36 protein-coding genes (1 of these 36 running past the window's edge) are annotated in these 57,671 nt (G+C 72.6%); 18 read left to right on the plus strand and 18 right to left on the minus strand.

Annotation, left to right across the window (positions count from 1 at the left end; all coding sequences use genetic code 11):
• Positions 1-242: 242 nt before the first annotated feature.
• Both xylA and xylB read left to right on the plus strand, forming a co-directional pair.
• Positions 243-1,400, plus strand: a complete 1,158-nt coding sequence (gene xylA, locus ACIBM5_RS25435; protein ID WP_396008932.1) for a xylose isomerase — start codon at positions 243-245, stop codon at positions 1,398-1,400.
• A 1-nt stretch (position 1,401) separates the two neighbouring features.
• Positions 1,402-2,859 carry a xylulokinase gene (gene xylB / locus ACIBM5_RS25440; RefSeq protein WP_396008933.1) on the plus strand — a complete coding sequence of 486 codons (1,458 nt, stop codon included), beginning with the start codon at positions 1,402-1,404 and terminating at the stop codon, positions 2,857-2,859.
• A 6-nt stretch (positions 2,860-2,865) separates the two neighbouring features.
• Here xylB and ACIBM5_RS25445 read toward each other — a convergent pair whose 3' ends face one another.
• The 3 genes from ACIBM5_RS25445 to ACIBM5_RS25455 all read right to left on the minus strand — a co-directional run bounded on the left by ACIBM5_RS25445 (position 2,866) and on the right by ACIBM5_RS25455 (position 10,944).
• Positions 2,866-3,801 (minus strand): alpha/beta fold hydrolase, encoded by a 936-nt coding sequence (locus ACIBM5_RS25445; RefSeq protein ID WP_396008934.1) that lies wholly within the window; start codon positions 3,799-3,801, stop codon positions 2,866-2,868.
• A 252-nt stretch (positions 3,802-4,053) separates the two neighbouring features.
• Complete coding sequence (locus ACIBM5_RS25450; RefSeq protein WP_396008935.1) at positions 4,054-6,753, minus strand: SpoIIE family protein phosphatase; 2,700 nt, start codon at positions 6,751-6,753, stop codon at positions 4,054-4,056.
• A 657-nt stretch (positions 6,754-7,410) separates the two neighbouring features.
• A complete protein-coding gene (locus ACIBM5_RS25455) occupies positions 7,411-10,944 on the minus strand; it encodes an amino acid adenylation domain-containing protein (protein WP_396008936.1) in 3,534 nt (1,177 codons plus the stop codon).
• Positions 10,945-11,126: 182 nt separating this feature from the next.
• Here ACIBM5_RS25455 and ACIBM5_RS25460 point away from each other — a divergent pair, with 182 nt between their 5' ends.
• From ACIBM5_RS25460 to ACIBM5_RS25470, 3 genes are read left to right on the plus strand one after another with little or no spacing between them, the layout of a single operon-like run.
• A complete protein-coding gene (locus ACIBM5_RS25460; RefSeq protein ID WP_396008937.1) occupies positions 11,127-18,797 on the plus strand; it encodes an amino acid adenylation domain-containing protein in 7,671 nt (2,556 codons plus the stop codon).
• On the plus strand, positions 18,794-28,513 hold the full coding sequence (locus ACIBM5_RS25465) for an amino acid adenylation domain-containing protein (protein ID WP_396008938.1): 9,720 nt from the start codon (positions 18,794-18,796) through the stop codon (positions 28,511-28,513). Before ACIBM5_RS25460 ends, ACIBM5_RS25465 begins: the two co-directional genes overlap by 4 nt.
• 6 nt (positions 28,514-28,519) lie before the next feature.
• Positions 28,520-29,611: an ABC transporter substrate-binding protein gene (locus ACIBM5_RS25470; RefSeq protein WP_396008939.1), complete on the plus strand. Its 1,092-nt coding sequence runs from the start codon at positions 28,520-28,522 to the stop codon at positions 29,609-29,611.
• A gap of 33 nt (positions 29,612-29,644) precedes the next feature.
• On the opposite strand, the gene ACIBM5_RS25475 is transcribed toward ACIBM5_RS25470, so the two are convergent.
• The 9 genes from ACIBM5_RS25475 to ACIBM5_RS25515 all read right to left on the minus strand — a co-directional run bounded on the left by ACIBM5_RS25475 (position 29,645) and on the right by ACIBM5_RS25515 (position 37,487).
• The gene (locus ACIBM5_RS25475) at positions 29,645-29,965 is read right to left on the minus strand and encodes a DUF6191 domain-containing protein (RefSeq protein WP_396008940.1); all 321 of its coding nucleotides are present in this window, start codon (positions 29,963-29,965) and stop codon (positions 29,645-29,647) included.
• Between the two features lie 178 nt (positions 29,966-30,143).
• Complete coding sequence (gene panD / locus ACIBM5_RS25480) at positions 30,144-30,566, minus strand: aspartate 1-decarboxylase (protein WP_396008941.1); 423 nt, start codon at positions 30,564-30,566, stop codon at positions 30,144-30,146.
• A 12-nt stretch (positions 30,567-30,578) separates the two neighbouring features.
• On the minus strand, positions 30,579-30,788 hold the full coding sequence (locus tag ACIBM5_RS25485) for an MbtH family protein (protein WP_396008942.1): 210 nt from the start codon (positions 30,786-30,788) through the stop codon (positions 30,579-30,581).
• A gap of 6 nt (positions 30,789-30,794) precedes the next feature.
• Positions 30,795-32,189, minus strand: a complete 1,395-nt coding sequence (entS, locus tag ACIBM5_RS25490; RefSeq protein ID WP_396008943.1) for an enterobactin transporter EntS — start codon at positions 32,187-32,189, stop codon at positions 30,795-30,797.
• A gap of 3 nt (positions 32,190-32,192) precedes the next feature.
• Positions 32,193-33,572: a lysine N(6)-hydroxylase/L-ornithine N(5)-oxygenase family protein gene (locus ACIBM5_RS25495; RefSeq protein ID WP_396008944.1), complete on the minus strand. Its 1,380-nt coding sequence runs from the start codon at positions 33,570-33,572 to the stop codon at positions 32,193-32,195.
• A gap of 281 nt (positions 33,573-33,853) precedes the next feature.
• Positions 33,854-34,630 (minus strand): ABC transporter ATP-binding protein, encoded by a 777-nt coding sequence (locus tag ACIBM5_RS25500; protein ID WP_396008945.1) that lies wholly within the window; start codon positions 34,628-34,630, stop codon positions 33,854-33,856.
• 367 nt (positions 34,631-34,997) lie between these two features.
• A complete protein-coding gene (locus tag ACIBM5_RS25505; protein ID WP_396008946.1) occupies positions 34,998-36,086 on the minus strand; it encodes a FecCD family ABC transporter permease in 1,089 nt (362 codons plus the stop codon).
• Positions 36,083-37,054, minus strand: a complete 972-nt coding sequence (locus tag ACIBM5_RS25510) for a FecCD family ABC transporter permease (RefSeq protein WP_396009107.1) — start codon at positions 37,052-37,054, stop codon at positions 36,083-36,085. Before ACIBM5_RS25510 ends, ACIBM5_RS25505 begins: the two co-directional genes overlap by 4 nt.
• Before the next feature lie 145 nt (positions 37,055-37,199).
• Positions 37,200-37,487, minus strand: a complete 288-nt coding sequence (locus ACIBM5_RS25515) for a hypothetical protein (protein ID WP_396008947.1) — start codon at positions 37,485-37,487, stop codon at positions 37,200-37,202.
• Here ACIBM5_RS25515 and ACIBM5_RS25520 point away from each other — a divergent pair.
• The 5 genes from ACIBM5_RS25520 to ACIBM5_RS25540 all read left to right on the plus strand — a co-directional run bounded on the left by ACIBM5_RS25520 (position 37,486) and on the right by ACIBM5_RS25540 (position 43,412).
• Positions 37,486-38,337 carry a siderophore-interacting protein gene (locus tag ACIBM5_RS25520; protein ID WP_396008948.1) on the plus strand — a complete coding sequence of 284 codons (852 nt, stop codon included), beginning with the start codon at positions 37,486-37,488 and terminating at the stop codon, positions 38,335-38,337. The genes ACIBM5_RS25515 and ACIBM5_RS25520 overlap by 2 nt on opposite strands.
• A 93-nt stretch (positions 38,338-38,430) precedes the next feature.
• A complete protein-coding gene (locus ACIBM5_RS25525; protein WP_396008949.1) occupies positions 38,431-38,940 on the plus strand; it encodes a SigE family RNA polymerase sigma factor in 510 nt (169 codons plus the stop codon).
• Between the two features lie 68 nt (positions 38,941-39,008).
• Entirely contained in the window at positions 39,009-40,235 is a 1,227-nt protein-coding gene (locus tag ACIBM5_RS25530) for a hypothetical protein (RefSeq protein WP_396008950.1), read from the plus strand.
• Positions 40,236-40,548: 313 nt separating this feature from the next.
• Positions 40,549-41,052, plus strand: coding sequence for a GtrA family protein (locus ACIBM5_RS25535; RefSeq protein WP_396008951.1), 504 nt, complete (start codon positions 40,549-40,551; stop codon positions 41,050-41,052).
• Complete coding sequence (locus ACIBM5_RS25540) at positions 41,049-43,412, plus strand: hypothetical protein (RefSeq protein WP_396008952.1); 2,364 nt, start codon at positions 41,049-41,051, stop codon at positions 43,410-43,412. Before ACIBM5_RS25535 ends, ACIBM5_RS25540 begins: the two co-directional genes overlap by 4 nt.
• A gap of 80 nt (positions 43,413-43,492) precedes the next feature.
• Here ACIBM5_RS25540 and ACIBM5_RS25545 read toward each other — a convergent pair whose 3' ends face one another.
• Positions 43,493-45,001: a S41 family peptidase gene (locus ACIBM5_RS25545; RefSeq protein ID WP_396008953.1), complete on the minus strand. Its 1,509-nt coding sequence runs from the start codon at positions 44,999-45,001 to the stop codon at positions 43,493-43,495.
• Positions 45,002-45,319: 318 nt separating this feature from the next.
• Between ACIBM5_RS25545 and ACIBM5_RS25550 the strand changes: the two genes are divergently transcribed.
• The 3 genes from ACIBM5_RS25550 (at position 45,320) to ACIBM5_RS25560 (ending at position 48,667) form a co-directional block, all read left to right on the plus strand.
• Positions 45,320-45,988: a response regulator transcription factor gene (locus ACIBM5_RS25550; protein WP_396008954.1), complete on the plus strand. Its 669-nt coding sequence runs from the start codon at positions 45,320-45,322 to the stop codon at positions 45,986-45,988.
• Positions 45,985-47,220, plus strand: coding sequence for a sensor histidine kinase (locus ACIBM5_RS25555; RefSeq protein ID WP_396008955.1), 1,236 nt, complete (start codon positions 45,985-45,987; stop codon positions 47,218-47,220). The genes ACIBM5_RS25550 and ACIBM5_RS25555 overlap by 4 nt, the downstream gene beginning before the upstream one ends.
• A 298-nt stretch (positions 47,221-47,518) precedes the next feature.
• Positions 47,519-48,667, plus strand: coding sequence for an erythromycin esterase family protein (locus tag ACIBM5_RS25560; protein WP_396008956.1), 1,149 nt, complete (start codon positions 47,519-47,521; stop codon positions 48,665-48,667).
• Here the strand turns inward: ACIBM5_RS25560 and ACIBM5_RS25565 are convergent.
• Together ACIBM5_RS25565 and ACIBM5_RS25570 are read right to left on the minus strand one after the other, a co-directional pair.
• A complete protein-coding gene (locus ACIBM5_RS25565; RefSeq protein ID WP_396008957.1) occupies positions 48,624-49,541 on the minus strand; it encodes an SDR family oxidoreductase in 918 nt (305 codons plus the stop codon). The two genes, ACIBM5_RS25560 and ACIBM5_RS25565, sit on opposite strands and share 44 nt — an antisense overlap.
• 38 nt (positions 49,542-49,579) lie before the next feature.
• Complete coding sequence (locus ACIBM5_RS25570) at positions 49,580-50,533, minus strand: EamA family transporter (RefSeq protein WP_396008958.1); 954 nt, start codon at positions 50,531-50,533, stop codon at positions 49,580-49,582.
• 92 nt (positions 50,534-50,625) lie between these two features.
• Between ACIBM5_RS25570 and ACIBM5_RS25575 the strand changes: the two genes are divergently transcribed.
• Both ACIBM5_RS25575 and ACIBM5_RS25580 read left to right on the plus strand, forming a co-directional pair.
• On the plus strand, positions 50,626-51,132 hold the full coding sequence (locus tag ACIBM5_RS25575) for a MarR family winged helix-turn-helix transcriptional regulator (RefSeq protein WP_396008959.1): 507 nt from the start codon (positions 50,626-50,628) through the stop codon (positions 51,130-51,132).
• A 147-nt stretch (positions 51,133-51,279) separates the two neighbouring features.
• Positions 51,280-51,978: a hypothetical protein gene (locus ACIBM5_RS25580; RefSeq protein WP_396008960.1), complete on the plus strand. Its 699-nt coding sequence runs from the start codon at positions 51,280-51,282 to the stop codon at positions 51,976-51,978.
• Positions 51,979-52,077: 99 nt separating this feature from the next.
• Here the strand turns inward: ACIBM5_RS25580 and ACIBM5_RS25585 are convergent, their stop codons facing one another.
• Together ACIBM5_RS25585 and ACIBM5_RS25590 are read right to left on the minus strand one after the other, a co-directional pair.
• Positions 52,078-52,875 (minus strand): hypothetical protein, encoded by a 798-nt coding sequence (locus ACIBM5_RS25585; protein ID WP_396008961.1) that lies wholly within the window; start codon positions 52,873-52,875, stop codon positions 52,078-52,080.
• 273 nt (positions 52,876-53,148) lie between these two features.
• A complete protein-coding gene (locus ACIBM5_RS25590; protein ID WP_396008962.1) occupies positions 53,149-53,658 on the minus strand; it encodes a hypothetical protein in 510 nt (169 codons plus the stop codon).
• A gap of 717 nt (positions 53,659-54,375) precedes the next feature.
• On the opposite strand from ACIBM5_RS25590, the gene msrA reads away from it, so the two are divergent.
• From msrA to ACIBM5_RS25605, 3 genes are all read left to right on the plus strand, one after another.
• Positions 54,376-54,924, plus strand: coding sequence for a peptide-methionine (S)-S-oxide reductase MsrA (gene msrA / locus ACIBM5_RS25595; RefSeq protein ID WP_396008963.1), 549 nt, complete (start codon positions 54,376-54,378; stop codon positions 54,922-54,924).
• Between the two features lie 153 nt (positions 54,925-55,077).
• A complete protein-coding gene (locus tag ACIBM5_RS25600) occupies positions 55,078-56,112 on the plus strand; it encodes a proline racemase family protein (RefSeq protein ID WP_396008964.1) in 1,035 nt (344 codons plus the stop codon).
• Positions 56,112-57,026 (plus strand): ornithine cyclodeaminase family protein, encoded by a 915-nt coding sequence (locus tag ACIBM5_RS25605; RefSeq protein ID WP_396008965.1) that lies wholly within the window; start codon positions 56,112-56,114, stop codon positions 57,024-57,026. The genes ACIBM5_RS25600 and ACIBM5_RS25605 overlap by 1 nt, the downstream gene beginning before the upstream one ends.
• Positions 57,027-57,129: 103 nt before the next feature.
• Here ACIBM5_RS25605 and uppS read toward each other — a convergent pair whose 3' ends face one another.
• Positions 57,130-57,671 carry the end of a polyprenyl diphosphate synthase gene (uppS, locus tag ACIBM5_RS25610; protein WP_396008966.1) on the minus strand. The gene runs 1,414 nt beyond the window's last position, so 542 of the gene's 1,956 nt are visible here — the last part of the coding sequence; its start codon lies beyond the right edge, outside the window — the gene reads right to left on this strand; it ends in the stop codon at positions 57,130-57,132.

Raw genomic sequence — 57,671 nt, forward strand, 5'->3', positions numbered from 1 at the left:
CCCGCCGCGCTCGCCGCGCCCCGCCGCGCTCGCCGCGCCCCGCCGCGCTCGCCGCGCCCCGCCGCGCTCGCCGCGCCCCGCCGCGCTCGCCGCGCCCCGCCGCGCTCGCCGCGCTCGCCGCGCCCCGCTCCGCCGCGCCCCGGGCGGGCGGTTGGGCGGACGGGGTTGGTTGACAGGGTCGGGTGGGTGGGGGTTGGGTGGGGGTTTAGTCCAGTGGATAGACTTATTGGGGTGGAGGTCCTGTGAGCGTCTTGGCGCCGCGGCCGGGGGATCGATTCAGTTTCGGGTTGTGGACGGTCGGGTGGCAGGCGCGTGATCCGTTCGGCGATGCCACTCGGGCGCCGGTCGAGCCGGTCGAGGTCGTGCATCGGCTGGCCGAACTGGGGGCGTACGGGGTGACGTTCCACGACGACGATCTGGTCCCGTTCGGCGCCGACGAGGCCGTCCGGGACAAGCGGATCGCCGCGTTTCGTGCCGCGTTGCACGCCACCGGCCTCGTGGTGCCGATGGCGACCACGAACCTGTTCACCCACCCGGTGTTCAAGGACGGTGCGTTCACCGCGAACGACCGCTCGGTACGCCGGTTCGCGCTGCGCAAGGTGATGCGCAACCTCGACCTGGCCGCCGAACTCGGCGCGCACACCTACGTGTTCTGGGGCGGACGCGAAGGCGGCGAATCCGACGCCGGCACCGACGTACGCGCCGCACTCGACCGCTACAAGGAGGCCGTCGACATCCTGTGCGGCTACGTCCTCGACCGCGGCTACGACCTGCGGTTCGCGCTGGAACCGAAGCCCAACGAGCCGCGCGGCGACATCTTCCTGCCCACGGTCGGTCATGCCCTCGCCTTCATCGAACGGCTGGAACACCCGGACATGGTGGGCGTGAACCCCGAGGTCGGGCACGAGCAGATGGCCGGCCTGAACGTGGTGCACGGCGTGGCGCAGGCGCTGTGGGCCGGCAAGCTGTTCCACATCGACCTCAACGGCCAGCACGGACCCAAGTACGACCAGGACCTGGTCTTCGGCCATGGTGACCTCAAGAGCGCGTTCTTCCTCGTCGACCTCCTCGAACACGGCGGATACGACGGGCCGCGCCACTTCGACTACAAGCCGCTGCGCACCGAGGACGCCGACGGCGTGTGGGCCTCGGCCGCGGCCAACATGCGCACCTATCTGCTGCTGCGCGAGCGCGCCCGCGCCTTCCGGGCGGACCCCGAGGTCCGCGAGGCCATGGCCGCCGCGGGCCTGGACCGGCTCGCGGTGCCCACGCTCGCTGCCGGCGAGACCTACGCGGACCTGGTCGGCGACGACTTCGACCCGGCCGCGGCGGCCGAACGCGGCCTCGGTTACGAGCGGTTGGACCAACTGGCTGTCGAGCACATCCTGGGAGCCCGCTGACATGCCCGCCGCCCGCACCCTCGTCGCCGGCGTCGACTCCTCCACCCAGTCCTGCAAAGTCGTCGTCTGCGACGCGGACACCGGCACGGTGGTGCGGCACGGCCGCGCCCCGCACCCGGACGGCACCGAGGTGCCCCCGGAGGCGTGGTGGCAGGCGCTCGGCCGCGCGATCGAGGACGCGGGCGGCCTGGCCGACGTCGCCGCCGTGGGCATCGCCGGCCAACAACACGGCCTGGTCTGCCTGGACGAGGACGGCCGGGTGGTTCGCGACGCGCTGCTGTGGAACGACACCCGCTCCGCGCCCGCCGCCGCCGACCTGGTGCGCGAACTCGGCGGCCCGACGGCCTGGGCCCGGGCCGTCGGCAGCGTCCCGGTCGCGTCGTTCACCGTGACCAAGTTGCGTTGGCTCGCCGAACACGAACCCGACCGCGCGGCCCGCGTGGCCGCGGTCTGCCTGCCCCACGACTACCTCACCTGGCGGCTGACCGGCGGTCGTGACCTCGCCGACCTGGTCACCGATCGAGGCGACGCGTCGGGCACCGGCTACTGGTCGCCCGCGGCCGGCGCCTACCGGGAGGACCTGCTGCGCCTGGCCTTCGGTCGCACACCCGTGCTGCCCCGGGTGTCGGGACCCCGCGCCCTGGCCGGACACACCGACCGCGGCACGCCGGTCTCCGTCGGGACCGGCGACAACATGGCCGCCGCCCTGGGCCTGGGCGCGGCGGGCACGGACATCGTCGTGTCCCTGGGCACGTCCGGCACCGCGTACGCGCGCACCACCCGGGCCACCGCCGACCCGACCGGCGCCGTCGCCGGCTTCGCCGACGCCACCGGAGCGTTCCTGCCGCTGGTGTGCACGCTCAACGCGGCCCGGGTGCTCGACGCCGCCGCGCACATGCTCGGTGTGGACCACGCCCGACTCGCCCGACTTGCCGTGTCCGCCCCACCCGGCGCCGACGGCCTGGTGCTCGTGCCGTACCTGGACGGCGAACGCACCCCCAACCTCCCCGACGCCACCGGCGCCGTGCACGGCCTCACCGTGCGTACCGCCACCCCCGCGCACCTGGCCCGGGCAGCGGTGGAAGGCATGTTGTGCGGACTGGCGGACGCCCTCTACGCGCTGGCCGTCGCCGGCGTCGCCGGTGAGCGGGTCGTGCTCACCGGCGGCGCCGCCCGGTCCGCGGCCGTCGCCGAGATCGCCCCCGCGCTTTTCGAACGCCCGGTCGTGCTGCCCGAACCCGCCGAATACGTCGCCCTCGGCGCGGCCCGCCAGGCCGCCTGGGCCCTGGCCGGGGACGGCGCCCTCCCGCCGACCTGGCACCGACCGCATACCGTGCTGACCCCGGGCCGCTCCGACGCCGCCGTCCGCGAACGCTACGCGGCGGCCCGCGGGCATCACCTCGACCGACCCGAAAGTGGGCCGGACCCGGGCGCGTTCACTCCCGCCGCGCCGCGCTGATTTCGGTCACGTGCGGTTGCGGCCGAGGAAGTCGCGGATGTAGTCGGCGATTTCGGGGCCGTGGGTTTCCAGGGCGAAGTGGCCCGCGTCGAGGAGGTGGATTTCCGCGTCCGGCAGGTCGCGGGCATAGGCACGGGCGCCACCGGCGCCGAAGATCTCGTCGTTGGCTCCCCAGGTGATCAGCGTCGGGGGACGGTGCGTGCGGAAGTACTCCTGGAACGTCGGGTAGCCGTCCAGGTTGAACTGGTAGTCCCAGAACAGTTGCAGCTGGATCTCCTTGTTGCCCGGCCGGTCCAGGTAGGCCTGGTCGAGGTTCCAGGCGTCCGGGTCGACGCGGTCGAGACGGTCGGAGGGGACGCCGTGGGTGTGTTGCCACCGGGTGGCGTCGGCTTCCAACAGTGCGCGGACGTCGGGTTCGTGGGTGGCGCGGTCCTTGGCATGGGCGAACAGGATGTCCCAGAAGGGCGTGAAGCCCTCCAGGTAGGCGTTGCCGCTCTGGCTGACGATTGCCGTGACGCGCTGGGGGTGCGCGGAGGCGATGCGCAGGCCGATGGGGGCGCCGTAGTCGTGGATGTAGAGCGCGAAGCGGTCGAGTCCGAGTCGGTCGAGCAGGGCCAGGGTGATGTCGGTCAGTGCGTCGAAGCTGTACGCGAAGTCGTCGACGGACGGCATCGCGGATCGGCCGAAGCCGATGTGGTCGGGTGCCACGAGGTGGAAGTCGTCGGCGAGTTCGCGGATCAGGTCGCGGAACATCGCGGAACTGGAGGGGAATCCGTGCAGCAGCACGATGGTCGGGGCCGCCGGGTTCCCGGCTTCGCGGTAGAACACGGGCAGACCGTTGATCTCGACGGTGTGGCTGCGCACGACACGGGCGTCGGCGGCGGTGGTGGTCTCGGTGGCCGCAGTGGCCGTGGCAGTGGCAGTGGTGGCAATGGGGTTCATGGCAGTGCTCCGAGGTCGATGGTGCCCGTGGGGCGGCGCCGGTCGTCGGCGTGTCGCCCGGCCGCTTCTTCTAATGCGAAATGACTAAGTGAACATTAGACGCTTATTATCTAATGAGTCAAGGTGAGTTGAAGCATTAGAATCCTCGAGTGGGCGGGTGCGCAGCTGCCCGGCCGGATGCCGTGCTGTGCAGGTGCGTCGACGCGGGTGGCCGGTTCGGTCGGTCCGGTCGGTCCGGTCGGTCCGGTCGGCTCAGGCTTTGCTCTCGCCGTCGGGTCCGGTGGTCGGCAGCGGCTGCTCCGCCCAGATGACCTTGCCCTCCGGGAGGTAGCGGGTGCCCCACCGCGCGGCCACCTGGGCGACCAGGAACAACCCGCGGCCTCCCTCATCCGTCGTTGCCGCGTAGCGCATGTGCGGTGCGGTACTGCCGCCGTCGGTGACCTCGCAGATCAGGCTGCGGTCGCGCAACAGCCGTACCCTGATCGGCTCGGTGCCGTAGCGGATGGCGTTGGTGACCAACTCGCTGAGGATGAGTTCGGTGCCGAACGACAGGTCCTCCAAATGCCATTCGTCCAGCTTCGCGGACACCGCCTCGCGCATCCCGGCGACGGCGGCCGGATCCGCGGGCACGTCCCAGTCGGCCACCCGGTCGGGCCCCAGGACGCGAGTGCGGGCGATCAGCAACGCCACGTCGTCCTTGGGGCGCGAGGGCAGGAGCGCCTCCAGTACGGCCAGACAACTCTCCTCCGGCGATCGGCCCGCGTGCGCCAGGGCCCGGCGCAGCAGGTCCATCCCGACGTCGAAGTCCCGGGTGCGATCCTCGATCAGGCCGTCGGTGTAGAGCACGAGTGAACTGCCCTCGGCCACCTCGAATTCGGCGGTCTCGAACGGCATGCCGCCCAGTCCCAACGGCGGCCCGGCCGGCAGGTCGGGAAACTCCACGCGGCCGTCGGGGTCGACCAGCGCGGGCAGCGGGTGTCCGGCCCGGGCCATGGTGCAGCGTCGGGAGACCGGGTCGTAGATCGCATACAGGCAGGTGGCGCCGATGATGCCGGAGCCGACCGAGGAATCGGTCTCGTCCTGGTCGATCCGGGCGACCAGGTCGTCCACGTGATCCAGGAGTTCGTCGGGGGGCAGGTCGAGCGTGGCGAAGTTGTGCACGGCGGTGCGCAGCCGCCCCATGGTCGCGGCGGCGTGCAGACCGTGGCCGACGACGTCGCCGACGACCAGGGCCACCCGGCACCCGGAGAGCGGGATCACGTCGAACCAGTCGCCGCTGACCCCGGATTGTGCGGGCAGGTAGCGGTGCGCGACCTCCAGGGCGCTCTGCTCGGGCAGGGCGCGCGGCAGCAGGCTGCGTTGCAGGGCCACCGCGAGGGCGTGTTCGCGGGTGTAGCGGCGGGCGTTGTCGATGCTCACCCCGGCGCGGGCGACCAGTTCCTCGGCCAGGGACAGGTCCTCCTCGTCGAACGGCTCGGGCCGCTCCAGGCGCCAGAAGTTGGCCACGCCCAGCACGGCGCCGCGGGCCTGGACCGGGACCGTGATCAGCGAATGGATGCCGTACGCGACGATCTCCCCCGCCCGTTCCGGATCCTGCGCATGCCATCCGGTCGCGGTGGACAGGTCGGCGACGATCTCGGGTCGGCCGCTGCCGAGTCCGCGCGCCTGCGGGGTCGAGGAGACGAAGTCGATGAGCATGCCGCGCGGGTACAGGGGGTGGTCGTCGCGGATGCCGCGGACGGCGATCCGGCGCATCCTGGCGTCGTTTCCGGTGGGCTCGCCGCCCGCCAGGACCGGGTCGGCGACGTCGATGGTGGCGAAGTCGGCGAACCGGGGGACCGCGATCTCGGCGAGTTCCTCGACCGTGCGCACCACGTCGAGGGTGGTGCCGATGGATCCGCCGGCGTCGTACAGCAGCCTGAGTCGCCTGCCCGCCGTCTCGACCTTGCCGGCGAGGGCCGTCAGCTCCGTGGAGTCGCGGATGGTGGCGACCGTGCTCCTGGGGCCGCCGTGACGGTCCGTGGGCCGCTGGTTGACCGCCAGCAACCGGCCCCCGGCGAGGTGTACCTCGTCGGTGACCAGGCGACCGGAGGCCAACAATTGCGCCATGCCCGGGTCGAGGTCGGGCAGGTCGGCGATCCGCCGGCCCTCGGCGCCGGGTGGCAGATCGAGCAGCCGGGCGGCCTCGTCGTTGGCCAGCAACAGGCGGGTGTCCGCGCCGACGATGAGCACACCTTCGCGGACGGCGTGCAGCACCGAGTCGTGGTGCTCGTACATGCGGGTCATCTCGGCGGGGTCCAGGCCGTGGGTCTGGCGCCGCAACCGCCGGGTCACCAGCGCGGTTCCACCGGTGGCGACCGCGAGGCCGGCCGCGGCGGTGCCGAGGATGATCGGCAGCTGCCGGTCGAGCACGCCGTTCACGTTTTCGACCCTGAGGCCGGCGATGACCACGCCGTGCACGGTGCCGGCGGCATCCATCACCGGCACGACCGCCTGTTCCTCGTGGCCGAGCGGGCCGTGCACGCTCTCCACGATGGTGTGGCCGGCCAACGCCGGTTCGATGGTGGCGACGACGCGCTGCCCGATCAGTTCCGGTCTGGGGTGGGTGTAGCGGATGCCCTGGGTGTCGGTGACGACGATGAAGTCGACGTCGGCCTCCCGGCGGGCGGCCTCGGTCAGCGGTTGCAGCACGCTGCTGGGGTCGGGGGACTCCAACGCGGCCAAGAGGCCGGGGGAGTGCGCGAAGGTCTCTGCGACGGAGACCGCTCGCTGCCGGGCCTCCTGGTCGTTGTCGTACCGGGACTGGAGCACGAGTGCGAGCACCGCGCCTGCCACGAGCAGGATCACGACGGCCACTTGCAGTACGAAAACCTGCCCGGCGACGCTTCTCGGGCGCCGGTCGGACGGCGACTGAACCGATGCGCCCCGGAATCGGCCGAAACTGTCGGCCATGTCTACCGTTCTACCCCGCTCGGCCGACTCTGACCAAGGGCGACACTCGGGTGTGACAGCCGGGGACCGCGACGCGGTCGGCAACTGTGCGGTCGGCGACGGCAACGCGGTCGGCGGGGTGGTGGGCGCGGGCCGCCTCGCACGCGGCAGGATCTTCCCGACGCGGGCCGGTGCGCGCCCCGGCCGAAGCGGTGTCCGCGGCCATGCACGCGCCCGGCCGTCCCGGTCCGGGCGAGCCGGGCGCGGGTGGCGCGCCGGACCTCCGGGTGACCTCCCCGTGACGCGTCCCCGTACCGGCGAACGCCGCCCGGTCGCGGATGCGGCGGCCGCGCCGGAGGTCTGCTCGGCGCCGTCCCGACGGCGGCACCGCCCCCGCGGCGCACTACCCGCCCGCACGCATCACCCATGGTGGAGTGCTCGGGACCGGTGGTAGTGGCCCGGCGCGTTCCACGGGTCCCAGGCGATCCGGTCCGCCGGACCGGGCTCGCCAAGCGGCCGCACGAATCGGACCCACGCAGCGGACTCACGAGCCGGCCGCATGAACCAGGCTCACGAACCAGCTTACGAGACGGCCTCACGAGGCTTCGCGGCCCGCTCCCGTCGCACCCGCGACCAGGCCGGGCCGCGACGCCTCGTGGCGCGTCCCGCCGGTTGCGATCAGGCCGGCGGCGAGCCGGGGGTTGTGGTCAGGGCGGCGTTTACCGCGTCGTCGGAGAGGGCCGCGACCTGGAGGTGGATTCGGGCGATGTGTTCCAGGCGGCCGGGGGTTCGCTCGTGCGTGCGTAGGTGGGTGGCCAGGGAGGCGACGGTGCGGGAGGCGAAGAGTCGGCGCACGGTCGCGGTGTCGGGGCCGAGGGTTTCGCGGAGTCGGCCGACGATGGCCGTGGCCAGGATCGAGTCGCCGCCGAGGGCGAAGAAGTCGTCGTCGCGGCCGAGTTCGCGGGTGCCGGCGGGCAGCGCCTCCTGCCAGATGGACGCGATCAGGCGTTCGAGATCGGTGCGTGCCGGCTCGGGCGGAGGGCCGGCGGGCCCGCGTGCCCATACGGGCGCCAGCGCGCGGCGGTCGATCTTGCCGTTGGCGGTCAGCGGGAGTTCGTCGACCAGGGCGATGTGCTCGGGGATCATGTGGGCCGGCAGCGACTTCTCGGCCGCGTCGCGCAGGCGGTGGATGCTCACGTCCGCTTCCGCGGCGACGGCTGCGACCAGGGCGCCCTCGTGCACGCCGGCCACCGCGCGCCGGACCCCGGCCACGCCCGCGAGGGCGGCCTCGATCTCGCCGGGTTCGATCCGGAAGCCGCGCAGTTTGACCTGGTGGTCGGCGCGGCCGAGGAACTCCAGGATGCCGTCGGGCAGCCGCCGGGCCAGGTCGCCCGTGCGGTACCAGCGGCGGCCCGCGACCTCGCGGAAGCGGTCCGCGGTGCGTGCGGGATCGCCGCGGTAGCCGGCGGCCACGCCCTCGCCGCCGATCCACAGTTCGCCCGGCACCAGGTCGGGGCTGTCCCGGCCGACCGCGTCCACGACCCGGCAGCGGACGTTGCGCAGCGGCGTGCCGTACGGGATCGCCTGCCAGTGGGAGGGGAGTTCGGTGCCGGCGGGCACCTCGTACACGGTGGAGTGGATGGCCGTCTCGGTGGTGCCGCCGAGTGCGACGAAGCGGCAGCCGGGGGCCTGCGCGTGCAGCCGCCCCGGGAGGTCGACGGTGACCCAGTCCCCGCCGAGCAACACGACGCGCAACCCGGTGCCCAGGCCCGCCGAGCCGGCCGCGGCGCCGGCGGTGAGCAGCATGTCGAGCAGGGCCGGCACACAGTTGACGACGGTGACGTGCCGCTCGCGGACCAGGTCGACCCAGCGGCCGGCCTCGCGGCGGTCCTCGTCGGCGGGCAGGACCACCGCGCCGCCGACCGAGAGCAGACCGAAGACGTCGAACACCGACAGGTCGAAGTCGAGTGCGGACAGGCCCAGTGCGCGATCGTCCGGGCCGAGCGCGAACCGGTCGACGAGGTCGTCGATGGTGTTCATCGCGGCGCGGTGCGGGACTTCGACGCCCTTGGGCTCGCCGGTGGAGCCGGACGTGAAGAGCACGTAGGCGATGCTCTCCTCGTCGACGGGCACCGGAACGAGGTCTTCGGCGGGGTGGGCGAGGGCTTCGGCGAGCGCGAGGGCGGCGGCGAGCGGCGAGTCGCCGGTGGCGCCGTCGGTGTCCAGGGCCAGGCGGGCCCGGGCGGTGCGGTGGATGCGTTCGCGGCGTGCGGGTGGTTGTTCGACGCCGATCGGGACGTACGCGGCGCCGGCCGCGAGTACGCCCAGAGCGGCCACGATCTGGTCCGGCCCCTTGGGCAGGGTGATCGCGACGGTGTCCCCGGGCGCGATGCCCCGCGTGCGCAGGGCGGTGGCCACGCGCCGTGCGCGGTCGGCGAGTTCGCCGTAGCTCAGGGAGCCGCCGTCGGTGTCCGCGAGGCCCCACACGAGGGCGGGCGCGTGCGGTCGGGTGGCGGCGTGGGCGAAGAAGCCGTCGTGCAGGGCGCGGTGCGAGCGCGGGCCGTCGGTGGCGTTGACCCGATCGAGGACGGCCCGCTGGGCGGCGGGCAGCAGTTCGTGGATCGGCTCGCGCCAGTCGGCCCGCGTCGTGCCCAGCCGGGTGAGCAACTCGCGGTAGGCGGCGAACATCGCGTCCGCGACCCCGTCGGGGAAGGCGTCCTCGCGCACGTCCCAGTTGATGAGCAGGCCGCCGCGCACCTCGGTGATCTGGGCGTCGAGCAGCACCTGCGGTCCCTGCGAGACGATCCAGGACGGTTCGCCGAACAGGCGGCGCACGTCGGGGTCGAAGAGTTCACCCAGGCCCAGGGCGCTGGTGTACACGATCGGCGCGAGCACCTGTTCGCCGCGGGCGCGTGCGAGATCGCGCAGCACGTGCAGGCCCGAGTGGTCGGCGTGCGCGGCGTCGCGATGCATGCGCAGCTGGAGCGCGCGGGCGTGGTCGAGGAAGGAGCGCTGCTCGGACATGTCGACGTCCAGGAGCACGGAACCGGTGAAGTCGCCGACCAGGCGCGGTACGTCCGGGTGCAGGTCCTCGCGGTCGAACAGCGGTACGTTCAGCAGGAATCGGGGAGTGGCGCTCCAGCCGGCCAGGACGGCGGCGAACGCGGTCGCGAAGGCCATCGCGGGGGTGATCCCGTGGGCGTGTGCGCGCGCCGACCAGTGGCCGCGCTCCTCGGGGTCCAGCCACATGTGGCGCCGGGTCACCCGGGTCAGGTCGGCCGGTAGCGGGCTGCGCAGCGGGAGTTCGGGTGCGCCGGGCAGGTCGGGCAGGCGCTCGGTCCAGTACGCGGCGGCGCGCTCGGCGGCGGCGCGGCGCAGCGGGGGCCGGGCCGCGAGGTAGCCGCGGTAGTCGTAGCCCGTTTCGGCCGGCGGGTGTTCGGGATGTGCGTACAGCCGGGCCAGGTCGGCGAGCAGCACCCGGTAGCTGAGCGCGTCGGCCGCGACCATGTCCACGTCCAGGTGCAGCCGGCTGCGGCCACCGGGCAGCAGGGTCACGCGCAGGTCGATGACGCGGCCGGATTCGATGTCGAGCATCTGGTGCGAGCATTCGTCGCGGATGTGGTCGAGGCGGTCCGCGACGGTGTCGGCGTCCGCGTCCCGCAGGTCCAGCACCCGCAGCACCTCACCGGGCGCGGTGGGCAGGATTTCCTGGCGGCCGTCGTCGGTGACGCGTACGCGCAGCATGGGGTGCCGGGCGATCAGGGCGCGCGCGGCGGCGTGCAGGCGGGCGGGGTCCACCGCGTCGCCGGGTTCGGTGTCGAACTCGGTGTACAGGTGCGCGGCGACGCCGCCCAGGGGCTGTGCCTCGGAGCGGCCGATCCAGTAGGCGTGTTGCATCAGTGCGAGCGGGAACTTTCCCGATTCCGGCGCGGGTTCGCTCGCCGGTTCGGCTGCGGGTGCGGGCTGCGGAGCGGGCGGCGGCGGTGCGGTGTCGTCGTCCAGGAGGGCGATCCATGCCGCGAGGGTCGGGACGGCGGCCAGGTCCGCGAAGGTGACCCGGGCACCGCTGCGGCGCCAGCCGCCGGCCAGGCGCATCAGCCGCAGCGAGTCGAGTCCGAGTGCGATCAGGTCGTCCTCGTCGTGCAGGGACTCCGGTGCCACTTCGAGCAGTTGCGCCACGTCGCGTCGTACGTCCTCGACGGTCAGCCGCACGCTGTTCTCCTTCGATCGCGAAAGGGTCCGCGGGACGCGAGTGGGCGGTCGCCCGGGCGACCCGTTCTTGACACTCGCCTCCGGCGTCACAAATATAGGGTAGGCAAACCTAAGTCAGGCAAGGCTTTTCGACTGTTCGAGAACGCGCGGCTCCCCGGAGTCGGCGCCGAAGGGGCCCGGACTTGACGAGTGCGAACCCGGCCGACGAACGCCGCCGAGAGCTGATCCGGCGACTGCTGGCCGAAGCGGGTGTACAACCGGACACCCCAGCCGACGGCATCCGCCCCCGCGATCGGAGCACCCCCGCACCCCTGTCCGCCGTGCAACACAGCCTGTGGCTGCACCAGCAGGCCAACCCGGACAGCACGTCCTACAACGGCTGCCTGCTCATCCGCATCCGCGGCCCGCTCGACGTCGGCGCACTGCGCGTGGCCACCCGCGAACTCCTGTGCGCCCACGAGGTCCTGCGCACCACCTACCATGCCGACGCCACCGGCGTGCCGTACCAGACGATCGCCGAACCGCCCGACAATCCGCTGCCGGTCCGCGACCTGACCCGACTGCCGGCCGGCGCCCGGGACACCGAGGCCGAGCGCGTCGCCCGGCGCCTGGCCGCCCGCCCGTTCGACCTGGCCCGCGAACACTCCGTGCGCTACGAACTCCTCGCCCTCGGGCCCGCGGACCACGCCCTCGTGCAGGTCGTGCACCACATCGCGTGGGACGGCGGAACGTGGGGCGTGCTCGCGCGCGACCTCGCCGCGTTCTACCGCCGCGCCGCCGGCCCGGACGGCACCCGCACCGCGACCGCGCCCGCCGTGCAGTACGCCGACATCGCCGCATGGGCGCACGGCAGGCCCCCCGACGAGGCCGGCACGAAGTTCTGGCGGGCCCGGCTGACCCCGCCGCCGCTCCCGCCCGACCTGCCCGCCGACGGTCCCAGGACACCGGCCCCGGACGAACGCGGCGGCCGGTGCACCCGCCGACTGGCCCCGGAAATACCGCCCCGCATCCGCGATTTCGCCGCCCGGTGCGGCGTCACCGCGTTCACCGTCGTGCTCACCGCGTTCGCGGAGCTGCTCCGCCGCCACACCGGGGCCACCGACCTGCCGATCGGCACGCTCGTGATGGACCGCACCGACCCGCACGCCGCCGAACTGATCGGCAACTTCGGCAATACCGTCGTGCTGCGCGCCGATCTCTCCGACGAAACCCGGCAACTGACCTTCCGTCAGGCCACCGCGCGGCTCGGCGACGTGTGCACCGACGCGTTCGAGCACCGGAACGTGCCGTTCGACCGGGTCCTGGACGAGATCCGACCACCGCGCAGGCCGGGCCGACCACCGCTGTTCGACGTGATGTTCGGCCTGCTCACCCGCGACCTCGGCGATCTCGACCTGCCCGGTCTGGACACCTCCTGGCGCCACGTGCACAACGGCACCACCCAGTTCGACCTGGCCCTGGAAGGCTTCCTCCGGGACGAGGACCTGCTTGTGGAGGCGACCTACCGCACACCCCTGTTCGAGCCCGACACGATCGAACGCCTGCTGGCCCACCTGGAAACCCTGCTCACCGCCGCACTCGCCCGGCCCGACACACCCCTGGCCCTGCTCGACGCGACCCCGCCGGACCAGGCGCCCGAGCAACCCGCCGACGACATCGAGGACTTCCCCGCCGGAGGCGTCGCCGAACTCGTGCAGGCCGTCATCCGCGAGCACCCCCATGCCCCGGCCGTCCGTGCCGGTGACACCACGTGGACCTACGCCGACCTGGACGCCCGCGCCGAGCACATCGCCGCCGCCCTCACCAACGCCCTGCATCCGCGCGGCACCGACGGCGAACCCGTCGTCGCGCTGGCCCTGCCGCGCACCGCCGACCTGGTCGCGACCCTGCTCGCCATCCTGCGCATCGGCGCCGCCTACCTGCCGCTCGACCGCACCCACCCGTCCGAGCGCATCGCCGCCATGCTCGCCGACGCCGCGCCCGACCTCCTGCTCTGCGGCGCCGACTACACCCCGCCCACCGACACCACCCCCGTCCTGCGCCTCGACGACCTCCCGGCCACATTCGCCGACGCCGCCCCGGCCCGCCCGCCGATCCACCCGCAGACGCCCGCCTACGTCGTCTTCACCTCCGGCTCCACCGGCCGCCCCAAGGCCGTCGTCGGCACCCAACGCGCCCTGACCAACCGCCTGCGCTGGGGTCGCACCGCGCTGCCGCCCGGGCCCGGCGCGAGCCGCGTGCGCCTGGCCAAGAGCGCGCTCGCCTTCATCGACGGCAGCACCGAACTCCTGGGCGCCCTCATCGCCGGGGACACGCTCGTCCTGGCCGACGACGCCACCGCCCGCGACGCGCTGCGCCTGACCGAACTCGCCGATCGCAGCGGCGCCGGCGTACTCACCGTTGTCCCCAGCCTGCTGGAGACCCTCCTCGACACCGCCCCGCCCGGCGCCCTGGCAAGCGTGCACACCTGGATCTGCTCCGGCGAACCCCTGCCCAAGGCCCTGGCCGACGCCGTCGTCGCCCGCCGACCGCACACCACCGTGGTCAACCTGTACGGCTGCTCCGAAGCAGCCGGCGACAGCCTCGCGCACATCCACACCCCGAGCAGCGCCACCGCGTCACCGACCGTGCCGATCGGCCGGCCGATCGCCCGCACCCGCGCCCGCGTCCTGGACGCCGCGCTGCGCCCCGTGCCCATCGGCGTCCCGGGCGAGCTCTACCTCGCCGGCGACGGCCTGGCCCGCGGCTACCTCGGCCGACCCGCCGCCACCGCCGAACGCTTCGTCGCCGACCCGTACGGGCCGCCCGGCTCCCGGCTCTACCGCACCGGGGACCTGGTGCGCCGACGAGCGAGCGGCGAACTGGAGTTCCTGGGCCGCGCGGACCACCAGATCAAGATCCGCGGCGTGCGGATCGAACCCGGCGAGATCGAAGCCCGCCTGCTGCGGCACGCGGGCATCGCCCGCGCGCTCGTGGTCGCGATCCGCTCCGGCACCGCCCTGTGCGCCTACCTCGTGCCCACCCCGGGCACCCGCATCGACATCGACGCGGTGCGCGCCGACCTCGCCCGCAGCCTGCCCGCAGCCCTGCTGCCCGACGCATACGTCGTGCTGGACGCGTTCCCGCTCAACCCCAACGGCAAGCTCGACCGCACCGCGCTGCCCGCCCCGCAGACGTCCACCGCGCCGAAGCGCACGCCGGCCGACGGGCGCGAACGCGAACTGTGCACGATCTTCGCCGAATTCCTCAGCCTGGCAGCGGACGACATCGGCCCGGACGACGACTTCTTCGCCCTCGGCGGCCATTCGCTGCTCGCGGCGCGGCTGGCGAACCGGCTGCGCAGTACCTTCGCGGTCGAACTCGCCGTGCCCGACGTCTTCCACGCACCCACACCCGCCGCACTGGCCCGCCTGGTCGACACGGCCGAACCGGTGCGCCCCCGGGTGCGCGAGATCGCGGTACCGAGCCCGGCACCCGCGTCCTTCGCCCAGATCGGCCTGTGGTTCGAGGAACAGGTGCGCGGGCCGTCCGCGGCCTACAACCTGCCGCTGGGCCTGCGGCTGCGCGGCCGGCTCGACCCGCGGGCGCTCCGCGCGGCACTGTACGACGTGGTCACGCGTCACGAGAGCCTGCGCACCCTGCTGGTGCCCGGCGCGGACGGAACACCCGTGCGTGAGGTGCTCACGCCCGAGGCCGCGCACGCCGGGATGCACTGCGCCGTCGTGGCGGCGCACACCCGATCGCCCGAGCAGGTCCGTGCCGAGGTGGCCGCCCTCGCGGAGCGGCCCTTCGACATCGGCGTCGATCCACCCGTCCGGGCCGCGCTGTTCGTCGGCGCCCCCGACGGGGAGAGCGTCCTGGCCCTGGTGTTGCACCACAGCGCGGCCGACCGCTGGTCGTTCGGACCGCTGCTGGCCGACCTCTCCGCCGCCTACGTCGCGCGCTCGGCCGGGACGAAGCCGCCGCCGCGTCCCGAACCGGTCACCGGACACGGCGCGTACGCGGCCTGGCAGCGCGCGATCCTGGGCACGCGGGACACGCCCACCGATCTGACACGTCGCCAACTCAACTACTGGGCAGCCGTGTTGCGCGACGCTCCGGAGGAACTGGCGCTGCCCGCCGACCGCTCGCGCCCCGCCGAGCGTGGTCACCGCGGCGCGAGCGCCGAGCACACCCTGCCCGCCGATCTCGCCGACGCCCTGCGCGGCCTCGCGCACGCCACCGGCACAAGCGTGTTCACCACGCTGCACGCCGCCGTCGTCGCCGTCCTGCACCACCTCGGCGCGGGCGAGGACATCCTGCTCGGCGCACCCGTCGCCGGGCGCACCGACGAGGATCTCGACGGCGTGGTCGGCCTGTTCGTCAACACCGTCGTGCTGCGCACGTACGTCGGCGGCGACCCGACCTTCGCCGAACTGCTCGACCGCACCCGAAACGCCGACCTGGCCGCCTTCGCGCACGCCGACGTGCCCTTCGACTGGGTCGTGGATCGACTGCGGCCCACCCGCACCCTGTCCCGACACCCGCTGATCCAGGCGACCTTGACCCATCACCGCGCCGAGGAGATCGACCTCGCGCTGCCCGACACGCACGCCGAACCCTTCGCACCGAGCACGGGCGCGGCGATGTTCGATCTGGACCTGCGGTTCGTGGAATCGGCCGACGACGACATTCGGATCCACGCCGGATACGCATGCGACCTGTTCGAACACGCCACCGTCGTCGCGCTTTTGGAGCGGCTGCACCGACTGCTCGCGCACGTGCTCGCCGACCCGCACACGCCGTTGAGCGGCCTGGACCTGCTCACCGACGCCGAACGTCGGCTGCTCGTGCACGAGGTCAACGCCACCGCACACGACGTGCCCACCACCACCGTGGTCGAACGCTTCACCTCCCGGGCCCGGCGCACCCCGCAGGCACCCGCCCTGATCGCCGCCGACGGCACGGTGACCACGTACGGCCGGCTGGCCGCCCGCGTCGAGGCGAACGCCCGGCGGCTGATCGGCGCCGGTGCCGGGCCCGACACCCTGGTCGCCGTCGCGCTGCCGCGCTCGCCCGACCTGGTGGTCGCCCTCCTGGCGGTGCTCGCGAGCGGGGCGGCCCACGTACCGCTCGACGCCGACGACCCGCCCGCACGCCTGGCCGAGACGATCGCCGACGCACGGCCCACACTCGTGCTCACCGACACCGCGCACGCGCAACGACCCTGGGGACGGCCGGTCTTCGTGATCGGCGACGACCCGGCCGAGCCCGACGCCGCCGAGCGCCCGATGCCGCCGCCGCAGGCCGCGCATCCCGCGTACGTGCTGTACACCTCCGGCTCGACCGGCCGGCCCAAGGGCGTGCTCGTCTCGCACGGAGCATTGGCGAACCAACTGGCCTGGGTTCAGGGCGAGTACGCGCTCAACCCCGCCGACCGCGTGCTGCACAAGGCGCCGATCGGGTTCGACGTGTCGTTGTGGGAGCTGTTCTGGCCGCTGTGCGAGGGCGCCACCGTCGTCCTGGCCGCACCCGACGGCCACCGCGACCCGGCCCACCTCGCCGCGCTCGTGCACACCCACGCGGTCACCGTGGCGCACTTCGTCCCGCCGATGCTGGACGCGGTACTCGACGCCGTCGAAGCCGCGTCCGCCCCGCGCATCACGTCGTTGCGACTGCTCCTGTGCGGCGGTGAGGCGCTGCCGCCGGCCACCGCCCGCCGCAGCGCCCGGCTGCTCGGCCCGACGCCGCACAACACCTACGGGCCCACCGAGGCCACCATCACCGCCACCGCGTGGAACCCCGCAGGCGCCCTCGACGCGGACGCCGTGCCGATCGGCCGACCGGTGTGGAACACCGGCGCCCTCGTCCTCGACGACCGGCTGCGACCCACGCCGATCGCGCTGCCGGGCGAGCTGTACCTGACCGGCGCGCAACTCGCCGAGGGATACCTGCACCGCCCCGGACAGACCGCCGAACGCTTCGTCGCCGATCCGTACGGACCTCCCGGCAGCCGGATGTATCGCACCGGAGACCTGGTGCGCCGGCGCGCCGACGGCGCACTCGTCTACCTCGGCCGGACCGACCACCAGGTCAAACTGCGCGGCGTGCGCATCGAGTCGGGCGAGATCGAGGCGCACCTGACCGCTCGGGCCGATCTGGCCGCTGCCGTGGTCGGTGCCCGGCCCGGGCCGACCGGTGCGCCGATCCTGGTCGCCCACGTGGTGCCCGCGCCGGCGGCCGACGTGGATCCCGAGGCGCTGCGCGGCGAACTGGCCGATCGTCTGCCCGAACACCTGGTCCCGGCGGCGATCGTGGTCCTGCCCGCGCTGCCGCTGCTGCCCAACGGCAAACTCGACCGCGCCGCGCTGCCCGACCCCCGCGTCGCACCGCATACCCCGGACACCGCGCCGAGCGACGGCGCACAGGCCGAACTCGCCCGGATCTTCGCCGAGGTGCTGCGGGTGGAGCGGGTCGGCGTGCGGGACGGGTTCTTCGCGCTGGGCGGCGACAGCATCGGGGCCACGCTCGTGGCCGGCAAGGCCCGATCGATCGGGCTGCGGTTCACCGTCAAGGACGTCTTCCGGCACCAGAGCGTGAGCGCGCTCGCCCGCGTCGCCCGACGCGAGGACCCGCAGGCGGCTCCGACCGCACCGGGGGTGCTCGCCGATCCGCCGCTGTCGCACGTGTTCCGCGACGGCGGGACCGGGCCGAACGGCCACCACGTGTGCGCGGTCCGCCCGGTCGGGGCCGGCCGGGACCGCCCCCTGGCCGGGATCGTCGCCGAACTGGACCGCCGATACCCGATGTTGCGGCTGCGGATCGAGACGGTCGGCAAGCGGCTGTGGCGCACCACCTCGGTCGCCGAGGCGAACCCGAGGGTGCGCGTCGTGGCCGGCCCGCCGGAGGATACGGCCGGGGAACTCGAACGGGCCATGGCCGAGTTGGACGTCACCGGCGGACCGACACTGGCGGTGACCCTGACGCCCGGGCGGCTGCTGGTGGTGGCGCACGCGCTCGTGTTGGACGCCGCGGCGGTCGAACGGGTCGCGGACGAACTGGCCGCCGCGCTGGGGCAGGAGCGACCGCGGACACCGGCCCCGCCCGCCGAGATGTCCGCCCCGGAGCGGGTCGAGGTGGCACCGGTCGAGGCGGACGAGACGACGTGGGCCGAGGAACTGCGCGACGCGGTGCCGGCCCCGGCGGTACGCGGCACGGCTTCGGGCCGCACGCTGTTCCTGGCGACCGTCCTCGCCTGCGGCGATCCCGAGCCCGGCGACGGCAGCGGCGAGGCCGCCGCCTCGATCGAGGCCGTCCGAGCCGCCGCCGGCGAGGCGTTCCTGGCCGCCTTGCACGCCCGCACCCCCGACGTCGACCGGCTGCTGATCGACCGGATCGTGGACCCACATCGGCTCCGGGCACCCGAATCGGCGCCCCCGGTGGGCTCGTTCGCCTACGCCTACCCGCTCGCCGCCACCCGGGGAGGACCCGCGCCGGACCTGTCCGCCGCCGACCTGCGCGGCGCCGGCTACACCCGCGTGCGCTACGCGAGCCGATCCGGCGCCCGGGTGCTGGGCCGGGTCGCCCGCGCGGAGATCGTGCTGCGGGACGCGCCCGCCCACGGGTGGGCCGACGACGTGCCCTCGGCGGTGAGTACGCGCTGGCCCCTGGACGCGGCGATCGCCGTGGCGGCAGGGGAGCACGGACCCCGATGCCGGCTCACCCTGTGCGCCGGACCGACCGTCGACGCGGACGACGCCCGCCGCCTGCTCGCGACCTGGGCCGCGGAGACGCGTGCCCGCGTCCCGGGCGCGAGGACCATCACCGACAGCGAGACGACCACACCGAACACGGACCCGGGGCGGACGACGTGAGCGACCTCAACCCTTCGAACGACCGCCCGACCCACACCCCCGCAGGACTGTGGCGGCGCGAGGCGTTCGAGCACGCGCCACCCACGGTGCGGGCGATGGTCGCCCCGCCCGAGATCACCGCCGAGACGGCACACCTGCGTGCGACCGAGGTACTGGCCCGACATCGATGCCTGCGCACCGACGAGCCCACGGCGTGGTGCGGCACCTTCACCGTCGGTGCGGACGCCCGGCGCTCCACCGCCCGAGTGGCCCGCGTGGCGGCGACACCCGCCACCGCGTGGGTGGATCGCGGCCCGACCCGCCCGGGACTCCTGGTCGTCGCACTGCCCGGAGGCATCGCCGACGGAACCTCGTGGCGCATCCTCGCCGCCGAACTGCGTGCGGGACTGCGCGGCGCACCGATGGGACCCGAGCCCGCGACCACCGCGGACTACGCCGCCGCCGTCGCCCTGGACGCCGCCGACCCGCAGCTGCTCGACCGCGCCACCCGCTGGTTCACCCTGATGGACCGGGTGGACGAGCTGGATGCGTCCGCGCCGTGGGCCTGTGGCGAATCCGGCATCCCCGACACGCCTCCCGTCGCCGTCGCCGAAATCCTCGAACTCCCCACCGAGGCGCAGGCGTTGGCCCCGCACACGCCGCTGCGCACGATCCTGGCCGCGAGCGTGGCCGAGGTGCTGGGCGAGCTAGCCCCCGGACCGCTGTACCTGGACGTCGCGGAGGACGACCGCGACCGGTACGGCGGGCGCTTCGCGCACACCGTCGGCGACCTGCGACGCGTCTTCCCCGCCCTGCTGGAGGCCGGACCGGGGGACCCCGACGCGCTGCCCGCCGACCCGCGCGGCGCGGCCGACTTCGGCATCGCGCTCTACCTCGCGGAGCAGACCTCGGGCGCTCTCGCCGACGCGCCCGAGGCAGGCGTGCTCCTGGCCTACGGACACACCGACCTCGGCGACGACCCCCTGCTCGCGCACGACCGCGACAGCGACGGGCATTCCTTCTCGCGCTATCCGCTGCGCCTGGACGTGTGGGTCGACCACTCGCCCACCGGAGCGGGGCGACGGATCGCACTGCGGGTGGTCGCCGATCCCAAGACGCTGCCCGAACTCGACGTCGCAGCCCTGCTCCGGGCTTGGCGGGGCGCCCTGCTCCCGGCCCTCCGCGACGCCGTCCCGCCCCCGAGCGAGGTGCCCGCCCGCGTCGACGAGGCCGCGCTCGACCGCGCGATCGGCGGGGCGGGCGTGGCCGAGGTGTTGCCGCTGTCCCCGCTGCAGGAGGGCCTGCTCTTCCACCTCATGCTCGACGGCGCGGCCCGCGACATCTACGTACAGCAGGCCGTGCTGTTCCTGACCGGCCCCGTGCACACCGACCGGCTCGCGGAAGCGGCGCGCCGGGTCCTGGAGAAGTACCCGAACCTGCGCGCGGGCTTCGTCGGCACCGAGGACGGACCCGTGCAGGTGGTGCCGGAGCGCTTCGCCGTGCCGTTCGCCTACGCCGACCTCACCGGAGCCGGAGAAGCGGGCCATGACGGTGAAGTCGCCGACGTCGAGGCCGCGTTCGAGGCGTTCGCCGATGCCCAACGGGCGATCCCGTTCGACCCGGCCCGCCCGCCGCTGATCCGTTTCGCGCTGGCCCGCACCTCCTCCGACGGCCACCGACTCCTGCTCACCTCACAGGTCGCCCTGCTCGACGGCTGGTCCGGCGGCCTCGCACTGACCTCGCTCCTGGAGTTCTACACCGACGCCGAGGCCGAAGCCGCGCGACCCACCACCCCGTTCCGGGATTTCCTGCGCTGGTTGGGCACCCGCGACCACGACGCCGCCCGCGACGCGTGGTCCGCGTACCTGGGCGATGTCACCGAGCCCACCCTCCTGGCCGGCCCGCGCCCGCCCGGCGACGACGCCACCCCGGCCTCGGCCGGGGAGATCCACCGCGAGGTTCCCGCCGCCCTCGCCACCCGCCTGGCGGCCCGTGCCCGCGAGGCCGGCGTCACCGTCGGCACGCTCTACGAAAGCGCCTGGGGCCTGCTGCTGGGCCGGCTCACCGGACGCGACGACACCGTCTTCGGCGCACTCGTATCCGGCCGGCACCCCGACGTCGAGGGCATCGAGACGACCGTCGGCGTGCTGTTCAACACCGTCCCGGTACGCGTGCGCCTCGCACCGCACGAGTCGATCGCCGACCTGTGGCGGCGCACCCAGGACGACAAGACGGACCTGCACGACCATCCGTACCTGGGCCTGAGCGAACTCCAGGCGATGGTGGGCGCCGGCCCGCTCTTCGACACCTTCTTCGTGTTCCAGAACCTGCCCCTGCCGGACAAGAACCGCGGATTCGGCCCCGACGCGGCCCTGCGCGTGCTCGGCCACGGCGTCCGCGACGCCACCCACTACCCGGTGTCCGTGGTGATCACCCCCGGCGAGGTGACCCGGCTGCGCGCGATGTACCACGACGACGCCTTCGCCCGGGCCGACGTCGAAGTGCTCACCGAACGCTACCTGCGGATCCTGGCAGCCTTCGCCGACGACCCCACCCGGGCCTGCGCCCGCATCGACGTACTCGCGCCGGCCGAACGCCGGCGCGTGGTCGATACCTGGAACAGCACGACGCACCCGGTACCGGAACTGACCGTGGCCGATCTGCTGGAGGAGCGGGCGGCGTCGGTTCCGGATGTGGTGGCGGTGGTGCAGGATCCGGATGGTGCGGCGCCGTTGGTGTGGACGTATCGGGAGTTGAACGAGCGGTCGAATCGGATCGCCCGGTTGTTGCGGTTGCGTGGGGCGGGGCCGGAGCGGGTGGTGGGTCTGGCGTTGCCGCGCACGGCGGACATGGTGGCTGCCCTGTTCGCGGTGCTCAAGACCGGCGCCGCCTATCTGCCCATCGAACGCGACCTGCCCGCGGACCGCACCGCCTGGATGCTCGACGACACCGCACCCGTGTGCGTGCTCACCGCCGGCGACACCGTCGGCGGGAACACCGTCGATCTTGACGATGCGTCGGTGCGGGCGGAGTTGGCGGGCTTGTCGGGTGCGGATCCGACGGATGCGGAGCGTCCGGATTTCGTGCGGGGGGATGCGCGGCGCCTGGAGCATCCGGCGTATGTGATCTATACGTCGGGTTCGACGGGCCGGCCCAAGGGTGTGGTGACTCCGTATCGCGGGCTGACGAACATGCAGGTGAACCACCGTCGGGAGATCTTCGATCCGGTGGTGGCTGCGGCGGGGCGGCGGTTGCGGGTGGCGCATACGGTGTCGTTCGCGTTCGACATGTCGTGGGAGGAGTTGTTGTGGCTGGTCGAGGGGCACGAAGTGCACGTGTGCGACGAGGAGTTGCGCCGTGACGCGCACGCGCTGACCCGGTACGTGGACCGTCACCGGATCGACGTCGTCAACGTCACTCCCACCTACGCCCAGCACCTCCTGGAGGAAGGTCTCCTCGACTCGGACCCCACCGCCGGACGCCATCGACCCGCCCTCGTCCTGCTCGGCGGCGAGGCGGTGTCGGACGCGGTGTGGAACCGGTTGCGGGACACCGAGGGCGTGTTGGGCTACAACCTGTACGGACCCACCGAATACACCATCAACACCCTCGGGGCGGGCACCGAGGACAGTGCCACGCCCGCGATCGGCCGGCCGATCCTCAACACCGCCACCCACATCCTCGACGCCAACCTGCAACCGGTACCCGTCGGCGTGCCCGGCGAGCTGTACATCACCGGCATCGGGCTCGCGCGCGGCTACCTCAACGACCCCGGACAAACCGCGGCCCGCTTCGTCGCGAACCCGTTCGGGCCGCCCGGCTCCAGGCTCTACCGCACCGGCGACCTGGCCCGGCGTCGCCCGGACGGCATCATCGACTACCTCGGCCGCACCGACGACCAGATCAAGATCCGCGGCCACCGGATCGAACCCGGGGAAATCCAGAGCGTGTTGGACGCCCACCCGCAGGTGGCCCGCAGCGCGGTCGTACCCACCACCGGCCCGGACGGCGCCGTACAGCTCACCGCCTACCTCGTCCCCGAGACCGCCGGCACCGGCGATGCCCACGCCGATGCCGAGCACCTCGCCCAGTGGCGGCAGATCTACGCCGACGAATACACCGTCATCGACACGGCCGTGTTCACCGAGGACTTCGCCGGCTGGGACAGCAGCTACGACGGCGCACCGATCCCGCTCGCGGACATGCGCGAATGGCGGGCCGAGACCGTACGCCGCATCACCGAACTGCACCCGTCCCGAATCCTGGAAATCGGCGTCGGCACCGGGTTGCTCCTGGGCGAACTCGCGCCCGCGAGCGAGAGCTACTGGGCCACCGACTTCGCCGCACCGGTCGTCGAGAAGCTGCGCGCGGACCTGGCCCGCGACCCCGAACTCGCCGCCAAGGTCGAACTGCGCACCGCCCCGGCACACGAACTCGACGACCTGCCCCAGGCGTTCTTCGACACGGTCGTGATCAACTCGGTCGCCCAGTACTTCCCCAGCCTGGACTACCTCACCGACGTCCTGCGCCGAGCCGTCGGCCTGGTCCGCCCCGGCGGAGCGGTCTTCCTCGGCGACATCCGCAATCTACGACTCGCCCGCACCTTCCACAGCGCGATCCGACTCGGCCAGACGACCCCGGACACCGACGACGCCACCGTGCGCGCCGCGATCGAACGTGCCGTCCTGATGGAGAAGGAACTCCTGGTCGACCCGGACTACTTCGCCGGCCTCGCCGATCTGCTGCCCGACCTCGCCGGGGTCGACCTGCGGATCAAACGCGGACACCTGCACAACGAACTGACCCGACACCGCTACGACGCCGTCCTGCGCCGCACCGGCGGCGCCCGCGCCACGGACCTCACCGACGTACCGACCCTGGCGTGGAACGCCGGTACCGGAACCGACGCGATCGTGCGCCGACTGACCACGGATCGCCCCGAGGCGCTGCGCCTGCGCGGCGTGCCCAACGCCCGCCTCGCCGGCGAACTCGCCGCCGAGCGCGTCCTGGCGAACGGCGGCAGCACGGCCCGGGCCCGGCTTGCCCGCACCGAGGCCGAGCGGGCTGCCGGCGACGCGGCGGTCGAACCCGAGGCGCTGCACACGCTCGGCGCCGAACTCGGCTACACCGTGGCCACGACCTGGTCGGCCGGCGGCCCCGGCGCCTTCGACGCCGTGTTCACCGCCGGCGACGCGGCCGAGCACGGCGTGCTGGGGACGTACGTGCCCACCGGGGCCGGTCGCGCCGACCCGTCGGGCTACGCCAACCACCCGGCCGCCGCGCGCGAGGCGGGAACCCTCGTCCCCCGACTGCGCGCGTACCTGCGCGAACGGCTGCCCGAGTACATGGTGCCCGCGGGATTCGTCCCGCTCGACCGCCTCCCGCTCACCGTCAACGGCAAACTCGACCGCCGCGCACTGCCCGCGCCCGACGCCGGCGCAGGCCGCACGACCACCCGCCCACCGGCCGGCGCCGCCGAACTCGCGCTGAGCGCCCTGTTCGCCGACGTGCTCGGCGTCGCCGACATCGGTGCCGAGGACAACTTCTTCGACCTCGGCGGCCACTCCCTGCTGGCCGCCCGACTCGCCGCCAAGGCCCGCGGCGCGCTCGGCGTCGAGATCGCCATCCGCGACGTCTTCACCGCCCCCACCACCGCCGCACTGGCCGCACTGCTCGCCGAACGCGCCGGAGCACACGCACCCGACGCCGAGCCGCTGCGTCCGGCCGTCACGCGTCGGGTGCGTCCCGACCGGGTGCCGCTGTCGTTCGCGCAGCGGCGGCTGTGGCTGCTCGGCCAGTTCGAGACGGCGAGCGCGGCCTACCACGAACCGATCGCGGTCCGGCTGCGCGGAAACCTGGACCGGGAAGCTCTCCACGCGGCCGTACAGGATGTGACCGACCGTCACGAGACATTGCGCACGCTGTGCGTCGCGGCGCAGGGGGTGACCGAGAGCGGCACGGACGTGTACCAGCACATCCTGGAACCGGAACACGCCCGGGCCGTCGTCGAGTTCGTCGACCTTGCCGCCGCCGAGCCGGTGGGGCGAGCCGAGGAGAGCCTGGCCGGGCTCGTTGCCGAGGCCACCCGACGCCCGTTCGACCTGGCCACGGAACTGCCGCTGCGGACCACGGTCTTCCGCGTCGGTCCCGACGAACACGTGCTGCTCGCGGTGTTCCACCACATCGCGATCGACGAATGGTCCATCCGGCCGTTCGCGCAGGACCTCGCCGCGGCCTACACCGCACGCGCCGCCGGACACGCGCCCGCGTGGGAGCCACTGCCGCTGCAATACGCCGACTACACCCTGTGGCAGCGCGACCTGCTCGGCGACCCGGCCGACCCCGCCTGTCGCTATGCCCGCCAACTCGCCTACTGGAAAACGGCCCTGGCCGGGCTGCCGGAGGAACCGGGGCTGCCCACCGACCGCCCGCGCCCCACGGTGGCCGGCTACCGCGGCGGCACCGTCGAACGGCTGATCCCGGCCGAACTCGCGAACCGGGTGCGCGCCGTCGCCTCGGCTGCCGGCGCGAGTGCGTTCATGCTCTATCAGGCGGCGGTCGCGACCCTGCTGCACCGGCTCGGCGCGGGTACGGACATCGCACTGGGCAGCCCGGTGGCCGGACGCGACGACGAGGCACTGGGCGAGCTGATCGGATTCTTCGTCAACACCGTGGTGATCCGCGCGGACGTGACGGGAAACCCGACCTTCGCGGAACTGCTGGCCCGGGTGCGGGACACCGACCTCGACGCCTTCGCCCACCAGGACCTGCCGTTCGAGCGCCTCGTGGAGGAGCTCAACCCGGCCCGCTCGCTCGGCCGCAACCCGCTGTTCCAGGTCATGGTCGGTTACCAGAACCAGGGCGTGGGCGAGGTGCGTTTCGGCGACATCGCACCGGTCGGCGCACGATTCACCCCGCCGACCGCCAAGTTCGACCTCGACTTCGTCTTCCGCGAGACCGATCTCGCGGCCGTGCCCGACGGCGCGGTCGAGTTGGGCATCGAGTATGCGGCGGACCTGTTCGACCACGGCACCGCCGAGGACTTCGCCGAGCGCTTGTTGCGCCTGCTCGCTGCCGTCACCGCCGACCCGCACCGCCGCGTGGGCGCCTACGAGCTGCTGTCGGCGGCGGAGCGCGCGCGCATCGTGCACGAGTGGAACGCGACCGAACTGCCCATCCCCGACGCCACCGTGGCCGATTTGCTGGAGGAGCGGGCGGCGTCGGTTCCGGATGTGGTGGCGGTGGTGCAGGATCCGGATGGTGCGGCGCCGTTGGTGTGGACGTATCGGGAGTTGAACGAGCGGTCGAATCGGATCGCCCGGTTGTTGCGGTTGCGTGGGGCGGGGCCGGAGCGGGTGGTGGGTCTGGCGTTGCCGCGCACCGCGGACATGGTGGCCGCCCTGTTCGCGGTGCTCAAGACCGGCGCCGCCTACCTGCCGCTGGAGCGCGACCTGCCGCACGAGCGCATCGCGTGGATGGTCGACGAGACCCGGCCGGTCTGCGTGCTGACCGCCGGTGACGTGACCGTGCCCGGGAACACCGTCGATCTTGACGATGCGTCGGTGCGGGCGGAGTTGGCGGGTTTGTCGGGTGCGGATCCGACGGATGCGGAGCGTCCGGATTTCGTGCGGGGGGATGCGCGGCGCCTGGAGCATCCGGCGTATGTGATCTATACGTCGGGTTCGACGGGTCGGCCCAAGGGTGTGGTGACCCCGTATCGCGGGTTGACGAACATGCAGGTGAACCACCGTCGGGAGATCTTCGATCCGGTGGTGGCCGCGGCGGGGCGGCGGTTGCGGGTGGCGCATACGGTGTCGTTCGCGTTCGACATGTCGTGGGAGGAGTTGTTGTGGCTGGTCGAGGGGCACGAAGTGCACGTCTGCGACGAGGAGTTGCGCCGTGACGCGCACGCGCTGACCCGGTACGTGGACCGCCACCGGATCGACGTCGTCAACGTCACCCCCACCTACGCGCAACATCTGCTCGACCTCGGCCTGGTCGACGGCGACCCGGCGCAGGGCGGGCATCGGCCGTGTCTGGTGCTGCTCGGCGGCGAGGCGGTGTCGGACGCGGTGTGGAACCGGTTGCGGGACACCGAGGGCGTGTTGGGCTACAACCTGTACGGACCCACCGAATACACCATCAACACCCTCGGGGCCGGTACCGAGGACAGTGCCACGCCCGCGATCGGCCGGCCGATCCTCAACACCGCCACCCACATCCTCGACGCCAACCTGCAACCGGTGCCCGTCGGCGTGCCCGGCGAGCTGTACGTCACCGGGATCGGCCTCGCCCGCGGTTACCTCGACAGCCCCGCGCCGACCGCGGCCCGCTTCGTCGCGAACCCGTTCGGGCCGCCCGGCTCCAGGCTCTACCGCACCGGCGACCTGGCCCGGCGCCGCCCGGACGGCATCATCGACTACCTCGGCCGCACCGACGACCAGATCAAGATCCGCGGCCACCGGATCGAACCGGCCGAGATCCAGAGTGTGTTGGATGCGCACCCCGACGTACTGCGGTCCGCGGTCGTGCCGAGTGCGGACGGGTCGCGGTTGACCGCCTACGTGGTCGGCGGAGCCCGATCGCAGTCGCTGCGCACGTGGGCCGCGGCCCGGCTGCCGGACTACATGGTCCCGAGCGCGTTCGTGCCGCTGGAGGTGCTGCCGCTGACCGTCAACGGAAAACTCGATCGGGCCGCGCTGCCCGAGCCGGACTTCGCCGCCGCGGTCACCGACCGAGGCCCTCGGGACACGGTCGAGGCCGTGCTGTGCCGGGTCTTCGCCGACGTGTTGGACCTGCCCCGGGTGGGCATCGACGACAACTTCTTCACTCTCGGCGGACATTCGCTGCTCGCGGTCCGCCTGGTCGGCGCGATCCGGGCCGCCTGCCCGGTACGCGACGCCGACACCGTCACCGTCGCCGCGGTGCTGACCGCGCCCACGGTCGCCGACCTCGCCGAGCGGCTGCGCGCCGGCGGCGACGCGGACGACCCGACCGCGCCCGTCGCGGTGCTGCGTGCGGGCGGTGAACTCCCGCCGCTGTTCTGCGTGCACGCCGGATTCGGGTTCGCCTGGCCCTACACGACGCTGCTTTCGCACGTGGGGGCCGAGCGGCCGATGTACGGCCTCCAGTCCGCGATGTTGTCCGGGGCCCCGGCGCCGGCCCGCTTCGAGGACGTGGTCGCCGAGCACCTGCGCAGCATGCGCACGGTCCGGCCGCACGGCCCCTACTCGCTCCTGGGCTGGTCCTTCGGCGGCGAACTCGCGTATGCGCTGGCCGCCGAGTTGCAGCGCGCGGGCGAGTCGGTGGACCTGCTGGTGCTGATCGACGCGGAGCCGCCCGCGCCGCGATCGAGCGCCGACACGGCTGCCGACGGCAACGGGTTCGGCGAGGAGGCCGCGCGGGCGCAGCTGTTGCGGGCGACCCCGGGCGGGGTGGACCCGGCCGGCGCGCTGGGCGAGGAGTTGGTCGCGACACTGCTGCGCACACGGGTCGCCTACGAACACCTCGCGCCCGCCGAGCCCTACCCGGCCTTTCGCGGCGACGTGTTGTGCGTGGCCGCGCGCGGGAACGCCGAGCGCACCGGCCGCCGGGCCTGGGCGGCGCACGTTCTCGGCGTGGTCGACGAGCACATCGTCGACCACGCGCACGACGATCTGCTGACCTCGGCCGCGGTGGACCAGTGGGGCCCGCGCGTACGCCGACGGTTGGACGCACCACACCGAGAGAGGCTCTGATCCATCATGCGAACATTCGCAGCGCCGGCCTTCGCCCGCCGGCACACCGCCGGCCGCTCCGGCCCCGGCCGGTTCGCCGCGGCCGGGATAGCCGCGGCCCTCGTGTTGGGCCTGGCGGCCTGTGGCGACGGCGACGACAAGAAGGACTCCGCCGGGAGCGGCCCTGCCCCGGCGCCGGCCTCTCCCGGGGCGGGCGGGGCGGCGGCGCCGACGTATCCGATCACCATCACGCACAAGCTGGGCACGACCACGATCAAGAAGGCGCCGAAGCGCATCGTCGCGCTGGGCGAGGGCGATCAGGACGCCGCGCTCGCGCTGGCGACCAAGCTGGCCGGCATGGTCGAGACGACCCCGCCGGACGGGGTGGCTCCGTGGGCCAAGCCCAAGCTGGGCGGGGACAAGCCGCAGATCATCACGATGGGCGAGAACGGCGCGCCGCTGGAGAAGGTGCTCGCGCTCCAGCCCGACCTGATCCTGGCGAACACCGACTACTGGGTCGAGCAGGAGTACGACAAGCTCAGCAAGATCGCGCCGACCACGGCGTTCGAGACCGGTCCCTCGCAGGACAGTTGGCAGCAGGTGACCCGGCAGGTGGGCAAGGCACTGGGCAAGTCCACCGAGGCCGAGAAGCTGGTGACCGACCTGGAGGCCAAGGTCGCCGGTGTGGCCAAGCGCCATCCGGCGATCGCCGGCAAGTCGTTCGCGCTGACCAATGCGCAGAACGCGGGCACGGTAGCGGTGCTCAAGGATCGCTCCGACACGTCGGTGAAGCTGCTCGCCGGGTTCGGGATGACCTTCCCGGACAACCTGGCGGGCCTGCCGGGGGCCGGATTCGCGGCCGAGTTGAGCATGGAGCGGCTGGACGTGCTCGAAGTGGGCGTGTTGCTGAGCAACTACAACGGCGACGACGTGCTGCGCAAGGCGATCGAGGGCAATCCGCAGTTCGCGAAACTGAACGTGGTCAAGCGCGGGTCGTATGTGCCGCTGGACTCCAACGACTTCTGGGCCCTGCGCGCACCCACCCCGCTGGCGGTGGAGTACGTGGTCGACAAGATCATGCCGCGGGTGGACGTCGCGGCGCAGGCCGCGAAGAGCTGAGCGCGGCGGACGTACCCGCGGATGGGGGCGCCGTCACCGGTCGGTGTGCGGCAGGCGGACGACGGCCGTTCCGCGGTCGAGGTCCACGGTCGTGCGGTTCGGGGGCGCCCCGTCCTCCTCGTCGTCGCGCAGCATGAGCGCCGTCCGGCGTTCCTTGAGTTCGTGCTGCTTTCCCGGCGAGAACGTTGCGTGCAGCTGTTCGAAGCCGGTTGCCGAGATCTGCCCCTGGCGCACGCTGTTGCGCCAGGGCAACAGCCCGGCCCGGCCCGCGCGCAGCAGTAGCTGATCGACGATGGCCACGAACGTCAGCACGACGACCAGGGTGGGCAAGGCCATGAAGACGACGAGTTGCATGATTCGAGTATCGAACGCACGGCGCGAATCCGCATGCCCCTTCAGGAGGACTTCCGTTCTCGTCCGAGCCCGGGGGGTTCGTCGGGCCGGGTGATCGCCGAGAGGCGGGCGATGCGCCCGGGGCCTCGACCCGCTGCCGCGCCGCGGAGTCGGGGCCCCTGCCGAGGTGTGGGGCGGGTCAGAGCACGGCGATGGTGGTACCGGCGATCTGGCCCGGCATGCCGGGGGCCGGCTCGGCGGGGTCGCTGCCGAGGGCGATGATGCGGTTGTCCGTGTCGACGTGCACGACGCGGGGTCGGTGTCCGGCGATCTCGGTCTCGTCCAGGAGCACGAAGGCCATCACGATGACCAGGTCACCCGGGTGGATCAGCCGCGCGGCGGCCCCGTTGGCGCCGATCACGCCACTGCCGCGGGGGCCGGGGATCGCGTACGTGGTCAGGCGCGCCCCGGTGTCGATGTCGACCACCTGGACCACCTCGTTCTCGGTGATTCCGGCCGCGTCCAGCAGGTCCTCGTCCACCGTCAGCGATCCGACGTAGTGCAGATCGGCCTGCGTCACCCGGGCCCGATGGATCTTGCCGCTCAGCAGCGTGCGCAACACCGGTGCTCCCGCTCAGTTCTCGGTGGCGGCGACGAGGGAACGCGGTCGCATGTCGGTCCAATGGTTCTCGATGTGTTCCAGGCATCGCGCTCGGGACGCGGGACCGTGCTCCGTGCGCCAGCCGTCGGGCGGGTCGAGGAACGCGGGCCACAGCGAGTACTGGCCCTCGTCGTTGAGCAGGGCCAGGAACGTCCCGGAGTCGTCGTCGAAGGGGTTCGTCACGGCGGTTCAGCCTTTCGTGGTCGTCGTGTTCGTCGTCGGCGGGCCGGCGGGGGAGTCGGTGGGGGTTCGGTCGGCGGCGGGGACCCGGTCGGGCGCCTCCGGCGTCCGGGCCGGGCCGGCTGTCGGTGTCTCGTCCGCGATCGGCGCGGACGTCGGTCCGGTGGCGCGCAGTGCGGGCAGCGCGCCGGCGACCGCGAGGACCGCGGCGACACACGCGACGCCGCCCGCCACGAGGGTGGTTCCGGGGCCGAGCAGTCTGGCGACGCCGCCGGAGAGCGCGTTGCCGGTGGCCGGGCCCGCGGTGGCCTGGGCCAGCCACAGGCTGCCCACCCGGCCCTGGAGCCGGTCGGGCGTGTGGTGCTGGAGAAGTGCGCGGCGCAGGATCTCGGAGATCGTGTCGGCGCCGCCCGCGAGGGCCAGCAGGAGCAGGCCCAGCCACAGGTGCCGGCTCAGGCCGAACGCCGCGATCGCCGCGCCCCAGAGCGCGGCCACCACGATCAGGGTCATCCCGGGGCGGCGGACCCGGCCGATCCAGCCGCTCGCCAGTGCGCCCAGGAAGGCGCCCACGGCGGGGGCGGTGTAGAGCAGGCCGACCGCGGTGGGCCCGCCGTCGAACACCTCGTTGCCCATCTCCGGGAACAGTGCGTACGGCATCGCCAGGACGACGGCGGCCAGGTCGACGAGCATGAGTCCGCGGATGACCCGGTTCGCGCGCACGTGCCGCAGGCCGTCCAGGATGGCCCGCACCGGGTGTTGCGCTGCGGCGTGGTCGGTGTCGGCGTCCTCCTCGTCGGGCCGGGGGTGCAGGTGCGGCAGCCGCCACAGCAGGGCCGCGCCGAGCACGAATCCGGCCGCGTCGATCAGGTAACACACCGCGACGCCCGGGCCGGCGGCGATCAGGCCCGCCAGGCTGGGACCCACCATCGCGCCGAACTGGGTGGTCAGGGTGAGCAACGCCCCCGCCGCGGCCAGGTGTTCGCGTCCGGCGAGGGCGGGGGTGACGGCCATCAGCGCGGGCGCGCCCAGGCCGCCGGCGATGCCTGCGGCGATGGCGGCGAGGTAGACGAACCACAGTTGCGGCTCGGGGGCGAGGGCGTTGCCGGCCAGGGCCAGGACCACGACGGCGGAGCCGGCCCGGGTGGCGAGGATCAGTCGGCGCCGGTCGGTGCGGTCGGCCAGGACGCCGCCCGCCAGCAGGCCCACGCACAGGCTGACGCCGATCACGAGGTTGACCAGCCCCACGTGCAGCGAGGAGTTGCCGAGGTCGTACACCTGGATGCTCGCGGCGACCGAGGTCAACGCGGTGCCGAGCATGGACAGGGCGGTCGCGGTGAACAGCAGTCGGAAGTCGCGGTTGGCCCGCAGCGGTGTGACGTCCACCGCGATCTCGCCCAGACGCACGGATCAGCCCTGTCGGGAGGAGGTGACCGGGCCGGGCGCGGTGGCGGTGCCCGTCATGGTTGGGGGCGCGGTCTCGGCCTCGGGGGCGGGGCCCGGGCCGGTGTGGTCGTCGATCGAGGCGAGGATCTCGCCGGCGCGGACCGCGATGTTGGACAGGAGCGTGGAGCCGAGGCCATGGGTGTGCTCGGTCCCGCCCTGGAGGTAGATCCCGGCGTCGAGCGGGGGTTCGGTGACCACGCGGTAGTCGCGGCCCAGCCGGGGGCGCCCGTACTCGTCGCGTGCGCAGGCGTCGGCGGTGTCGCCCAGGAGGGCGAGCCCGTCGCCCGGGCGGTAGCCGGTCGCGTACACGACCACGTCGGCGCGCAGCGTCTCGGTCTTGCCGGTGGGCAGGAACTCGACGTCCACGTGGGCGGCTTCGGGATCCTCGCGGACCTCGACGACCCGGGTGGCGTGGCGGATGTGCAGGCGCTGCCGGCCCTGGACGCGCTCCTCGTATACGCGCCGGTACAGCTCTTCGATCAGATCGCCGTCCACCACCGAGTAGTTCGTGTTGCGGTGGTATTCCGTCAGTTGGCGTTTGACCTGCTCGGGCGCCTCGAAGTAGTGGTCCACGGCCCCGGGGTCGAAGATGCGGTTGGCGAACGGGCTGTCGTCGGCGGGGGAGTAGCCGTAGCGGCTGAAGACGGCGTGCACCTGAGCGTCGGGGAAGCGCCGGTGGAGGTAGTCCGCGGTCTCGGCGGCGCTCTGGCCGGCCCCGACCACCACCGCGGTGCGCACGTCGGCCGGGTCGAGGGCGGCGACGTTGGGCACGAGGCGGGAGTTGTGCCACACCCGCGCGGTGGTGCCGACGCCGTCGGGCAGGTGCGGGGTCAGGCCCGGGGCGAGGACGACGTTGCGGGCGCGGTGTACGACCGGGTCGTTCGCGACGGCGACGTCGAAGGCGGTGATCCTGCCGTCGGTGACGACGGGTTCGATCGCGAGGACCTCGGCGCCGTAGCGCACCTGGTGGGCAACGCGGGCCGCGGCCCATTCGAGGTAGCCGTGGAACTCGGCCCGGAGCGGGAAGAACACCTTGTGGTTGACGAAGTCGACCAGGCGGTCGATCGAGTGCAGGTAGGCGACGAAGCTGAAGTCACTGGTCGGATTGCGCATCGTGGCCAGGTCCTTGAGGAACGAGACCTGCATCGTCGCGCCGTCGACGAGCATGCCGCGGTGCCAGCCGAAGGCCGGCTGTTTCTCCAGGAACAGCGCGTCCATCCGGTGGTCCGGGGCGGCGAGTGCGTTGTGCTCCTCGATCGCGACGGCGAGCGCCAGGTTCGAAGGCCCGAATCCGACCCCCACGAGGTCGTGAACGGTCTTTCCGTCGTGCCGAGATGAGGTCAATGCACGTGTCCCTTCCGGGTGGTGGCCTCGAAGGGCACACAGAGCACTTACGGCCTTCCATAGGCGAGGCTAACCTAACTTCATTGGATGTGACCAGAGGTCGGAGCCGGTGTTCCGGCTTCCCCGACCTGCTTGTGTGCCCAATCGCGGAGGCTGCGGGGTCCGACCGGGTCGAGGGTGAACTCCTGCTGTCGGACCGCGCTTTGGGGCGCGGGCCCCCGACGCGGGCGAGCTCGCGGCCCGCCTGCGGCGCGGCTCCGGGCCCTGTTCCGCCGGGCGCACTAGCGACGGCCGCCGAGGGGGATGACCAAGGGGGTTCCGGCGATGGGGCATTCGATCACTGCGGCGCGCAGGTCGAATACGTCCCGTACCAGGTCGGGGGTGACGACCTCGGCGGGTGGTCCGGCGGCGACCACGCGGCCGTCGCGCATGGCGATCAGGTGGTCGGCGTACCGGCACGCGTGGTTGAGCTCGTGGATGACCATCACCACCGTGCGGCCTTCGGCCCGCCCCAACTCGGCCACCAGTTCCAACACGTCGACCTGGTAGGCCAGATCGAGGTAGGTGGTGGGTTCGTCGAGCAGCAGCACCGGGGTGTCCTGGGCCAATGCCATGGCGATCCATACGCGTTGGCGCTGGCCGCCGGAGAGTTCGTCGATGGCTCGTCCGGCGAGGGTGTCCACGCCGGTGGCCGACAGCGCGGCGTCCACCACGGCGTCGTCGGCGGAGGACCACTGTCGCCACCAGCGCTGGTAGGGCGTACGACCGCGGGCGACCAGGTCGCGCACGGTGATGCCCTCGGGGGCGGTCGGCGACTGCGGGAGCAGCGCGAGTCGTTGGGCGAAGTCCCGCCCGGACAAGCGGGCGACGCTCTCGCCGTCGAGGAGGACGGTGCCCTGACGCGGTTTCAGCAATCGGGCCAGCGCCCGGAGCGCGGTGGACTTTCCACACGCGTTGGGGCCGACCAGGGCGGTCACCCGGCCTGCGGGGATGTCGAGGTCCAGGTCTCGGGCGACCACGCGCTCGCCGTAGCCGAGGGTGAGCATTTCGGCGCTCATCCCGGGAGCGGGCGTGGGGGATGTCGCCGGGGCGGTGGGGGAGCCGGGAGTGGTGGACGTGTGCGGAAGAGTCGACACGGGGCCGGATTTCGGAGCCCGGGCCTCGTCTTGCGTCGCCGACTCGCGGTGTTGCCTCATGTGCTCCGCATGTTCGGTCCGTTCGGTCCGTTCGGTCGGTTCGGTCCGTTCGGTCGGTTCGGTCGGTTCGGTCGGTTCGGTCGAGCGGGACGAGACGCTCGGTTTCGTCGGTCGGGTCGGTGTGGCCGGTGCGATCGGTGGCCTCGACCCGGTCGGTTCGGTCGGTTCGGTCGGCTCCGTGCCGTCCGGGTGCCCCGTCGGCCTGGTCTGCTCTGGCGCGGAACCCACGTCAGCCTCCCTTTCCGGCCCGGTTGTTCCGGGCGAGCAACCACAGCAGGTACGGCGCCCCGACGGCGCCGGTGACGATGCCGACCGGGAGTTCGGTGGGGAACGCGGTTCGTGCGACCACGTCCGCCAGGACCACCAGGGCCGCTCCGACCAGGCCGCTGACGACCAGGGGCAGCCCGGGGGTGCCGGCCAACCTGCGGGCGATCTGCGGGGCGGCGAGCGCGACGAAGACCACCGGTCCCGCACACGCGGTCGCCGCCGCCGTCAGCGCGGTGGCCAGCACGAGCAGGGCGATCCGCGAGCGGGTGACCGGCATTCCCAGGCTCGCGGCGGTGTCGTCGTCGAACTGGAGCATGCGATACGGCCGCGCGAGCGCGATGGTGGCCGGCACCAGCACGACGAGCGCATAGCCGAGCCAGCGCACATGGGTGTACTCGCGTCCGTCCAGGCTGCCGGTCAGCCACGAGGTGGCCCGGGTCGCGGCATCGATGTCGACGCGCGCGAGCATCCAGCGGGTGGAGGCGGCCAGCATGCCGTTGACCGCGATGCCGACGAGGACGAAGCCGTAGCCGGAGATGGTGCCGCCACGAAACGCCAACAGGTAGATGGCCGCGGCGGTCGCGAGCGCACCGATCAGCGCGCCGAGCGGGACCGCGCCGTAGGTCGTCGACCGCGTCGTGCTCACGCCGCCCAACAGGATCGCCAGGACGGCGCCGGCGCCGGCACCGGCTGTGATCCCGATCAGGTCCGGCCCGGCGAGCGGATTGCGGGTCACGGCCTGGAAGATCGCCCCGGCCATCCCCAGCGCGAGCCCGACCAGCATCCCCACCAGGGCGCGCGGCAGCCGGAGTTCGTGCACCACCAACTCGGCATCGGCCGGTCCGGCCCAGAACAGGCCGGTGACCACGTCACGCCATCCGAGCGGGTAGTCGCCCAACGCCAACGACGCGATCAGCCCACCGAAGACCAGCGCGATCAGGGCGACGACCGCGACGAGCGTGCGCGGGTGCACGGCGATCCCGAGCGGACCGCGCTCCCATCGCACGATGTGCGGTACGCGCCGGGCGGTTTCGATCCGGGCGGTCTTCATCCGGAGTTCTCCCCGATTCTTCCGCGCCTGACCAGATGGATGAGGAAGGGCGCCCCGAGGAAGGCGGTGACCACGCCGACCTCCACCTCCGTCGGGCGCGCGATCACTCGCCCGATCACGTCGGCGAGCAGCAACAACACCGCGCCGGCCAGCCCCGAACACGGCACCAGCCAACGGGCGTCGGGCCCGGTGAAGGCCCGCAGCACGTGCGGGACCACCAGGCCGACGAACACGATCGGTCCGGCGGCGGCGACCGCCGTGCCGGTCAGCACGACCACCGCGAGTGCGCCCAGGGCCCGGGTGGTGCCCGCTCGGGTGCCGAGCGTGGTGGCGAGTTCGTCGCCCAGGGCCAACGCGTTGAGCCGGCCGGTCAGACCCAGTGCGAGGCACACGCCGACCACGACGAACGGCACCAGGAACAGCGTGGTTTCGCTGTCCCGGCCGGCGAGCGAACCGACCGCCCAGGACCGGTAGCGACCGAGCGAACCGGGGTCGCTCAGTACGAGGGCGCTGGTGCCGGCCTCCAGCAGCGCGCTGACCGCCGCCCCGGCGAGGGCGAGCTTGGCGGGCGTCGCGCCGCCCACGCCCGCGCCGCCCACGAGATAGGCGATCGCGCCCGCGATCGCCGCGCCCGCGAAGGCGAACCACAGGTAGCCGTGCGATCCGGTCAATCCGAGCAACCCCACGCTCGCCGCGACCGCGAATGCCGCACCCGCACTGACTCCGATCAGTCCGGGGTCGGCCAGCGGGTTGCGGGTCACGTCCTGGGCGACCGCACCCGCCACGCCGAGCGCGACGCCGACCAGGAGCCCCAGGAGCGTACGGGGAACCCGCAGGTCGCGGATCAGCCCGGCGTCACCCGCGCGTTCGCCGCCGAGCATGGCGAACACCTCGCCGGGCGCGACGTTGCGGGTGCCGATGGCCAGGGATGCGAACAGTGCGCCGAGCAACAGCACGGCCAGGATCACGAGCAGCGCGAGCCGTCGCGAACTGCCGGACCCGGCCCGGGCGTCGGGCGCGGCGCCGACGACGGACGGAGCATCGGGGGAATCGACCCGGAGAGACACTCCAGTAAGGTAAGGCATGCCTGACCAACTTGCCCAGTGTGCCCGGTCACGGTGGCATCCCGCCGAGCGTCGCATCCGGGGCGGCGCGCTCGACGGGCCGGTCCGGGATGCTCCCGCCCCCGAACTCGGGTGTGGAGCGGCGGGATTCGCTCGCCTCGGGGCGCGGCGGCGTCGCGCGGCTCGACCCGGTGGGCGGGCGGTCGCCCGATCGCGCGCGGGCCACCCGGCGGCCGACCCGCTCGTCCACCTGCCCGACCGCGCGCATCCAGCAGACGATCCCGGCCACGACGACCCGGAGCAATCGGGTCCGCGACGACGAAGGAGCGAGCCCCATGGCGCGAGACGACGAGGCCACCGACCGCCGCGGACGCACCGGGCGTTCGCCGATCCGCACCTGTCTGGCCACGGTCGTGCGCTCGGTGGAGGTGACGCCCAGGATGTTGCGACTGACGCTCGGCGGGGACGGGTTGCGCGGCTTCGAGGGCGGCAGGCAAGCCGACGAACGGGTCAAACTGTTCTTTCCGTCGAAGGGCGAGCCGATCCCGGTGCTGCCCGAATTCGGCCCGGACGGCCCGGTGTACCCCGCCGGCGCCACTCCGTCGCACGCACGCAACTACACCGTGCGACGCTTCGATCCGGCCGGGCCCGAACTCGACATCGACTTCGTGATCCACGGCAGCGGCCGAGCCGTCGAGTGGGCCCGGAAGGCCCGACCCGGTGCCGTACTGGGCATCGCTGGCCCCGCCCTCGGAGAGCTCCCGCCCGCCGACGCAAGGCAGTTGCTGATCGCCGGCGACGAGACGGCGCTGCCGGCCGTCGCCTCGATCCTGGAACGTCTCGCCCCCGGCACCCGCGCACACGTCTTCGTCGAGGTCGCCGACCGACACGAGGAACAGCCCCTTGCCGCAGCCCCCGACACCGACGTGCGCATCCACTGGCTGCACCGCGACGGGGCGACCGACCCCGACGAGGACCGACTGGCCGACGCGGTCTGCGAATTTCCCTGGCCCGAAGGCACCGTGCACGCCTGGGTCGCGGGCGAGGCACTCACCGTCCGCACCATCCGCCGCTACCTGCGCAACGAACGCGGCCTGAGCCGGCACACCCTGCACGCCGCCGGCTACTGGCGCCGCGGGAAGACGGTGGAGGAGTGGCTGGCGGAACCGGAGGACACGGACCGCTGAGGGCGGGCCCGGCCCGAAAACAATCCCGACCAGGGTGTTATGAAACCGCGCGGTCGAGGCGTTACTCGTGTGACGCCAATGTGTGGAGGCCCCATGTCGGGAAGCAAGGCTGCGGACTTCGAAGAGTTCGCGCATGCGCGCAGCAGCCAACTGCTGCGCACCGCCTGCCTGCTCACCGGCGACTGGCACCTTGCCGAGGACCTGGTCCAGGAGACCTTCGGCAAACTCTTCCCGCGCTGGAATCGGGTGAGCACCATGGATTCCCCCATGGCGTACGCGCATACGACGCTGGTCCGCACGTTCTTGTCCGCCCGCCGACTCAAACGTTGGTCGGAGCATCCCGCCGAGGAACTCCCGGAGCCACACGCGCCCGTCGGCGAAGACATCGAATTGCGGCTGGCTCTCCTGGAGGGCCTCGCCCGACTGTCCCCGGCCGACCGCGCGGTCCTGGTGCTGCGCTATTGGGAGGACTACTCGGTCAAGGAGACCGCGGACATCCTGCGGACGGCGCCCGGCACGGTACCGGTCCGCGCCAAACGGGCGCTGGGCCGGCTGCGCGCCCTGCTGGGCACCGAACTGCGAGCCCCGGCGGCGACATGCTGACCGGGCCCGGACCAGGGCCCCGACCCCAACCCCGACCCCGTGACCACGACCGGAAGGACGTGCAGGCCGTGTTCACCGATGCGGACCCGTTCAGCGACGAGGACTTCGAGCAGTACGAAAGGGAGTTGCCCGGGGCGCTGCGTGCCGCCGGTGACTCGTTTCCCGGGCCCAGCTCCGACCTGGTGGCCCGAGGACTCGCCCGCGGCCGACAGCGCCGACGGTTTCGAAGGCTGCGCCGGAGCGCACTCGCTGCCGTCCTGGTGACGGCGAGCGTGGCCGGATGGGCCACCGTCGCGGGCGTGTTCGACAACTCGAATTCCGGACCGGCCGACCGCACCGGTGCCCCCTGGGTGACCGATGCGCCACGCGACCTGGTGCCGCTGCTGGCCAAGGCTGTTCCTCCGGACGGCCAACTGATCGACGCTTACAGCAACTTCGCGGCAGGCTCACCGAGGGTGCTCCGTGCCCAGGCGGAAGTCATGGCGACCTACACGACCGCGTCCGGATCCTCCGAACTCAGCGTGGTGGTCTCCCGCCCGGCTCCCGGCAGCCGCGACGACAGCGACGCGTACTGCGACGAGAACGTTCCGAAAAGTACGTGCAGCCGGTCGCCGGAGCCGGACGGAGCCGTGCTGACCACGCGCAGGACCATCAAGGACAAGGGCAGCACCGACCCGGCGCAGTTGTGGCGGGCTCTGTACACCCGACCCGACGGCGTACGCGTCGACGTCCGGGCCAATGGCGACTATCTCGTGGTCGGTGATGTCGCCGGTGTCTCGAGCCTGAGCATGGAACAGATCGTCGCCATCGCCCGCAGTGCGAGCTGGGAACCGGTCGGCGCGGCCGTAGCCACCCCCGCGCAGCAGATCACCGGGTTGGTGCCCGCCCTGTTGCGCTCCGGGGTGCGCGTGCTCTCGGCCGACGGGTCGTCGAGCACGGGCGAGTTCGTCGTGGACACCGACTCCGGGATCCACGAGCTGAATGTGAGCGTCGACTCCGGCCCGATCGAGGTCTGCCCGCCCGCCGCCGCCAAAGCAGATCCCACTACCGGGACCTGCGAGATGGTGAAACTGTCCGACGGGACATCGGCGAGGATCGACCGCGCGCGTACCGAGCATGGCAGATACGTACCGTGGGCCCTGACCGCGTTCCGCGCCCACGGACTTCGGATCCGGTTCGAGCAGGACCCGCCATCCAAGAGCAACCGCGACAAGCCGACCCCCTCTGCCGGACCCTCCATGCTTCAGGACCAGGTAAAGGAGATCGCGGCCTCGCCGCGCTGGGACGCTCCCTGACCCGCGGCCACATCTGATATCGGCTCGGGCTGCCGACCTGCCCGGGCCGGGCCCCGCTCTCCCGGCCCGGGTGCACGATCGCCCGCACCGGAACCTCGATTCCCGGTTCCGGGCCGCCGATCGCCGGGCCCCGGGCCCCGATTTCCCGTCCCGGCACCCCGGAGCACCCGCCCCGTCGGCCACTCGATCCCTTGTAGGCAACCACCCGCGCCGCCTCGGCACGGACACACCGCGTCGGGGCGTGCTTCGCGCTGCCCGAAAACGCCGAGCCGCGCGCATCGGACCCGCCCCCCACAGCGACGAGAAAGCACTCATGTTCCCTGCACCATTCGAGCCCCTGCGCGGCTTGGCACCGGAGGTATCGCGGTTCGCCCTGGTGGGCGGCCTCGGCTACGCCACCGATGTCGCCCTGTTCAACATCCTGCGGGCGCTCCTCGACACACCCTCCCTCCTCGCCAAGTCCGTCTCGCTCGGTGTCGCCACCGTGATCGCCTACCTCGGCAACCACCGCTGGACCTATGGCCACCGCGCCATTTCCGAGCACGCCGCCGACGCACGACGGCGATTCCTGCTGTTCGTCGGCTGGAGCTGCGGCGGCCTGGCCATGCAACTGGGCTGCCTCTCGCTCTCGCACGATGTCCTGGGCTTCGACAGCCTGCTCGCGGACAATGTCTCCGGCAACGTGATCGGCATGGCCCTGGCGACGGCTTTCCGCTTCTGGGGCTACCGCACCTGGGTCTTCCGAGCCGCGCCACCGCCGGCCGAGGCGGTGGCCGCGGAACAGGGCGCCCACGACGTGTACGGGTCGGCGCGGTGAGCACCGCCGCCCTCGTGATCGCGCTGCTGTGCACGCTGACCGGATGCTGGCACCTCGCCTGCGCGAGCGGGATGCGTCGAGCGGTGGACGTGGTGCTGGTGTGGCTGCTGCTGAGCACGGCCCAACTGTCCGCGCTGACCCTGGTGGTCGGCGGCCTGCTGCGACAGCTGGAAGCGGGTGCCCTGTTCGGCGCCGCCCTCGCGCTCGCCGCCGTGGAGATCGCGGCCACCCGACGCCCCGGCCCCGACGCGGCCCGACGTCGCGGGGTCGCCGTCGCCGCCGGACTGTGGCCACGCGTACGGCGCTGCGGGCACCATCCACTGGTCGTCGTCCTCGCACTGCTGGTGGGCGCCCAGTACGGCTGGCGTGCCGCGCTCGCCGCGTTCCTCGGCCCACTGGACTACGACGGGCTGTGGTACCACCTGCCCGGGCCCGCCATCTGGCTCCAACAGGGCTACGTCGGCCACACCCCGCAGGTGTTGTGGGCCGACGTCTACCCGCAGGGCCAGGAACTTCTCACCGGCTTCAGCGGTGCCTTCGTCGGTGACACCCGACTCGGCTGGGCATCCGGCCTCGTCTTCCTCGCCCTGGGCGCGGTCGCCACGGCCGGACTCGCCCGTACCGCCGGCGCCCGCCGCGCGCACGCCACCCTCGCCGGCCTCGGTATCCTGGCCGTCCCCGCGGTATTCCTGGAAGCCTCCACCACCTACGTGGACTTCGCCACCGCCGCGACCACCCTGACCGCCCTGCACCTGACCCTCGGCATCCATCCTGCCGTGCGAGCGGTCGTCGACGGCGGCGGGGATGCGACCGGCTGCCTGCGTCGCCGGGTCCTGATCGTCGGGATCGCCCTGGGACTGGCCATCGGCGTCAAGTCCGCCAACCTGCTGACCGCGGTCGTGGTCGGCGCCCTCGTCGTGGTGCAGACCTGGCGCACGGTCGGCTCCGCGCGCCGCGCCTCGGCGTCCTCGGAGCGGCAACCGGCCACGCGCGCAGCCCGGTTGCGCGCCCACGGCGCCGCCACCGCCCGGCTCGCGCTGCCGAACGCGGTCGTACTGGGCCTGCCCGCACTGGCGTTGGGCGGCTACTGGTACATCCGCACCTGGATCAGCTACGGCAATCCCTTCCACCCGTTCACCATGCTCGGTTTCCACGGCAAAGGCACCGTCGACGAACTGATCATCGTGCACAACACGGCAGCGCAGGTCGCCGGCGAGAGCAAGCTCCGCGCCACCTGGCACTCGTGGCTCTACGACCGCGAACGCGTGGCCTACACCCACGACCAACAACCCGGCGGCTTCGGCCTGCAGTGGATCTACGTCCTGCTGCCGATCGTGCTCGTCGCCCTCGCCCTGTTCGTGCTCAGCCGCCGTTTCGACCTGCTGTGGGGGTTGTTGCTTCCCGTGCTCGTCTCGGCGGTGGCCTCCCCGGCGCCGTGGTGGGCGCGCTACCAGTTGCTGGTGCCGGCGTTCGGCTGCGTGTGCCTGGCGGCCGTGCTGACCGCCGTCGCACCACGGCCGAGGGGGCGCCCGGGTGTGCGCGGCGCGCCGGTGCCGCCGATGCTGCGACGCGGTGTGGCCGGGCTGGTGGCGGGCGCGTTCGTCGCGACCACGGCGACTTCCATGTGGTGGGCCACCCAGCCCACGAACACCTGGATCGGCGACCGTGCGTTCGCACACCGCGCGACCGTCGGCGAGGCGCTGGACCTGATGCGCGACCCGGGTCGGGACCGACGCATCCTGCCCACGGCCGCCTACGCCGCGATGAACCGGGTCCCCGACGGCCGCACCGTGGCCTTCACCGAATTTACCCACCAGCGTTTCGTGCAACTGCTCCTGGGCGAGCGTGCACAGCGGCGCGTCACCAGCCTGGGCGAGCCGCGTGACGCGGAGGACTTCGCCCGCCGACTGGGCGCATCCGGCGCACAGTACGTGCTGCTGACGACCGGCGGCCCGGATCACGACCTGCTGCGCGCGGTCCGGCGCGACCGGGCCCACTACCGGCCGGTGGCGCGCGGAAGCGGTGCGATCGGCTGGTTCGGGAGCGGACCCGACGCGGAACTCTTCGAGATCGGCGACTTCACCGCGACCGTGTGCACGGACCGCACACCCCGATTGGCCGCCGTCGGGTCGGACCGGGGCATGATCGCCGTCACGCTCCGGGATGCCTGCGCGGCCCCGCTGTTCGAGGTCGAGGTGACGCTCGTGGACGAGACCGCGCCGCCGGCCTCGGTCCGCGCGTGGACCACGCGGGAGGGCGAAGCCGTGCTGCGCGTACCGGCCGACCCGACCGGAAAGCCGCTGCGTGTGCGCTTCGCGGGCGACGGCTACTACGGTCCGGCGGAGACGACGGTGGGCTGAGCCCGGGGACCGGGTCGCCCCGCCGCGCCGCGTGGGCGGTTCGGCGGGGCGGGAGTTCCGGTCGGTGGGTGCGCGCGGGGTCAGTGGGTCAGCAGTTCCACCGCCTTGTCGGTGGCCGGGTCGCGACCGGTCGAGATGTCCTCGGGGGTGGTCGGTATCCGGTGGTCCACCGGCACGCCGATGCCGGAAATGATCTCGCGGTTGCCGCCCAGGATGTGGGTGGACGGCATGCCGATGACGGTGTTGTTGTCGTCGAGCAGATAGCCGTGCGCGTCCCCGGACGCCATGCCTCCCGTGCGGTCGCCGACGAGCGTGCCGATGCCGAAGTCCTTGACGGCGGAGGCGAACGCATCGCCCGCGGAAACGGTTTGGCCGTCCGTGAGCGTGACGAGCGGCAGATTCAGCAGCGGCACCGTGTCGTCGGTGCGGTGGATGGGTTTGCAATGGTCCTTGACGTCGCAGCTGTGGCCCCACACCTTGCCGTGTACGAACGCGCCCAGCAGCGTGCCGACTTCCGCCGGATCGCCGCCATGGTTGCCGCGCAGGTCGAAGATCACCCCGTTCACCGAGCCGGCCCGGCGGAAGTCGGCGATGGCCTGGAGAACCCGTCCGGCGATGCCGGGGGAGAACCCGGCCATCCGGACCTTGACGATGCCACCCGGGAGCAGCGTCGCCTCCGGCCCGCCGCCCGGACCCGGCCCACCTCCCGGTGCGGGCCCACCTCCGGGCGCGGGACCGCCCCCGGGTGCCGGGTCACCTCCGGGCGCGGGACCGCCCCCGGGTGCCGGGCCGCCCCCGGGGCCGAGCCGCGCCGGTGTCATCTCCACCGTCCGGGTCCCGCCGTCGGCCGGCCGCCGAACGGTCAGTCGCACCGGATCGGTCTGCGTGCGCAGTGGATACAACAGCGCGAAGATGCCGCCGTTGAGGACCCCGTTCGAGAACGCCGGTACACCGTCGACCGCCACGACGAGATCGCCCGGCCTGAGCCCGGCCAGCGCCGCCGGCGTTCCCGGGGTGACATCGTCCAGGTACACCGGCTCGGTGACGCCTTCGGTGGTGGTCGGGTTGTGCCCGCCGACCGGGAAGGTGCGGAACCCGAACCCGAACGACGCCTCCGATCCCCCGGGCGGCGCGAACAGCGTGCCGACGGCGGCATGATCGTCGTGCAACGCCGCGACCATGCCGCGCACCGACGCGGTGAACAGCGCCTGGCGCAGCTCGGCGTCGTCCGCGAGAGTGTCCAGAATCTCCTGGTACCGTCCGGCGAACGCCCGCCAGTCCCGGGAGCGTTGCCCCGTCAATGCGGGCAGGACGGCATTCGCCCGATCCGAACCGCGCCGCCGCAGCTCCTTGGTGAATGCGCCGAACGCGCCGACCAGCAGGGTCCGCGAGTCCAGGATCGGTCCGCTGTAGGAGTTGTCGAAAATGCAGTGGTACGCCTGCTCCAGGGTGGTGAGGCCGGCCGCCCGGGGTGTCGGCGGGTGCTCCGGCGGCTTGTTGTCGTCCAGCCGCACGCACGCGGGCGGCCTGTCGCGGTTCTTGCTCGCGCCACCGTCGGACGCGTTCGCACCGGCGACCCCGATATTCACGGCCAGAGCCGCCACGACGACCACTGCGGCCCCCGCGCCGATCCTGCGGGACGCCGTGCCCGCTCGCCCGGTGCGGCGCGGTTGAGCACGCCGATCGCGGCCCGGCGCGACAGCCCCGGTGGTCGGTTTCTCCTCGGACATCCGTACTCCCGTTCAGACGATTCACGAGTGGGTGGAGGCGACGCGCCGAACCGGCGGGCCACCGAAAGCAGTTCTACGGACGCACCGGTTGCGGGGCCGTGGCGCGCGCTGTCACCTCCGTGCAACCCGCGGCCGGGCATCATGGGCGGTGTCGACCTCATCCGCGAAGGGACCAGCGTGCGCGTGCTCGTGATCGACGACGACGAGGAACTTGCCGAGACGATCGCCCTCGGGTTGCGGCGCGAACGCATGGCGGTCGACGTGGCCTTCGACGGCGCCGCCGGACTGGAACGTGCGCTGGTCACGACCTACGACGTGATCGTCCTCGACCGGGATCTGCCGCTCCTGCACGGCGACGACGTGTGCGCGGCCCTGATCGCGGTCGAACGCGGCAGCCGGGTCCTGATGCTGACCGCCGCCGGCTCGACCGAGGACCTGGTCGACGGCCTCGGCCGGGGCGCCGACGACTACCTCGGCAAACCCTTCGCTTTCGCCGAACTCATCGCCCGCATCCGGGCGTTGCTGCGCCGCACCCACCCGGCGGTGCCGCCGGTGCTGGTCGGCGGCGGGATCGTCCTCGACCCGGCCCGCCGACACGCGTCGCGCGGTGGACGCAGCCTCGACCTGGGTCCCAAGGAGTTCGCGGTCCTGGAACTGTTGTTGGCCGCGCGGGGCCGGGTGGTGTCCGCCGAGGAACTGCTCGAACGCGTCTGGGACGAAGCCGCCGATCCGTTCACCACCGCCGTCAAGGTCACCGTCAGCCGGCTGCGCCGCAAACTCGGCGAGCCGCGGATCATCCACACGGTCGCGCAGGCGGGCTACCGGGTCCGGGAGGATCCGTCGTGACCCGCCCGGCGTCGCCGACACGCCGCCGGCAATCGGTGCGACTGCGGCTGACCGTCCTGTACGGGACACTCTTCCTGGTCTCCGGGATCGCCCTGCTGGCCATCACCTACCTGCTCGTGGCGCACGAATCCGGCCAAGCGCCGTTCTCCGAACGGACCGTGCGCGGCGGAGACCACGCATCGCCCGCCGCCGGCCCGCCCCCGGCCGAGGGCGGGCTGCAACAGCGGGTCGACGCGCGCTCCACCGACCTGCTGCACGAACTCCTCACCCAGTCCGGCATCGCGGTGGCGATCATGACCGTGGTGTCGGTCGGACTCGGCTGGTTCACGGCCGGTCGCGTGCTGCGTCCGCTGCGCACCATCATCGTCACCACGCGCGACATCTCGGCCGGCAGCCTGGATCGCCGCCTCGCGCTCCGCGGCCCCGACGACGAGCTCAAGGAACTCGGCGACACCATCGACGACTTGTTGTCCCGGCTCGAAGCCGCGTTCAACGCACAGCGCTCCTTCGCCGCCAATGCCTCGCACGAACTGCGCACGCCGCTGACCCGAGCCCGCACCCTCGTCGAAGTCGGCCTCGCCGACCCAGAACCGACCGTCGAATCACTGCGCCGGGTGTGCGAGCGCGTCCTGATCGCCGGTCGCCACCAGGAACGCCTGATCGAAGCGCTCCTGACCCTCGCGCGCGGCGAGCGGGGCGTCGAACGCCGGGACCGCCTCCAACTCGACCGCATCACCCGCGACGCGCTCCGCAGCGCTGCGGCCCCCGACGAGGGGGCCACACCGACCCCGCGCCCCCACATCCGCTCCCGGGTCGAGGCGGCGCCCATGTGGGGAGACGGTCGCCTGGTCGAACGGCTCGTGGCGAACCTGGTGGACAACGCCGTACGGCACAACGTGCCCGGCGGCAACATCGAGGTGGCGACGTCGAGCACGCCTGCCGGCGGCGCGACGCTGACCGTGGCCAACACCGGCCCGATCATCCGTCCCGACGAGATCCCCGGCCTCCTGCGGCCGTTCCGGCGCCTCGGCCGCGACCGCACCGCCGCCCGCGACGGGCACGGCCTGGGCCTGGCCATCGTGCACGCCGTCGTGACCTGCCACGGCGCCGAGCTCGCCGTGGCTCCTCGCCCCGACGGCGGACTCACGGTGACCGTGACATTCCCACCGGATCGTCCCGTCCCCCATGCGACGACCGAGAGCCCGGCCGGGCGGGGCATCCCGGTGGCCTGAGCGCGCACCCGGACGAGGGGGCGGCATCACGACCGGTCGAGGAATCGGGCGAACGGCGAGTGGAACAGGAGCACGCCGACGGGGCCGGAGCGAGGGAGCGCTCCGGCGGAGCCCTGCCTGTCGGCGGGTGTCTTCCGGTGATGTCTTCCCAGGTGAGAGCCCGTGCAGCCGGCTTGCACCCGGCCCGCGGCGGGGCATCCCGGCCCCGGGTACTTGTCGTATCCGACGGAAGGGGTACCGGAGTCCTGGGTCTTTCGGACGAGGCGCACGGCGCGGTGCATTGCCTAGCGTCGGAGTCATGAAATCCGATGATTTTCCCCCACCCCAGGGCGTCGAGACCCGGACGGCCGGGTACCGGCACGGGCCGGGGTCGCACCCGGCCCGGGGCCCGATGCCGGTCCTGTCGCCGTGGGATACGACCGCCACCACGCCCACGTGGACCACCACCCCCTTCGCGACGCCGACGGCCGGCGCCACATCACGTGGTGACCCGGTGTCCGGGCTGGCGCGCTCCGCGTACACGTTGGGCAGCACCGTGCCGGGCGGTTCCGGGGCGGATCTCCGGGCGTTCGACACGATGGTCCGCGATGCGGACGTGGTCGGGGTGGGCGCGGCCACGTACGGTTCGAGCGAGTTCTGCACCGTCAAGCATCGGCTGTTCCGGCACCTGGTCGAAGGCCAGGGGTTCCGGAGCTTCGTCTTCGGGGCCTCCTGGGATGCCGGCGTCCGCCTGGACGCGTGGGTACTGCGCGGCACCGGCCACCTGCGGACGATCATGGACGAGGAATTCCGGGCCGGCAGCGGCCAGTGGAACACCACCGAGACGCGGGACCTGTTCCGGTGGATGCGCACCTGGAACGTGCGCCACCCCGAAAGCCCGGTCCGGGTGGCCGGGAACGGTGCCGACCACGCCGACTCCGCGCTGCCCGGTCCCACCGACGAAGCCGCGCTGCGCCACCGCGATCGGGGGCCTGCCGACACCACTCTGTGGTGGCAGCGCCACACCGGCACCAAGGTCTTCCTTTCCGCGCACAACAGCCAGGTCGCCGCCGGCCCCGCGCTGCCCGACCGGCGGCCCGCGACCCTGGGCCGCCTCCTGCGCGAACACCTCGGCTCGCGTTACGTCAACGTCGGATTCACCTTCGGCCAGGGGTCGTTCAACGCCATCGACGCGAACGCCCCCGGCACGCCCTGGCGTCGGTTCGACGTCGGCCCGGCGATGGCGCACGGCAGCGAGGACGTCCTGGAGCGGGTCTCCCGGCGCGACTGGTACCTCGACACCCGCGCCGTGGCCGCCGGCACCGCCCGCGACTGGCTCGCCGCCGCCCGCCCCACCCGCAACATCGGCGCGTACCGGCCCTGCGGCGAATACGAGAACACCCGCCTGCTCCCGACCCACGACATCATCGTCCATCTGCACCACATCGGCCCGACCCACCGCCGCTGACCCCACCCCTGAACGCGTCGGCGTGGTCGTGGGCGAAGTCCGCTATGCCGCGCGGCCGTCGGCCGGTGACGTCCTCGACGTCGGTGGTGGTGAAATCTCCCCAGCCGGATGCGTAGGCCCGCGCGTACTCGGTCAGCATTCCGACGATCCAGGCCGGCACGCCGAACCCGAGGAGACGCGCCTCGCGTTCGTCGTCCGCGGTCGGGATGTAGCGGACGGGTGTGCCGAGTACCCGCTCGAATTGTCGTGCCACGTCGGCGAAGCCGATCGACTGCGGCCCGGTGGGGGTGTAGATCCTCTCGTGGTGGTGGTTCGGGCCGTCGGTGAGTACCTTCGCGGCGAGTGCGGCGATGTCGCGTGCGTCGACCATGCCGAGGCGAGCGTCCGCGGTGTTGAGCCGGAACGTGCCCTCGGTTGCGATGTCGTCGGCCTCGGCGAGCAGATTCTGCATGAACCAGTGCGGGCGCAGGATGGTCCAGCCGAGTCCGGACCGTCGGACTTCGTGATCGGACAGCGCGTGCAGGCGTCCGCTGCGGGTGGGGGCATCGTGGGCCGCGTCGACCGCGGACAGGCGCACCACCCGCTCGACGTCCGCCCGGCGAGCGGCCCAGATGGCGTTCATGTTGTTCTCGGCTGCCCGTGGGCCGTTGGGGACCACCATCCAGAGGTCGTGGACGCCTTCGAAGGCCGGGGGCAGGGAGCGTGGTTCGTCGAGGTCGCCGATGCGAACGTCGATGCCGCGCGCCCGCAGCGCTTCCGCCTTCGACGGGTCGCGGATCAGTGCCCGCAGCCGGAACCCGCAATCGTCGAGGGCCTCGATCAAGGCGCCGGACACGGTTCCGGTGGCTCCGGTGATCAGCAGGGTGCGGTCCAAGGTTCTGCGTCCTTCGTGAGGTGAGGGGTTGTCGTCGATCAGCGAACGTCGGTGCGCTTCCTGCGGATCAGCGCGCGTGCGGCGTCGGGGGTGAGCTGAGCGGCGGCGATCGACGCGAGGGCGAGGGCGAACCCGACACCCTGGAGCGGGGTGAGGGACTGATCCAGCACCAGCCAACCCAGGGCCGCGGCCACCGCCGGTGACAGCAGCGTGAGGAACGAGACGGCCGTGACCGGGAGTCGGCCCAGTCCCTGGAACCACAACGAGTGCGCGAGCGCCGTGGCGACGAGGGCCAGCCAGGCGTATCCGCCGAGCGCGGCGGCGTCCGGTGCCGGCGGCAGCCCCTCGACGGCGAGCGCGACGGGGACGAGCACCAGACCACCCGCGGTGAGCTGCCAGCCCGCGAAGGCCGGCGCCCCGACGCCCGGCGGACGCCCCCAGCGCTTGGTCAGCACGAGCCCGAGTGCCATCGACGCGGCACCGCCGAGGCCGGCCAGTATGCCGATCAGGTCGAACGAGACCTGGCCGCGGAGCACGATCAGGCCGACCCCGACCACGCCGGCCAAGCCCCAGCCGAGTTGCCATCGAGTGGGGCGTACATCCAGCAGCACGAGGGCGATTCCGGCGACCAGGAGTGGCTGTACGGCGCTGAGCGTGCCCGCGACACCGCCGGGGAGCCGGTAGGCCGCGACGAACAGCAGGGCGAACAGCGCCCCGATGTTCAGCCCGCCCAGCACGACCGAGCGCCACCACCAGTCCCCGCGCGGCAGCGTCCGGGAGATCAGGAGCAGGAGCAGCCCCGCCGGAAGCGCTCGGATCACGCCCGCCCCCAGGGGAACGCCCGGAGGCAGGAATTCGGTGGTCACCAGGTAGGTGGTGCCCCAGGTCACCGGCGCCACGGCGGCAAGACCGGTGAACCCCCACGTGTGCGCCGGGTTCCCGGCGGCGCCGGTGCCGGCGGCGGGGCCGGTGACCTCATGAGTCTGGGCCATCGCCCGTCCTTTCAACGTTGAACTATTCAACGTTGGCCGACGGTAGTGCTCCTGTTAGCATCAGGTCAAACAGTTCAACGTTGAGGAGTGCCGTGCGGGACAACGTCGACTGGCGCCTGGACCAGTGGAGAGTCGAGCGACCCGACATCGACCCCGCGCCGATGGGCGTGGTCGGCCGGATCCAGCGCGCCTCCCGCATCCTGGATCGCGAACTGCACCACAACTTCGGCACGCACGGCCTGCAACTGTGGGAGTTCGACGTACTGGGCACGCTGCGCCGGGCCGGGCCTCCCTTCCGGCTGACCACGGGCGCTCTCGTCGAGGCGTCCATGGTCACGTCCGGGGCGATCACCAACCGCATCGACCGCCTGGTCGCCAGAGGACTGGTGACCCGCGAGACCGATTCCACCAATAGACGCTGCGTCCTGGTCACGCTGACCGAGCAGGGCCGCGAACTCGTCGACGAGGTCCTCGTCGACCACGTCGACCGCGAGAAGGAACTCCTGACGCCGTTGAACCCCACCGAGCAGGAACAGTTGGCCGGGCTGCTGCGCAAACTCCTGATCGGCCTCGGCGACGGGGCATCCGACCCGACGTAGGCCCCCGTCGGGCGGGCGGCGGCACGTGGATGAGATCCAGCCAACATCCGCGAACTCCCGTGCAACCCGGGACGATCCCGTCGCGTGTCCATCCCGAACGGGAGCCCGCGCGCTCCGACGTCCCATCGGTTCCGGAGTTGGAAGTTCATGCGTTCGTTTCGGCAATCCGCCCTCAAGACCGTGCTCGGCCTCTCCTGCGCCGCACTGATCTCCCTGACCACGGCGTGCAACGACGACGACTCGAAGGACAACGCCGCGGGCACGGCTCCCCCGGCCCCCGCAGCCGTACCCTCCACCCGGACGACGCCCTCGGCGCAGGGCACGGCCGGGGCCGCGGGTGGATCGGCCGCCGTACCGCCTACCGGAGGCGCCAGGACGGCTACGTCCTCCGCTACCGGCGGCGGCACGGGCGACACCGGAGGCGGGGGCGGGAGCGCCCGGCAGTGCAAGGACGACGATCTGACCTATTCGGTCACCACCGAGAGCGTGGCGGGCGGCTACTTCCTGGTGAAGGCGACCGCGAAGAGCGGCGTCACCTGCGTGCTGCCGGAGACGCACCCGGTCGTCACGTTCGGCTCCAAGGCGCAGGCCTCGCCGGCCGAGCACTCGGTCGGCCCGAAGCTCACCCTGAGCGGCGGTTCGTCCGCCTACGCGGGGATCAACCCGAAGACGACGAACGACAACAACGAGATCCTGTTCGACTCCTTCCACATCGGCCTGACCGACGGTGGCGCCGGGGTGAAGCTGACCCCGAGGGGTGGGGACACCGGTATCGACAAGCCGATCGTCACCAACTGGCACACCGACAAGGTCGAGGCCGCGCCGGGCGACGGCGGCGGCCACTGACCCGACTCGCGCTCGCGTCCCGCGACACCCGGCGGCCCGCTCCGATACCCGGGAACGGGCCGCCGGGCCGCCGGATGCGGAGTCGGCGGATCGGCGTGATCAGTGCGCGAGCGAGCGTCCCGGGTCGATCCTTCCGTGATCGAACGCACGACTTCTCGGCGGTCGACCACGTTGCCCCGGGCGGGGCCACCGGCGGCGGCCCATGCGCATCGGGGAATCCTGGTTCCTGATCCGCTCCAGCCGCGCCGTCTCGTCCCGGTCGCCCCCCGAGCCGTACGGGCCGGTGAGCGGGACCGGATGGCGAAGCGGGTCGGACAACGCGACGAGGAACGGCAACTCCTCGTCCCGGCTGTCGGGTTCCTCGAACTCCATGCTCCAGCCCTTCACCACCAGAACCGGCCCCGACTGCCGACACCGGCCGTAGTCGATCAGGCCGGACAGGTCTTCGATGGTGGGCACTCCCTTCGCGTCCGAGGGCAGACGCCCCCGGCGATACGCCTGCCGCTCACGAGCGGAAGCGCCCTCGTACTCCGGCACCTTCACGCTCCAGTAGGCGTGAATCGCCTGCCACAGCACCGATTCGGGTGCGGTGACCAGGCCGTCGGTCCAGTGCCGGCCACCACCCACCTCGAAGTTCAGGAAGCCGCCGTCCCAACTGTTCGGCTTGATCTCGGCGATGCCACGGGCGCCGGAATCGTCGAACCCGAGCAGATGGTGCGGGACGTCGATGTAGAGGGCGAGGCCCTTGTCGACCGCGGCGCGCTCGAACGTGCGCCGCCCGACGGCGAGATGCCCTCCGTGCCGGTAGGCCAGGCTCGGACAGCCGGCCACCGCCTTCTCGTAGCCGGCGACCGTATCCGAACGCCCGGTCCGTTCGCCGTACAACTGAATGATCACGCGTGACTCCCCACCTCAGCGCGATAACCGACAGAAGTCAGCCAATCACTTTCAGCGAACGCCCCACAGGTAGGTTTTGCGCCAAGCTCCGTGCTCCACCAGGTGATTCGGCCACACGTGGCCGGATGTCGATCCATCGACCGGGCCCGGGCCCGCCCCGAACACCCGCCGCCCGGAGGCGGGTGTGGAGTGCTCCGCTGCCCCGGGAGGACGTGGCGCCGACTCCGGCTTCGGGTCAACTCGGGCGGGAGGTACGGGTGTTGCCGGCATCGGTCATTCGATGCCCTGGTCGCGCAGGCCGCATTCGAACTCCCGGAGGCGTTGCGGCAGCGGTTCGGTCGCCGAAGCGGCGTCCACGGCGGGCTCGGAGTCGGGGGTCGTCGAACTCGGCCGCGGCCAGCCGTCGAGCGCGTAGAGGATGTCGAAGTCGCAGAGGTCCATCCAGCCGATGGGGTGGCCGGGGTCGTGTTCGGCGTCGCCCAGGAGGACGGCCGCGGTGCCTTCGTGCGGGCGCAGGTCGACGGCATGGCGCACGGCAAGCACCCGGACCAGACCCGGAGAGAAGTCCGCCGTGGGTGTGAAGTCCCCGCGTAGGCGCCAGGTTTGCCCGGTCTCGGCGATCAGCCAGGGCGAACGGTCGGCGAGCCGCTCGCACGCCACGCGAGTGGCGGCCGCACGGCTGAGGAGGTCGTCGGTCATGAAGGCGTCGATCCACGCGTTGACGAGGGCCCCGGCGGCCCGGCCGCCGAGGATCTGGTCGATGTGCTTGTCGTCGGGGTTCACGGAACTCTCCTGGGTCGAGGGCCTTCGGGGAAGGCGCGCTGCGGATGGCGGTTGCGTGCGGGTGGGCGGCGAGTCCGAGTCTCGCCTGCCGGTTCGCCGGTTTGCCGTAAGTCGGTGTGAATCGATGCTGATCCGTACATTTGTGCGAGTTGTGAGACGCCGGGCGTATTGCGCGGGGCTGTGCGGATTGTGCGTGAATTCCATGAACGTTGCGGCCGACGGCGTCCGTTCGTCCGCCGACCGGCACCCGAACCGGCACAACACGAAGGACGACGAGACCCATACCGGCGAGGAATGTGATCCTGACGACGGCTCGACACACTGGGGCGATGGCCGCCTTGTGCGGGTCGCGGGTCGCGGGTCGCGGGTCGCGGTTCGGGGTGTGCGTGGCGCCGGGCAAGTCGGCCGCCCTTGACCGAATACGAGTCCCGGATCCGTCCGGTTGCCTGTGCGGCGCTTCTTCTTTCCCCGGGACCTGCTCGCGGCCGCGCTCGGCGTTCGGCCATGCGCGAGAGCCTGGCATCGGTCGCGGCAAGATCGGTAGCGGCGCACCGACGGCGCACACGTGCCTCCCGCAGCAATCGGGGAGCGCACCGGGGGAGGCGCCGACCCGGGTGGGCTTCGACCCGAATGGAAAAGGTTCCATCCGGTAACCGAAAGGTTCGATCCTGCTACTCTTCGGCGCAGAATACGGAAGAGTTCCGGGGGAGGATTCCGATGGTCGAGGCAATGTCCGCGGACGGCAATAGCGAGACGGTGACACTTGGTCCCGGTTGTTTCTGGTCCTTTGATGCGGTGGCGCGTCGGACCCCCGGGATCGCGTCGAGCGTCGCGGGATACGCCGGGGACAGCGGTCCGCCGCCCGACTACGAGGCGTACGTACGCCACGGGCTCAACCCGCAGAAATTCGTCGAGGCGGTACAGCTGACATTCCGGCCGGACGAGATCTCCTTCGAAGAAGTATTGATCTTCTTCTTCCGGAGTCATGATCCGACCACGCCGAACCAGAGCGGCGCCGACCACGGCTCCATCTACCACTCGACGATCTTCTATGCCGACGCGGAACAACGGGCGCGTTCCGAGAAAGTCATGGATTCGGTACGGCGGCAACTCGGCCGGGATATCGTGACCGATCTGCGGCCGTACGGGCAGTTCATCGAGGCGGAATCCGACCAGCAGGACTTCTACAACAGGCACCGTTTCGAGCCGTACTGCCGCGCGGTCATCGAACCGAAACTCCGCACGCTGGGGCTCGAAACCGACTGAGCCCGAACCGGCCGCCGCGGCCGGGGATGCCGGCACCGGCCCGGTCTCGATCGCCGGGTTCGGTCGCCGGTCGAGGCCCTTGCGACGTCTTGCTGCGCCTCAGTACAATGTCACATCCTACAAAGGAGTCGTCATGTCTACGAGGACGTCGAGATGAGCCCCGAACCCGTGATCATCGACACCGTCGACTACCACACCGCCGGCGAACCCTTCCGGATCGTCTCCCGCGGGCTGCCCGTCATCGCCGGCGACACCGTCGCCGAACGCCGCGCGATCGCCCTCGGCGCGGGCGGTACCGCCACCGCCCCGCGTCCGGGTCCGCTCGACGACATCCGACGGCTGCTCACCCACGAACCGCGCGGACACAGCGGCATGTACGGGGGCTTCGTCGTACCCGCGGACGACAACGAGGCACACCTGGGAGTGCTCTTCTGGCACAAGGACGGCTACTCCACCGCCTGCGGCCACGGCACCATCGCACTCGGCGCGTGGGCCCTGGACTCGGGGCTGGTCGCGGCGCCCGCGGACGGTCCGGCACGGGTGTACATCGACGTGCCCTCCGGCCGGGTCACCGCCATCGTGCACCGTCGCAACGGCCGCACCACCTCGGTGACCTTCCGCAACGTGCCCACGGCCGTCGCCGCCAGGAAGATCCCGGTGGCCACCTCCCGCGGCGTCGTGCACGTGGACCTCGCCCACTCCGGTGCGTGCTACGCCTCCGTCTCCGCGACCTCGCTCGGCCTCGTCGTGAGCCCGGACCGCCTTCCCGAAATCACCGCGATCGGCCGGGAGATCCGCGCCGCCCTCGCGGACGAACCCGCCACCCGGCACCCCGACGACCCGCGACTCTCCGGCGTCTACGGCGTGATCCTGTACGAGGATCTCCCCGCCGGCCCGGCAGGTCCCCACCAGCGCAACGTCACCGTGTTCGCGGACGGACAGATCGACCGATCCCCCTGCGGCTCGGGAACCTCCGCCCGCCTCGCCCTGCTGGCGGACAGCGGACTGATCGGACCGAACGACGAACTGCGCCACGAATCCATCATCGGCACGGTCTTCACCGGCCGGGTCGTCGCCACCCACCCCGCCGGGGTGATCACCGAGGTCACCGGCACGGCCCAGCGCACCGGCGAACACCGCTTCATCCTCGATGCCGAGGACACCCTCGGAACGGGATTCCTCCTGTGATGACGGAGCAACTCCCCACGATCGCGGTCGCGTTGACGCCGATCGAGGCCGTCGGGGCGATCGAGCGGACGCTGCTCGCGGGGTTGGATCCCGAAGATGGCCCACCCCGGTCGAGCGTCGCCGTGCCCGCCGGCGAACTGCTGCTGATGCCCGCGGCCGGAGCCTCGCACGTGGGCGTCAAGATCGCCGGAGTGGCCGTCGGTAACCCGGCCAGGGGCCTGCCCCGGATCACCGGCAGCTACCTGCTGCTGGATGGACCCACACTCCGACCACTGGCCCTGTTCGACGGCGCCGCGCTCACCGCCGTGCGTACCCCGGCCGTCACCGCGGTCGCCATGCGTCGCCTCGCGGTTCCGGACGCCGCGCACCTGGTGCTGTTCGGCACCGGACCGCAGGCGTACGGGCACCTGGCCGCGATGCTCGCCGTCCGTCCGCTGACCCGGCTTACCGTGGTCGCCCGCAGCCCCGTTCCGGCCCGGGCGCTGGTCGAGCATGCCCGCTCCCTCGGCCTCGCGGCGACGACCGGGACGGCGGACGCCGTGACCGACGCCGACATCGTGGTGTGCGCCACCACGGCCCGCACCCCGCTGTTCGACGGCACCCTGGTGCCCGCCCACGCGGCCGTGGCGGCGGTCGGCTCGCACGAACCGACCGCGCGGGAAGTGGACACCGCGCTGGTACGTCGCTCCGCCGTGTACGTCGAGGCCCGCACCGCGGCAGCCCGGGAGGCCGGCGACCTGCTCGTCGCCGGGTGGGACGAGACCTTCGAGAAGGGCTCCGGGCCGACCAACCTCGCGGAACTGGTGCGGGGGAGCGCGGCCGTTCCCGCCGACCGACCCCGCCTGTTCAAGAGCGTGGGCATGTCCTGGCAGGACCTGGCCGTCGCGGTCGAGCTCCACCGCCGCGGCCGGTGACGCGCCGACGGCTCCGGCGCGGCGCTTGTCGTTGCCGGGCCGTGTCGATTCGGTTGCCCCGGCCGGCCACTGAACGCGCGGTGTCCGTGCCGGGCGGGCTCCCTCAGCGGCCCGGTGCGTCCGCGTCCGCGTCGCAAGCGGGTTGCCCTGCGGCGGACCCGGACCCGGACCCGGGGCCGGGAGTGCCCGGGGGCGGTGTCGGCCCGTGGACCGCCGGCGGCGCGGCCGGCCGCGGAACGACGGTTGCCGGTGCCGAAGGCCCCGGGACGGCGCCGAAGTTGCGGGCCCGGTCGGTGTACGTGGCGATGGCCTGCCACAGGTCGCGGCGGTCGACGTCGGGCCAGCGGGTGTCGGTGAAGTGCAGCTCGGCGTACGCGGCGTGCCAGGGCAGCAGGTTCGAGGTGCGTTGTTCGCCGCCGGTGCGCCACAGCAGGTCGACGTCCGGCAGGTCGGGCAGGGCCAGGTGGGCGGCGAACGTGCGCTCGGAGATGTGTGCCGGGTCGATCCGGCCCGCGGCGGCGGCTCGGGCCAAGGAGGCGGCGGCCCGGGTGAGTTCGATCCGGCCGCCGTAGTTGATGCACAGGGTCAGGGTCAGGCCGGTGCGTTTGCCGGTGACGTGTTCCAGGCGGACCAGCTTTTCCTGGA

Source organism: Embleya sp. NPDC050493, from assembly GCF_044458105.1.
Taxonomy (GTDB): Bacteria; Actinomycetota; Actinomycetes; order Streptomycetales; family Streptomycetaceae; genus Embleya.

Bases quoted from the DNA above. Each gene is read 5' to 3' on its own strand.
- ACIBM5_RS25560 (WP_396008956.1), top strand. From the start codon at position 47,519: ATGAAATCCGATGATTTTCCCCCACCCCAGGGCGTCGAGACCCGGACG.
- ACIBM5_RS25600 (WP_396008964.1), top strand. From the start codon at position 55,078: ATGAGCCCCGAACCCGTGATCATCGACACCGTCGACTACCACACCGCC.
- ACIBM5_RS25605 (WP_396008965.1), top strand. From the start codon at position 56,112: ATGACGGAGCAACTCCCCACGATCGCGGTCGCGTTGACGCCGATCGAG.
- ACIBM5_RS25570 (WP_396008958.1), bottom strand. From the start codon at position 50,533: ATGGCCCAGACTCATGAGGTCACCGGCCCCGCCGCCGGCACCGGCGCC.
- ACIBM5_RS25515 (WP_396008947.1), bottom strand. From the start codon at position 37,487: ATGGGGCTCGCTCCTTCGTCGTCGCGGACCCGATTGCTCCGGGTCGTC.
- xylB (WP_396008933.1), top strand. From the start codon at position 1,402: ATGCCCGCCGCCCGCACCCTCGTCGCCGGCGTCGACTCCTCCACCCAG.
- ACIBM5_RS25500 (WP_396008945.1), bottom strand. From the start codon at position 34,630: ATGAGCGCCGAAATGCTCACCCTCGGCTACGGCGAGCGCGTGGTCGCC.
- ACIBM5_RS25580 (WP_396008960.1), top strand. From the start codon at position 51,280: ATGCGTTCGTTTCGGCAATCCGCCCTCAAGACCGTGCTCGGCCTCTCC.
- ACIBM5_RS25445 (WP_396008934.1), bottom strand. From the start codon at position 3,801: ATGAACCCCATTGCCACCACTGCCACTGCCACGGCCACTGCGGCCACC.
- ACIBM5_RS25520 (WP_396008948.1), top strand. From the start codon at position 37,486: ATGGCGCGAGACGACGAGGCCACCGACCGCCGCGGACGCACCGGGCGT.
- msrA (WP_396008963.1), top strand. From the start codon at position 54,376: ATGGTCGAGGCAATGTCCGCGGACGGCAATAGCGAGACGGTGACACTT.
- ACIBM5_RS25505 (WP_396008946.1), bottom strand. From the start codon at position 36,086: ATGAAGACCGCCCGGATCGAAACCGCCCGGCGCGTACCGCACATCGTG.
- ACIBM5_RS25535 (WP_396008951.1), top strand. From the start codon at position 40,549: ATGTTCCCTGCACCATTCGAGCCCCTGCGCGGCTTGGCACCGGAGGTA.
- ACIBM5_RS25470 (WP_396008939.1), top strand. From the start codon at position 28,520: ATGCGAACATTCGCAGCGCCGGCCTTCGCCCGCCGGCACACCGCCGGC.
- ACIBM5_RS25450 (WP_396008935.1), bottom strand. From the start codon at position 6,753: ATGGCCGACAGTTTCGGCCGATTCCGGGGCGCATCGGTTCAGTCGCCG.
- ACIBM5_RS25475 (WP_396008940.1), bottom strand. From the start codon at position 29,965: ATGCAACTCGTCGTCTTCATGGCCTTGCCCACCCTGGTCGTCGTGCTG.
- ACIBM5_RS25525 (WP_396008949.1), top strand. From the start codon at position 38,431: ATGTCGGGAAGCAAGGCTGCGGACTTCGAAGAGTTCGCGCATGCGCGC.